Annotated in this window: 52 protein-coding genes (2 of these 52 running past the window's edge); 28 read left to right on the plus strand and 24 right to left on the minus strand. The window is 72.5% G+C overall.

Features of this window, described 5'->3' with window-relative positions:
* Nucleotides 1-560 carry the 5' portion of a serine aminopeptidase domain-containing protein gene (locus LUU90_RS06175; RefSeq protein ID WP_275002461.1) on the minus strand. 316 nt of this gene lie to the left of the window's left edge, so 560 of the gene's 876 nt are visible here — the first part of the coding sequence; its start codon is at nt 558-560; the stop codon falls past the left edge of the window.
* 118 nt (nt 561-678) lie between these two features.
* On the opposite strand from LUU90_RS06175, the gene LUU90_RS06180 reads away from it, so the two are divergent.
* On the plus strand, nt 679-1,362 hold the full coding sequence (locus tag LUU90_RS06180; RefSeq protein WP_275002462.1) for a TetR/AcrR family transcriptional regulator: 684 nt from the start codon (nt 679-681) through the stop codon (nt 1,360-1,362).
* Between the two features lie 167 nt (nt 1,363-1,529).
* On the opposite strand, the gene LUU90_RS06185 is transcribed toward LUU90_RS06180, so the two are convergent.
* Nucleotides 1,530-2,441 carry a VOC family protein gene (locus LUU90_RS06185; RefSeq protein WP_425596197.1) on the minus strand — a complete coding sequence of 304 codons (912 nt, stop codon included), beginning with the start codon at nt 2,439-2,441 and terminating at the stop codon, nt 1,530-1,532.
* On the minus strand, nt 2,438-3,061 hold the full coding sequence (locus LUU90_RS06190) for an NADPH-dependent F420 reductase (protein ID WP_275002463.1): 624 nt from the start codon (nt 3,059-3,061) through the stop codon (nt 2,438-2,440). Before LUU90_RS06190 ends, LUU90_RS06185 begins: the two co-directional genes overlap by 4 nt.
* 91 nt (nt 3,062-3,152) lie before the next feature.
* Between LUU90_RS06190 and LUU90_RS06195 the strand changes: the two genes are divergently transcribed.
* Nucleotides 3,153-3,623 (plus strand): MarR family winged helix-turn-helix transcriptional regulator, encoded by a 471-nt coding sequence (locus tag LUU90_RS06195; protein ID WP_275002464.1) that lies wholly within the window; start codon nt 3,153-3,155, stop codon nt 3,621-3,623.
* Nucleotides 3,624-3,818: 195 nt separating this feature from the next.
* Entirely contained in the window at nt 3,819-4,877 is a 1,059-nt protein-coding gene (locus tag LUU90_RS06200; protein ID WP_275002466.1) for a phosphotransferase enzyme family protein, read from the plus strand.
* Between the two features lie 21 nt (nt 4,878-4,898).
* On the opposite strand, the gene LUU90_RS06205 is transcribed toward LUU90_RS06200, so the two are convergent.
* Nucleotides 4,899-5,462 carry a CGNR zinc finger domain-containing protein gene (locus LUU90_RS06205; RefSeq protein ID WP_275002467.1) on the minus strand — a complete coding sequence of 188 codons (564 nt, stop codon included), beginning with the start codon at nt 5,460-5,462 and terminating at the stop codon, nt 4,899-4,901.
* A gap of 85 nt (nt 5,463-5,547) precedes the next feature.
* Between LUU90_RS06205 and LUU90_RS06210 the strand changes: the two genes are divergently transcribed.
* Both LUU90_RS06210 and LUU90_RS06215 read left to right on the plus strand, forming a co-directional pair.
* Nucleotides 5,548-6,741, plus strand: coding sequence for a Bcr/CflA family efflux MFS transporter (locus LUU90_RS06210; protein ID WP_275002468.1), 1,194 nt, complete (start codon nt 5,548-5,550; stop codon nt 6,739-6,741).
* A gap of 47 nt (nt 6,742-6,788) precedes the next feature.
* The gene (locus LUU90_RS06215; RefSeq protein WP_275002469.1) at nt 6,789-8,036 is read left to right on the plus strand and encodes an MFS transporter; all 1,248 of its coding nucleotides are present in this window, start codon (nt 6,789-6,791) and stop codon (nt 8,034-8,036) included.
* A 21-nt stretch (nt 8,037-8,057) separates the two neighbouring features.
* Here the strand turns inward: LUU90_RS06215 and LUU90_RS06220 are convergent, their stop codons facing one another.
* Nucleotides 8,058-8,468 (minus strand): DoxX family protein, encoded by a 411-nt coding sequence (locus LUU90_RS06220; RefSeq protein WP_275002470.1) that lies wholly within the window; start codon nt 8,466-8,468, stop codon nt 8,058-8,060.
* A 48-nt stretch (nt 8,469-8,516) separates the two neighbouring features.
* Nucleotides 8,517-9,449 (minus strand): EamA family transporter, encoded by a 933-nt coding sequence (locus LUU90_RS06225; RefSeq protein WP_275002472.1) that lies wholly within the window; start codon nt 9,447-9,449, stop codon nt 8,517-8,519.
* Between the two features lie 71 nt (nt 9,450-9,520).
* Between LUU90_RS06225 and LUU90_RS06230 the strand changes: the two genes are divergently transcribed.
* Complete coding sequence (locus LUU90_RS06230) at nt 9,521-10,462, plus strand: LysR family transcriptional regulator (RefSeq protein WP_275002473.1); 942 nt, start codon at nt 9,521-9,523, stop codon at nt 10,460-10,462.
* A gap of 69 nt (nt 10,463-10,531) precedes the next feature.
* Here LUU90_RS06230 and LUU90_RS06235 read toward each other — a convergent pair whose 3' ends face one another.
* Nucleotides 10,532-10,819: a UBP-type zinc finger domain-containing protein gene (locus LUU90_RS06235; RefSeq protein ID WP_425596198.1), complete on the minus strand. Its 288-nt coding sequence runs from the start codon at nt 10,817-10,819 to the stop codon at nt 10,532-10,534.
* Nucleotides 10,820-10,916: 97 nt separating this feature from the next.
* Nucleotides 10,917-11,117, minus strand: a complete 201-nt coding sequence (locus LUU90_RS06240; protein ID WP_275002475.1) for a hypothetical protein — start codon at nt 11,115-11,117, stop codon at nt 10,917-10,919.
* Nucleotides 11,118-11,253: 136 nt separating this feature from the next.
* Between LUU90_RS06240 and LUU90_RS06245 the strand changes: the two genes are divergently transcribed.
* Nucleotides 11,254-11,610, plus strand: coding sequence for an iron chaperone (locus LUU90_RS06245; protein ID WP_275002476.1), 357 nt, complete (start codon nt 11,254-11,256; stop codon nt 11,608-11,610).
* A 75-nt stretch (nt 11,611-11,685) separates the two neighbouring features.
* Here the strand turns inward: LUU90_RS06245 and LUU90_RS06250 are convergent, their stop codons facing one another.
* Nucleotides 11,686-12,987, minus strand: a complete 1,302-nt coding sequence (locus LUU90_RS06250; RefSeq protein WP_275002477.1) for a sensor histidine kinase — start codon at nt 12,985-12,987, stop codon at nt 11,686-11,688.
* Nucleotides 12,984-13,700 carry a response regulator transcription factor gene (locus LUU90_RS06255; protein WP_275002479.1) on the minus strand — a complete coding sequence of 239 codons (717 nt, stop codon included), beginning with the start codon at nt 13,698-13,700 and terminating at the stop codon, nt 12,984-12,986. Before LUU90_RS06255 ends, LUU90_RS06250 begins: the two co-directional genes overlap by 4 nt.
* Before the next feature lie 116 nt (nt 13,701-13,816).
* On the opposite strand from LUU90_RS06255, the gene LUU90_RS06260 reads away from it, so the two are divergent.
* From LUU90_RS06260 to LUU90_RS06275, 4 genes are read left to right on the plus strand one after another with little or no spacing between them, the layout of a single operon-like run.
* The gene (locus LUU90_RS06260; protein ID WP_275002480.1) at nt 13,817-14,863 is read left to right on the plus strand and encodes an AAA family ATPase; all 1,047 of its coding nucleotides are present in this window, start codon (nt 13,817-13,819) and stop codon (nt 14,861-14,863) included.
* Nucleotides 14,860-15,792: a DUF58 domain-containing protein gene (locus tag LUU90_RS06265; RefSeq protein WP_275002481.1), complete on the plus strand. Its 933-nt coding sequence runs from the start codon at nt 14,860-14,862 to the stop codon at nt 15,790-15,792. The genes LUU90_RS06260 and LUU90_RS06265 overlap by 4 nt, the downstream gene beginning before the upstream one ends.
* Nucleotides 15,789-16,808 carry a VWA domain-containing protein gene (locus LUU90_RS06270; RefSeq protein WP_275002482.1) on the plus strand — a complete coding sequence of 340 codons (1,020 nt, stop codon included), beginning with the start codon at nt 15,789-15,791 and terminating at the stop codon, nt 16,806-16,808. The genes LUU90_RS06265 and LUU90_RS06270 overlap by 4 nt, the downstream gene beginning before the upstream one ends.
* A 22-nt stretch (nt 16,809-16,830) precedes the next feature.
* Nucleotides 16,831-17,931, plus strand: a complete 1,101-nt coding sequence (locus LUU90_RS06275) for a S1C family serine protease (RefSeq protein WP_275002483.1) — start codon at nt 16,831-16,833, stop codon at nt 17,929-17,931.
* Nucleotides 17,932-17,976: 45 nt separating this feature from the next.
* Here LUU90_RS06275 and LUU90_RS06280 read toward each other — a convergent pair whose 3' ends face one another.
* From LUU90_RS06280 to LUU90_RS06300, 5 genes are all read right to left on the minus strand, one after another.
* Nucleotides 17,977-18,996 carry a 1-aminocyclopropane-1-carboxylate deaminase gene (locus LUU90_RS06280; RefSeq protein WP_275002484.1) on the minus strand — a complete coding sequence of 340 codons (1,020 nt, stop codon included), beginning with the start codon at nt 18,994-18,996 and terminating at the stop codon, nt 17,977-17,979.
* A 3-nt stretch (nt 18,997-18,999) separates the two neighbouring features.
* The gene (locus tag LUU90_RS06285) at nt 19,000-19,710 is read right to left on the minus strand and encodes a GntR family transcriptional regulator (protein ID WP_275002485.1); all 711 of its coding nucleotides are present in this window, start codon (nt 19,708-19,710) and stop codon (nt 19,000-19,002) included.
* A 294-nt stretch (nt 19,711-20,004) separates the two neighbouring features.
* The gene (locus LUU90_RS06290) at nt 20,005-21,630 is read right to left on the minus strand and encodes an N-acyl-D-amino-acid deacylase family protein (RefSeq protein WP_275002487.1); all 1,626 of its coding nucleotides are present in this window, start codon (nt 21,628-21,630) and stop codon (nt 20,005-20,007) included.
* 6 nt (nt 21,631-21,636) lie between these two features.
* Nucleotides 21,637-22,896 (minus strand): glycoside hydrolase 5 family protein, encoded by a 1,260-nt coding sequence (locus LUU90_RS06295; RefSeq protein ID WP_275002488.1) that lies wholly within the window; start codon nt 22,894-22,896, stop codon nt 21,637-21,639.
* Between the two features lie 23 nt (nt 22,897-22,919).
* Complete coding sequence (locus LUU90_RS06300) at nt 22,920-23,942, minus strand: LacI family DNA-binding transcriptional regulator (protein WP_275002490.1); 1,023 nt, start codon at nt 23,940-23,942, stop codon at nt 22,920-22,922.
* 166 nt (nt 23,943-24,108) lie between these two features.
* On the opposite strand from LUU90_RS06300, the gene LUU90_RS06305 reads away from it, so the two are divergent.
* Genes LUU90_RS06305 through LUU90_RS06325 form a run of 5 tightly spaced genes read left to right on the plus strand, consistent with a single transcriptional unit; the run spans nt 24,109 to nt 30,947 of the window.
* Nucleotides 24,109-25,392, plus strand: a complete 1,284-nt coding sequence (locus LUU90_RS06305) for an ABC transporter substrate-binding protein (RefSeq protein ID WP_275002492.1) — start codon at nt 24,109-24,111, stop codon at nt 25,390-25,392.
* Nucleotides 25,393-25,417: 25 nt separating this feature from the next.
* Nucleotides 25,418-26,353 (plus strand): carbohydrate ABC transporter permease, encoded by a 936-nt coding sequence (locus tag LUU90_RS06310; RefSeq protein ID WP_275002493.1) that lies wholly within the window; start codon nt 25,418-25,420, stop codon nt 26,351-26,353.
* A gap of 33 nt (nt 26,354-26,386) precedes the next feature.
* Nucleotides 26,387-27,238 (plus strand): carbohydrate ABC transporter permease, encoded by an 852-nt coding sequence (locus tag LUU90_RS06315; protein WP_275002494.1) that lies wholly within the window; start codon nt 26,387-26,389, stop codon nt 27,236-27,238.
* Nucleotides 27,235-29,595: a glycoside hydrolase family 3 N-terminal domain-containing protein gene (locus LUU90_RS06320; protein ID WP_275002495.1), complete on the plus strand. Its 2,361-nt coding sequence runs from the start codon at nt 27,235-27,237 to the stop codon at nt 29,593-29,595. The genes LUU90_RS06315 and LUU90_RS06320 overlap by 4 nt, the downstream gene beginning before the upstream one ends.
* Nucleotides 29,592-30,947, plus strand: a complete 1,356-nt coding sequence (locus LUU90_RS06325) for a glycoside hydrolase family 125 protein (RefSeq protein ID WP_275002496.1) — start codon at nt 29,592-29,594, stop codon at nt 30,945-30,947. The genes LUU90_RS06320 and LUU90_RS06325 overlap by 4 nt, the downstream gene beginning before the upstream one ends.
* Before the next feature lie 295 nt (nt 30,948-31,242).
* On the opposite strand, the gene LUU90_RS06330 is transcribed toward LUU90_RS06325, so the two are convergent.
* On the minus strand, nt 31,243-32,349 hold the full coding sequence (locus tag LUU90_RS06330; protein WP_275002497.1) for an AI-2E family transporter: 1,107 nt from the start codon (nt 32,347-32,349) through the stop codon (nt 31,243-31,245).
* A 351-nt stretch (nt 32,350-32,700) separates the two neighbouring features.
* Here LUU90_RS06330 and LUU90_RS06335 point away from each other — a divergent pair, with 351 nt between their 5' ends.
* From LUU90_RS06335 to LUU90_RS06345, 3 genes are all read left to right on the plus strand, one after another.
* Nucleotides 32,701-33,723 (plus strand): zinc-dependent alcohol dehydrogenase family protein, encoded by a 1,023-nt coding sequence (locus LUU90_RS06335; protein ID WP_275002498.1) that lies wholly within the window; start codon nt 32,701-32,703, stop codon nt 33,721-33,723.
* A 142-nt stretch (nt 33,724-33,865) separates the two neighbouring features.
* Nucleotides 33,866-34,999, plus strand: a complete 1,134-nt coding sequence (locus tag LUU90_RS06340) for a PQQ-dependent sugar dehydrogenase (protein WP_275002499.1) — start codon at nt 33,866-33,868, stop codon at nt 34,997-34,999.
* A gap of 77 nt (nt 35,000-35,076) precedes the next feature.
* Entirely contained in the window at nt 35,077-36,015 is a 939-nt protein-coding gene (locus LUU90_RS06345) for a helix-turn-helix transcriptional regulator (protein ID WP_275002501.1), read from the plus strand.
* Nucleotides 36,016-36,059: 44 nt separating this feature from the next.
* Here LUU90_RS06345 and LUU90_RS06350 read toward each other — a convergent pair whose 3' ends face one another.
* Nucleotides 36,060-36,827: an ABC transporter permease gene (locus LUU90_RS06350; RefSeq protein WP_275002502.1), complete on the minus strand. Its 768-nt coding sequence runs from the start codon at nt 36,825-36,827 to the stop codon at nt 36,060-36,062.
* Nucleotides 36,824-37,576, minus strand: coding sequence for an ABC transporter ATP-binding protein (locus LUU90_RS06355; RefSeq protein WP_275002503.1), 753 nt, complete (start codon nt 37,574-37,576; stop codon nt 36,824-36,826). Before LUU90_RS06355 ends, LUU90_RS06350 begins: the two co-directional genes overlap by 4 nt.
* A gap of 114 nt (nt 37,577-37,690) precedes the next feature.
* Between LUU90_RS06355 and LUU90_RS06360 the strand changes: the two genes are divergently transcribed.
* Together LUU90_RS06360 and LUU90_RS06365 are read left to right on the plus strand one after the other, a co-directional pair.
* Nucleotides 37,691-38,791: a sensor histidine kinase gene (locus LUU90_RS06360; RefSeq protein ID WP_275002504.1), complete on the plus strand. Its 1,101-nt coding sequence runs from the start codon at nt 37,691-37,693 to the stop codon at nt 38,789-38,791.
* A complete protein-coding gene (locus LUU90_RS06365; protein ID WP_275002505.1) occupies nt 38,788-39,432 on the plus strand; it encodes a response regulator in 645 nt (214 codons plus the stop codon). The genes LUU90_RS06360 and LUU90_RS06365 overlap by 4 nt, the downstream gene beginning before the upstream one ends.
* Nucleotides 39,433-39,448: 16 nt before the next feature.
* Here LUU90_RS06365 and LUU90_RS06370 read toward each other — a convergent pair whose 3' ends face one another.
* Both LUU90_RS06370 and LUU90_RS06375 read right to left on the minus strand, forming a co-directional pair.
* The gene (locus LUU90_RS06370; protein WP_275002507.1) at nt 39,449-40,465 is read right to left on the minus strand and encodes a LacI family DNA-binding transcriptional regulator; all 1,017 of its coding nucleotides are present in this window, start codon (nt 40,463-40,465) and stop codon (nt 39,449-39,451) included.
* A 75-nt stretch (nt 40,466-40,540) separates the two neighbouring features.
* On the minus strand, nt 40,541-40,999 hold the full coding sequence (locus LUU90_RS06375) for a carboxymuconolactone decarboxylase family protein (protein WP_275002508.1): 459 nt from the start codon (nt 40,997-40,999) through the stop codon (nt 40,541-40,543).
* A gap of 133 nt (nt 41,000-41,132) precedes the next feature.
* Between LUU90_RS06375 and sigJ the strand changes: the two genes are divergently transcribed.
* Complete coding sequence (gene sigJ, locus LUU90_RS06380; RefSeq protein ID WP_275002509.1) at nt 41,133-42,035, plus strand: RNA polymerase sigma factor SigJ; 903 nt, start codon at nt 41,133-41,135, stop codon at nt 42,033-42,035.
* 35 nt (nt 42,036-42,070) lie between these two features.
* Entirely contained in the window at nt 42,071-42,799 is a 729-nt protein-coding gene (locus tag LUU90_RS06385; RefSeq protein ID WP_275002510.1) for an aminotransferase class IV, read from the plus strand.
* On the opposite strand, the gene LUU90_RS06390 is transcribed toward LUU90_RS06385, so the two are convergent.
* A complete protein-coding gene (locus LUU90_RS06390) occupies nt 42,796-43,350 on the minus strand; it encodes a GNAT family N-acetyltransferase (protein ID WP_275002512.1) in 555 nt (184 codons plus the stop codon). The two genes, LUU90_RS06385 and LUU90_RS06390, sit on opposite strands and share 4 nt — an antisense overlap.
* Before the next feature lie 395 nt (nt 43,351-43,745).
* Nucleotides 43,746-44,195, minus strand: coding sequence for a winged helix-turn-helix transcriptional regulator (locus LUU90_RS06395; RefSeq protein ID WP_275002513.1), 450 nt, complete (start codon nt 44,193-44,195; stop codon nt 43,746-43,748).
* Nucleotides 44,196-44,267: 72 nt separating this feature from the next.
* On the opposite strand from LUU90_RS06395, the gene LUU90_RS06400 reads away from it, so the two are divergent.
* The gene (locus LUU90_RS06400) at nt 44,268-45,677 is read left to right on the plus strand and encodes an MFS transporter (protein ID WP_275002514.1); all 1,410 of its coding nucleotides are present in this window, start codon (nt 44,268-44,270) and stop codon (nt 45,675-45,677) included.
* Nucleotides 45,678-45,806: 129 nt separating this feature from the next.
* A complete protein-coding gene (locus LUU90_RS06405) occupies nt 45,807-49,628 on the plus strand; it encodes a phosphodiester glycosidase family protein (RefSeq protein WP_275002515.1) in 3,822 nt (1,273 codons plus the stop codon).
* 87 nt (nt 49,629-49,715) lie between these two features.
* On the opposite strand, the gene LUU90_RS06410 is transcribed toward LUU90_RS06405, so the two are convergent.
* Nucleotides 49,716-53,705, minus strand: coding sequence for a S8 family serine peptidase (locus LUU90_RS06410; protein WP_275002516.1), 3,990 nt, complete (start codon nt 53,703-53,705; stop codon nt 49,716-49,718).
* A gap of 350 nt (nt 53,706-54,055) precedes the next feature.
* Between LUU90_RS06410 and LUU90_RS06415 the strand changes: the two genes are divergently transcribed.
* Complete coding sequence (locus LUU90_RS06415) at nt 54,056-54,466, plus strand: nitroreductase/quinone reductase family protein (RefSeq protein WP_275002517.1); 411 nt, start codon at nt 54,056-54,058, stop codon at nt 54,464-54,466.
* Nucleotides 54,463-55,404, plus strand: a complete 942-nt coding sequence (locus LUU90_RS06420) for an NAD-dependent epimerase/dehydratase family protein (RefSeq protein ID WP_275002519.1) — start codon at nt 54,463-54,465, stop codon at nt 55,402-55,404. The genes LUU90_RS06415 and LUU90_RS06420 overlap by 4 nt, the downstream gene beginning before the upstream one ends.
* A 14-nt stretch (nt 55,405-55,418) precedes the next feature.
* Here the strand turns inward: LUU90_RS06420 and LUU90_RS06425 are convergent, their stop codons facing one another.
* Complete coding sequence (locus LUU90_RS06425; protein ID WP_275002520.1) at nt 55,419-56,435, minus strand: DUF7436 family protein; 1,017 nt, start codon at nt 56,433-56,435, stop codon at nt 55,419-55,421.
* 115 nt (nt 56,436-56,550) lie between these two features.
* Between LUU90_RS06425 and LUU90_RS06430 the strand changes: the two genes are divergently transcribed.
* Nucleotides 56,551-56,775, plus strand: partial view of a S8 family serine peptidase gene (locus LUU90_RS06430; protein ID WP_275002521.1) — the start only. The gene runs 3,588 nt beyond the window's last position; 225 of the gene's 3,813 nt are visible here — the first part of the coding sequence; the start codon lies at nt 56,551-56,553; its stop codon lies off the right edge, out of view.

The raw sequence follows: 56,775 nt of genomic DNA on the forward strand, positions 1-56,775 counted from the left end.
CACGGCGTCAGCGGGATGGCCGCCTGGAGCGATGGCCGGTCCTTGGCCGCCTCGAGCGATCCCCCGCCGCCCATCGAGTGACCCATGACGGCGAGCCGGTCGTCGTCGATCCGGCTCGCGACCGAGCTGCGCGTCGTCAGGTAGTCCAACGCCCTGAGCAGCTGGTCACCGCGGGAGGACGGCTGGTCCGAGGTGGTGTTCGTGTCGATCGTGAAGACGACGAACCCCTGTGAGGCCAGCCGCGGGCCGAGCCAGGCCATGGTGGACTGCGAGGCCGTGTAGCCCGGGGCGACCGCGACCGCACCGAACGTGCCTTCGGCGGTGCTGGTCGGGTAGTAGATGGTGCCGCCACCGAAACCGGAGACGACGAGACGCGAGACGCTCACGTCAGCGACAGCGAACGGACCACGGCGGGCCTCGATGCTCGCCACGGTCGGGTCGGGACCGCGTTCGTACGGGTTGTCGGCGGCCTGCGCACTCGGCATGCCCACGACGGCGGTGCCGGCGAGCAGCAGCCCGGACACGAGCGCTGCGCCGGCCTTGCGGATCAGATGTCTCATGAATTGCCCCTTTGCGATTGACAAGACAGCAACTGACGCAACTGACAGTAAGGTAGCTCTACCAACCGGTCAAGACATTTCGTAGATTGATGCAGGCGCACCTGACTAAGGTCGGTACGTGAACGGGTACGTGGACGGCCGCAAGCTGCGCTTCGAACATCGCCGTGGGGAAGTTCTCCGCGCGGCGACCGAGCATGCGCTCGACCACGGCCTGGCCGGCCTGTCGCTGCGCAAGGTGGCCCAGACGGTCGGCGTCAGCCACGCGACCCTGGTGCACCATTTCTCGACGAAGGACGAGCTGGTCGCCGAGATCGTCGACCTGGTGCTGGCCCAGTCGCTCGCCCTCCCCGACCTCGCCGACGACGACCCGGACCCGCTCGGGAGCATCTGGCGCCGGGCCACGTCGGACCAGGGACGCCGCTACATCCGGCTGTTCACCGCGATCACCGGGCACGCCATGCACGACAACCCGATGCTGCGCGACGCGGTGGCCCGGTCGATGCAGCAGCGGACGGCCCTGCTGGCCGCCGGCCTGGTACGGCACGGCTGCCCTGAACCGGAAGCTGCCGCGCTGGCTACGTCGGTGCTGTCGACGCTGCGCGGGCTGCTCGTCGACCTCCTCGTCACCGACGACGAGAAGCGGGTCCGGGCGGCGTTCGACGACCTGGCCGCCGAGCTGGGCCGACGAAGCTCCGCCTGGCCGACGCCGGAGGCGGCCGCTCCGTCGGCGGCAACATCGGCCCCAGCGGCGTCGGCGGCAGCTCGCGACACGGGCCGACGCGCCGGGGAAGGACCACGTTAGCGGGGTGGGTTGCTGTGAGTAGTCAGCGTCTACTCACAGCAACCCACCCCGCAGTACATGCGTCTCCCCCGGCGCCCACCTCCGACCATGACCCCGGATCGGCGACTCCGCTCAGCCGTGCGCCGCTACCGGGCCGCCGGCGCCGCTCGGCGACCGCCGTCCGCCGTTCAGGCCCCCGCCTCCGGCGAGACCGCGAGCCGCGTGTTCCACGGGTCGGCGAACCGGAGCGTCGCTCCGTCGTCCGCCGTCGGGATGCCGTGGAACCCGAGGCGGTCGGCGAGGGCTTCGACGTCGGACCTCGTGGGGACGAGGATCCGGACGTCGCCGAGGCCGAGCGTCGAGGCGCGCGGAGCGGCGCCCGCGCTGCGCCAGGTGTTCATGCCGATGTGGTGGTGGTAGCCGCCGGCCGAGACGAACAGGGCGGAGTCCCCCAGCTGCGCGGTGACGTCGAACCCGAGCGTGTCGACGTAGAACTGGCGCGCGGACGCGATGTCTCCCACCTGCAGGTGCACGTGTCCGATCGCCGCGGACGGGCCGGCGTCGGATGCCGCGGGGTCGTGCCAGCGCCGCAGGAACTGGTTCGGGTCGAGGTACTCGCTGGCCATCGCCACCGTCCCGTCCGGGCGGATGTTCCACTCCTCACGGGGGCGGTCGCGGTACAGCTCGACGCCGTTGCCCTCGGGGTCGGTGAAGTAGAACGCCTCGCTCACCAGATGGTCCGCGCTGCCGGTGTACGTCTCCGGCACGCGCTGCGCCATGGACGCCAGCGACGCGGCCAGCCGCCGCTCGTCCTCGAAGACGATCGCCGTGTGATAGAGCCCGGCGCCGCGCGGGTCCGCACCCGGCAGGTCCCGCTCCTGGCGCAGGACCATGATCGGCACGCCGCCACGGCCCAGCGTCGCGGTGGCGCCCGACTGGTCGAGGACGTCGAGCGTGACCGCGTCCTGGTAGTACGCGCTCATGACGTCGAGATCGCGCACGAGCAGCTCCACGGTGTCCATCCGCGTGCCGTCGGGTGCCGCCCCCGCGGTTGTGACACTGCCCTGCCGCCAGACAGGGACGACGTCCGGGGTACTCATGAGATCAGGGCGAGGCCGCCGCCCCAGGAGATCTTCTCGGCGCCGGCGAGGGTCATCTGCAGCAGGCCGACCGCCTCCAGCTCACGCGCCCGCTTGAGCGAGCCGGCGTCCACGCCCCGCAGCCCGGCCGCGGTCACCAGCTCGACGACGGCCTGCTTGGCCGCCGCGTCGTCGCCGGCGACGAGCACCGTCGTCGGCACGGAGCCGATCTCGCCGGAGGCGAGGGTGCCGCCGAAGTTCGTGTTGAACGCCTTGACGACCCGTGCGCCGGGGGCGGCGTCCTGCACCACCTTCGCCGCCGAGGAGTCGGCGGGGACGACGAGGTCGTCGAAGGTGCTGAAGTCGACGGGGTTGGTGACGTCCACGAGGACCTTGCCGTCGAACGCGCCCGGGTAGGCGCTCAGCACGTCCGCGACGGCCCCGTAGGGAACGGCCAGCACGACGACGTCGCCCGTCACCTCATCACCGATCGCGCCCGCCGTGCCGCCCAGCGGGCCGGCGACCGCGCGCGCCTTCTCGGCATCGCGGGCGAGCACCTGGACCCCCGCGCCGCCCTTCGCCGCGACGCCGGCGACAACACTGCCGAAGTTTCCTGCTCCGATGACGGTGACCGTGCTCATGTGCTCTCCCAAGATAGTTGTTCCTACAACCAACACCCCCGAGTGTTGCACCCATTACTTGTCGCGTCAACCAAACGGGTAGGATGGGTCCGTGAAGCCACGCGTACCCCGGATGAACGACCAGGAGTCGGCGGCCTGGCTCGGCCTGACCACGATGTTCAGCCTCCTGCCCGTCGCGCTGGACCGGCAGCTCCAGCGCGACTCCGGGCTGACGCACTTCGAGTTCGTCGTGCTGTCCCGGCTCCAGCTCAGCCCCGATCCGACGATGCGCATGACCGCCCTCGCCGAGGCCAGCGTCTCCACCCTGCCGCGCCTGTCCCACGTCTGCGGGCGTCTCGAGAAGCGCGGTCTCGTGGAACGCTCCCCCTGCCCCGAGGACCGCCGCGCCACCAACGTGCGGCTGACGACCGACGGTCGGCGCGAGCTGATCCGCTCCATCCCCGGCCACATCGCGACGGCGCGGCGGCTCGTCATCGACGCCCTCACTCCGGAGCAGCTCGACGCGCTGACCGACATCACGAACACGATCAACGCCCGCCTCACGGAGGACCGGACCCCCTGACGCTGCACGCCCTCGCCCTCGCCCTCGCCCTCGAGGCATCGGGAGGCATCGAACGTAGGGTTGGTCGCTCTATCAGCCGTCATGCCGCGACCAGGCCTACGCTCGACGTCTTGGCGCGACGGGGCCTACGTTCGGCTGGGGTGGTGGGATCGACGGGACAGGGCGGGACGGGACGGGACGGGACGGGGGTGCGGGGTGCACGGCGCTGAGCTGGTGGTGGCCGAGGCGCTGGGCGGGGCGCACCCCGCCGGCCGGGCGCGCGACGTCGTCTCGGCGGTGGCGCGAGAGTACGGGCTGACCGGAGCGTGGACCCGGGTGCTGGCCGGGGAGCAGTCGACCGCCTTCAGGCTGGACAGCGGAACCGCGCGCCACTTCGTCAAGGTCGAGGACCGGACCACTGTCGAGCGGGTCGAGGCCGCGGCGGAACTGGCGGACGTCGCCGCACGCCAGGAGGTTCCCGCAGCCCTCCCGCGCCCGACGAGACATGGGCGCCACGCGGTACCCGTGGACACCCTGGTGCTCTCCGTCACCGAGTGGGTGCCGGGCCAGACGCTGTCCCCACCGGTCAGCCTCGGTCAGGCCACCCAGATCGGTGCAGCCCTCGGCCGGCTTCACCAGGCCTTCGCCGCACTCGCTCCCCACCCCGCCGCGGTCACCGCGGCCGAGGAGGAGTGGCTGCGCTGGGATGCGGCGGACGTCGTGACCCGGTGGGAGCAGGCAGAGGCGCTGGTCCGCGACCGAGGCGACGATCCGGACGGGTTCGACCGGGTCGCCCTGACGGCCCTTGCCGAACGCCGCGACTGGCTCACCGCTCTCGACCGCGTGCTCACCGGCGTCCCGCCACTGACCCGGCAGTGGGTGCACGGCGACTACGCGGCGCCGAACCTCTTGTTCGACGGCGACCGGCTCGTCGCGGTGGTCGACTTCGCCAACGCGTCGCCACACCTGATCGCCTACGAGCTGGGGCGCATCGCCTTCGGCCCGGAGGTGGTGCTCTCACCACACGGCCCAACGCTCTCGGCCACGGTGCTGGATGCCTACGTCGCCGCCAGCCCCGCGGCCACGGAGGCTGATGTCGCCTGGGCCGAGGCCTGCGCATTCGTCCAGCTCGCCCGCAGCACCTATCCGGTGACCGCCCGCTACGCCGGGACCGGCCGGTTCCGGGCCGACCTCGATGACTTCTGGGTCCGCCGGCAGGACACGGCCCGGCTCCTGCACGCCCGCCTCCACCCGGCGCCTGACGTCGCGACGTAGGCCAGACGGAGGGCCAGGGGCTCAGGGGGTGCGGGTGGCCGCTCGGCGGCGCATCTTGACGTAGTTGCCGCAGCCGGACATGGAGCACCAGCGCCTGGCGTGGTTGCGGGAGGCGTCGTAGAACGCCCAGCGGCAGGTGTCCCGGGCGCAGACCTTGAGCCGCTCCCAGTCGCCCGCCGCCTCGCACCGGCGGACGGCGTCGAGCACTCCCGCCATGCCTCGTTCGAACGCGGTGCCCGACCCCTCGAGCCGGATGCCGCCGTCGGCGTCGAACGCGGCACGCAGCGGGATGCGGGCGAGCTCGGCGTCGAGCTCCTGGCGGGCCACGGGACCGGCGTCGTGCCCGGCATGGGTCAGGAGGACCGCCCGTAGCCCCTCCCGGACACGGCGCGCGGCGCGGACCTCGTCCGCCGTCAGACGGGCGCCCGCCGGAGCGAGGCCGCGCGCCGCGAACCAGTCGCGGAGGGCCGTCGCGCTGTCGAGGAATTCCGCGGCCTCCTGTGGCTCGTAGCTGTTGACGAAGTCGCGCACGACCGTGGCTGCGGGCGGCGCCCACGTGTCGAAGTCGTTCTCGGCGGGCTGCATGACACCAGCGTAACCACTTGACCGGTGCCTAGGCATCGACCACGATGACACCGGCTAACGTCCGACGATGGTGTACGGAGGCATGATGACGGCGACTCGCGCGGACGCGGTGCGGCACGCCGGGCTGCTGGTGGTGGTGCTCGGCCTGCTCACGACGCTCGGACCGTTGTCGATCGACCTCTATCTCCCGGCTTTCCCCACGCTGCAGCAGGAGTTCGGCGCTGACGACGGCGCCGTGCAGCTGACGCTGGCGGGCATGACCGTCGGCCTCGCGCTCGGGAACCTGGTCACGGGGGCGTGGAGCGACCGGGTCGGACGCCGTCGTCCGCTGCTGCTCGCGACGGCGCTGCACGTGCTGGTCACGTTCGGGTGCGCCGCGGCACCGACGCTCGAGCTGCTCACGGCACTGCGGGTGGTCCAGGGCGTGGCGGCCGCAGGCAGCTCGGTGCTCGTCCTCGCCATCGCGCGCGACGTGAGCGACGGGTCGGCGCTCGTCCGTCTCGTCTCGCGCATCACGCTCATCACGACGACCGTCCCTCTGCTCGCGCCGGTCGCCGGGGCGGCCCTGCTCCCGCTCGTGGGCTGGCGCGGCATCTTCGCGGTTCTCGGTGTCTTCTCGCTGGTGGTCCTGGCGGTGACGGCGGCGGTGGTCCCGGAGACGGTCCCCCACGGCGGCCGCCACGACCGGACCTCGCTCGCCCGCGTGCGCGCCGTCCTGCGCGACCCCGGCTTCCGCGTCGCGACGGTGCTCGGGGCGATGACCTACGCGGGCGTCTACGCCTACGTCGCCGCGTCACCGCTCCTGCTCCAGGGCGTCCACGGCATCTCGCCCGGGCAGTTCGCCATGGTGTTCCTCGCGAACTCGCTGGGCCTCGCCATCGGGGTCCAGGCGAGCGCAGCGCTGCTCCGGCGTCGGCCGGGTGCGCCGGTGCTCGTGGGGTTCGCCACCCTCACCGCCGTCGCGGCAATCGCCGTCGTCCCGCTGCAGCACGCGGGTGCGGGGCTCGCGGGCCTGCTGGTGTGCCTGTGGCTCTTCGTCACCGGGTGCGGCGGCTGCTTCGTCGGTGCGTTCAGCCGCGCACTGCGTGACCAGGCGGCGCAGACGGGCACCGCCACCTCCGTCTACGGCTTCACCACCTTCGCCACAGCAGGGCTCGTCGCGCCCGTCGCGGGCATGATCGGACTCCACGACGCCTCCCCGATCGCGGCAGTGCTGACCGCCACCGCCCTCGTCGGGACGACGGCGGCGGTCGTGATGTTCGCCCGAGACCGACCGTGACCCGGTCGGACGACTTTTTCGTGGTGGCGTCGCTCTAGGCTCTCGTCGTGAGCACCAGGCAGCCGCTCGGGCGGGCGTTGAGGAACGTCATCATCGCGAACGTCAGCTCGAGCCTCGGGGACGGCATCGCCAAGGTGGCGGCTCCCCTGCTCGCGGCACGGCTGACCGACGACCCGCTGCTCGTCTCCGGCGTCGCCGCCGTGGCGATGCTGCCCTGGCTGATCTTCTCGATCCCCGCCGGGATCCTGCTGGACCGGATCGACCGACGGCGCGCCATGACGCTCGCCAACGGCGTCCGCACACTGCTCGCGGTCCTCCTGCTCGTGCTGTTCGCGACGGACGGGCTGACGATCTGGTGGCTCTACGGCGTCGTGTTCGCGTACGGGGCGTTCGAGACCGTCTACGACGGCGCGCTCCGCGCCGTCCTGCCCTCGATCGCCGCCAAGCAGGATCTGCCGCGCGCGAACTCGCGGGTCGAGGCGGGGGAGATCGTCGTCGAGCGGTTCCTGTCCGGCCCGCTCACCTCGGCCCTGTTCGCGATCTCGGTGGTGGTGCCGCTCGGGATCAACGTGCTGACCTACGCGGTGGCCGGCGTCATGGCGGTGTTCCTGCCGCTCGCCGCCGCAGGCCGCCACCACACCCACCCGACGGATGAACCGCGCGTCGCCTGGTACCGGCAGTTCACCGACGGGTTCCGGTACCTCATGGGCAACCCGATGCTCCGGAAGCTCTGGCTGATCAGCGTGGTGATCGGTCTGTGCTTCTCCGCCGCCACCGCCACGATGGTGCTCTACGTGCTGAACCAGCTCGGCCTGCCGGAGGCGTGGTACGGGGCGTACATCCTGGTGGGCGCGGTGGGCTCGCTGGGTGCGGCGTCGATCGCCAACCGGCTCAAGGAGCGGTTCCGTGCCGGACCGGTGATGGCGGTGGCGCAGACCCTGTCGCTCGCGGCGCTGGTCCTGATGGGCGCCGTCCCCGTGCTCGGCGTCGTCGCCTTCGGCTACTTCTTGTCGGCCGCCGGCACGACGGGGTGGAACATCCTCGTGATGTCGCTGCGCCAGGCCGCGATCCCGGGCCGCCTGCTGGGCCGGGTCCACGGCACGTGGCGCACGCTGCTGTGGGGCACCATGCCGCTCGGCTCGCTGCTGGGCGGGCTGCTCGGCCGGATCGATCTGCGCGCACCGTTCCTCATCGCGGGCGGTATCGCGACGCTGGTCGCGCTCGTGTCGTTCCGGTTCCTGGCCGGCCTGCCCAACCCGGAGGAGCTGGAGGACGCGGACGGGGAGACCGCGTGAGCGCGCCCCCGTGCGTGCCGGTCAGCCCAAGGAGAACAGCGGGCCCGTGATGGTCAGGCCAGGATCCTGGCTGAACGCCCAGAAGAACGCCAGCGCCGCGCCCGCGAGCGCCACGTCCTTGTTGAACTGGATCATCTCGGTCTGCTTCGCCGCCGGGTCGGCCTCCCGCCAGAACGCGTGCATGAGGAACGCCGTCGGAAGGAGGAAGACGAGCAGCAGCAGCGCGCCCAGGTCACCCCAGACGCCGAGCAGGACGGACAGCGCGCCGAGGAGCATCAGCACACCGCTGGCGAGGGTTGCCGGCTTGGCCATCGGAAGGCCCTTGGACGCGGCGTAGCCGGCCATGCCTTCCGTCTGGGTCAGGTGGCTGACGGCGCTCCCCAGGAAGAGGGCCACGAAGAGCACCCGGCCGATCAGCAGTACGACATCCATGGTCGCCTCCGGTAGAGGACCTACGGTTGATCACGCTTTCTCCACACTTTAGGACCCGACCGTCTCGCGCGTCGAGAGGTGTGGGGGCGCCTCTTCCTCGACGCCGCTCGGGACCGGAGGGTTGGCCTTGCGCAGCGACCCCCAGAGCACGCCGCCGATCACCAGCGCGGCGCCGACCGCGGTCGCCACCTCGATGTCCTCCCCCAGCAGCACCGCCGAGGCGCTGAGTCCCACGACGGGGACCAGCATCGAGAAGGGCGCGACGACGCCCGCGGGGTGCCGGGCCATCAGCCACGTCCAGACCCCGGACCCCACGATCGTCCCGATCAGGACCGTGTAGGCCAGCCCGAGCAGCGCCGGGACCATGTGCGGTCCGGGGCTGAACGAGGCACCCATGACGCCCGGGCCTTCCACGATCAGCGACAGGACGAACATCGGCACCGGCGGCACCACCGACATCCACAGCGTGAGGTGCAGCGGGTTCGGCGCCTTGGCCCGCGCGTTGGACACGTTGCCGATCGCCCAGCCGAAGCCGCCGGCGAGCACCAGCAGGAAGGGTGCGAACGCGGCGGCCTGCGCCTGGGACCAGCCCACCACGGCCAGCCCCAGGGTCGCCGCGCCCAGCCCCACCAGCTGGCGCGCGGTCACCCGGTCCCGGAACGCGATCGCACCGAGCAGCACGGTGAACGGTGCCGAGGACTGCAGCACGAGCGACGCCAGCCCGGTCGGCATGCCGACGGCCATGCCCCAGTACAGGAACAGGAACTGCAGGATCCCGAAGCCGATGCCGTACCCGAGGAGCCAGCGCACCGGCACCTGCGGACGTGGTACGAGCAGCACTGTCGGCACGGCGATGATCGCGAACCGCAGGGCCACGAGCAGGAACGGCGGGAACTGAGCGAGCGATGCGTCGATAGCGATGAAGTTCAGTCCCCACATGACCGCGACGGACAGGGCGAGCAGACGGTGCGAGATGGGCATGGCCCGAGTCTGGGCGGCACCGGATCTGAAGGACAAGCGAAAGTTTCTACAAGTCCTTGTAGGTTGCCTTCATGGACGCAGAGCCTCGCCGCCGCGGTCACGACCTGACCCGGGTAGATCCTCGTCACCTCGACCTGCTCCGTGAGCTCGCCGACCGTCGCTCGGTGACCGCGGTCGCCGAGGCGACCCATCGGACGCCGTCCGCCGTGTCGCAGCAGCTCCGCACGGCGCAACGCGAGCTGGGCGGCATCCCGCTGGTGGAGCCGCACGGCCGGGGCGTACGGCTCACCGAGGCGGGCAGGCTCCTGGCCGACGGCGGCCGCGACCTCGCCCGGACGATCGCGCAGGTGCAGGCGACGTGGGACGCGTACCTGGGCTCGGCATCGGGCACCGTCCGTCTGGCGGCGCTCCCGAGCGCCGCCACGATCCTGCTGCCCGGCGTGCTCGACCGGCTCGCCGGCACGGACGTGCACCTCGAGTGCACCGACGTCGACATCGCCGAGTCGGAGTACTCCGGGATGGTCGCCGACCACGACATCGTCGTCGGGCACAGCTTCACCGGTCCCGTACCCGCCGGGGCGGGACACCTGGTCACCGCGGCCCTGCTTCGCGAACCCCTCGACATCGCCATGCGGGCCGACCACGCGCTGGCCACCAGGCCCCGGGTCACGGCCCGGGAACTGGTGCTCCACGAGTGGTACGGCGTGCCGATCGGCTACCCGTTCGACGACCTGCGCATCGCCGTCGAGACGACGACGGGGACCCCGGTCCGCGTGGTCCAGCGACTCCGCGACAACCGGCTGATCGAGGCGCTCGTCGCGGCCGGCGACCGCGTCGCCGTGCTCCCCCGGTACAGCACCACGCCCGGCGCCGGGATCGTCCTGCGGCCGGTGCACGGCATGGACGCCGCCCGGTGGATCGTTGCGATCCTGCGGCCCGACCGCGCCGAACGGCTCGCCGTCAGGACGGTGCTCGAGGCGTTGCGGGCGGCAGGCGGGGACGTCGTCGACTGAGGGTAGGAGCGGCGGCGACGTGCGGCCGGGCGGCGTGGACGAGTGCGTCGACGAGACGCGTACGGAGTGCTACGCCAGCGCGCGGAGCTGGGCGGTCGGCACCGTCACCTCGTCGACGTAGCAGTAGCCCCAGCCCTCGCCGGGCTCGACCGACCGCATCAGCGGGTGGCCCGTGGCCTCGAAGTGCGCCGTGGCGTGCTTGGCCGGCGACGAGTCGCAGCAGCCCACCTGCCCGCACACGAGGCAGCTCCGCAAGTGAACCCAGGTACCGCCGTGGGCGAGGCACTCGGGGCAGCCCTCGACGTTCTTCGGTTCGAGGACGGCTACCAGGTCCAGGTGCGTGCATTCGGTGCTCATGGTCATGGTCCTCACGTCGTGGCGAACGGCTCCCCTGATCCTAGGCCGCTCCGCTCGCCCCGTACCTCCGGCGGACGCGGGCCCGGTCGGGCGTACCTCAGCCGGTCTTGCCGGACCGGCCCGTGCGGGCGGCCCAGAGGATCAGGACGATGCCGACGACGGCGAGGATCGGCCCGATGACCGCCCACATCGTCTCGCCTGTCATCGAGCTGCCGGCCAGGTAGCCGAGTCCCTGAAAGGTGAAGACGCCACCCATGAGGACGAGCACTGCGCCGAGCACGATCAGACCTGACTTCATGGTTGCTCCGAACTGCGATGGTGGAGGCGTGCGTCGCACCTGCTCCCGCAACACTACGGCCTGGCGACGGCATTATCGTGGGGCAGGAGCGATCGAAGACCTTGACGACGACCGGAACCAAGAGCGAGGCACCCTCATGACGGCGACAGCCGACCACGACGCCTACATCGCCGCGGCACCCGAGCCGTTTCAGCCCGCGCTGAGACGGTTGCGCGCGCTGCTGTCCCGCACCCTGTCCGAAGCGGACGAGATCGTGGCCTACAACATGCCGGGGTTCAGCATCGACGGCTCGGTCGTCGCGAGCTACGCGGCGTTCAGCAAGCAGTGCGGGCTCTATGTCCTTCCGGGCGCCATCTCCGAACATGCCGAGGAGATCGCGGCGGCCGGCCTCAAGGCGACCAAGACCGGCATCACGTTCTCGCCGAACAAGCCGATCCCGGACGACCTCGTCGAACGGCTTGCGCGGGCGTCGCGTCAGGACGCCGAGGCCTGACGCCGGCGGCACCGGCCACGCGCAGCCCCGCTCGCTCCGGCCGCTCCGGCCGCTCCGGCCGCTCCGGAGAGTCCGTCACGACGCGAGCGGGTCACCGTCCGGCGGTGCGTCCCCGCGCTCGGTCGCGCGGTCCAGGGTCCGGTCCGGGAGCCAGACCGTGAAGGTGCTGCCGCTCGGACCGTGGTCGGTGTGGAGCAGGTGCCCGTCGTGGCTCTCCGCGACCTGGCGGGCGATGGCCAGCCCGAGCCCGGAGCCGTCCGGCCGCTCCGCGCGCCCGGCTTCCCCGCGCCCGGCCTCCGGCCCGCCGCCACCGCCGTCGGCCACCTCACCCGCGTTCCCGTTGTCCCCCCGGTAGAACCGGTCGAAGATCCGGTCCCGCGCCTCCGCCGGGACACCGGGCCCTTCGTCCGCCACGCCGATCCACGCCCAGCCGAGCCTGCTGCCCACGCCCACGGTGATCGCGCTGCCCACGGGCGCGAGCCGCACCGCGTTGGACAGCAGGTTGTCGACCGCCCGGCCCAGCGCGTTCGCGTCACCGTAGGCGACGGGTCCGGGATGGGTCCGCTCCACGATGGACACACCACGCCGCTCGGCGACGGCCCGGTTGTCGCGGACGGCGCCCTCGGCCAGCGCCGCGAGGTCGACCTCTCGGTCGGCGAACGCCTCCGACCGGAACCGCGCCGTCGCCAGCAGATCCTCCAGCAGCCGGGACATCCGGCTCGTCGCACCCAGGACGACGGCGGTCGCCTCGGCGCGCTGTGCCTCGTCCGCCTGCTCGTTGCCGAGCACCGCCTCGACGTTCGCCTGCACCACCATCACGGGGTTGCGCAGCTCGTGGGACACGTCCTCGATGAGCCTGCGTTCCGCGGTGAACGCCCGGTCGAGGCGGTCGAGCATCCCGTCGATCGTGTCGGCCAGGGTGCGCAGCTCGTCGCGCGGCCCGGTCGCGCCGATCCGCCGGGACAGGTCGGTGGCACCGATCTCCTGGGCGGTGCGCGTGATGGCCTCCACCGGCCGCAGCGCCCGCCCGGACACCCACCAGCCGACGGCCACGCTGAGCAGGAACATCACCGCGAGCGCCACCGCCGAGTAGTCCCGCAAGGTCTGCAGGGCGGTGAAGTTCACGGCGTGCTGCACGCTGTCGAGGTCGGCTGCCTGGAACTGTTCGCCGTCCTTGTAGGCGATGCTGCCGTCGGGCTTCTTCTCGAACCGCTTGACGGTGACGGGGTCCAGAGGTGCGGCGACGATGGTCTGCGAGAGCGCGAAGTAGACCCCGGCGAGGATGAGCGCGGTGATGCCGAACAGGGTCGCGGAGTAGGTGAGGGCGAGCCGCATCCGCACCGTGCGCGCCCACCCGGGGAGCCCCCGGAAGGTCATGCGGGGACGCCCTTGACCGAGGCGGGCAGCTCGCGCAGCCGGTAGCCCCGGCCGATCACGGTCTCCAGGGCGGGATCCTCGCCGTCGACGGTGAGCTTGCGGCGCAGGGTGCCGACGGTGACCCGGACGGTCTGCGTGAACGGGTCGGCGTTCTCGTCCCACACGTGCTCGAGGAGCTCCTCGGCCGGCACCACGTAGGCGGGCCGGTTCATCAGGTAGCGCAGCACGGCGAACTCCTTGCGGGTGAGCACGAGCTCCCGGGCGCCGCGCCAGGCCAGCTGCCGGGCGGCGTCGAGCCGGATGGGGCCGTGCTCGAGCACCGCGGCTACCTCGCGCCCCTCGCGGCGCAGGAGGGCGCGGATGCGGGCGGACAGCTCGATGATGGCGAACGGCTTGACGAGGTAGTCGTCCGCCCCGACGTCGAGGCCGGTGACCCGGTCGGTCAGGCGGCCGCGCGCGGTGAGCATGAGGATGCGCGGCGGGTCGCCGTCGGCGAGCGGGATCTGGCCGCCGCGGACGGCGCGGGTCAGGTCGAAGCCGGTCCCGTCGGGCAGGGTCACGTCGAGCAGCACGAGGTCGTAGGGGTTGAGGCCGAGCTTCTCCCTCGCCTCGGCCACCGTGCGCGCCTGATCGACGGCGTAGCCCTCTCGGCGCAGTGCCACCTGCAGGGCACTCACCAGACCCGCCTCGTCCTCCACGATCAGCAGCCGCACAGCAGCACGGTAACCGCCCGGGGCGCGTCGTGACAGGGGCTGTCAGTCCCCCCCTTTCGGTCGGCTTTCGCTCGGGTTTCCCGCAGTTTTCTCGACCGTCCGCTGAAGTCGGTGTCATGAACGAGCACAGACCAGCCACCCAGGACATCCCCGCCGTCGCCACGCACCCACCGCTCCGCCCGGCCGCCGCCCTGGTCGAACGGGCGCTGATCGAGGTGAAACGGGTGATCGTGGGGCAGGACCACATGGTCGAACGCATCATGGTCGGCCTCCTCTCCCGCGGCCACGTGCTGCTCGAGGGTGTGCCCGGCGTCGCCAAGACGCTCGCGGTGCGCACCCTGGCCACCGTCGCCGGAGGCTCCTTCGCCCGCCTGCAGTTCACGCCGGACCTGATGCCGTCGGACATCGTCGGCACCCGCGTCTGGAAGCCCTCCCGGGAGGACTTCGACGTCGAGCTCGGCCCGGTCTTCGCCAACCTCGTCCTCGCCGACGAGATCAACCGTGCCCCGGCCAAGGTGCAGTCGGCCCTGCTGGAGGCGATGGCGGAGGGCCAGGTCAGCATCGGCGGACGCACCTACGCCCTGCCCGACCCCTTCCTCGTCCTCGCCACCCAGAACCCGATCGAGAGCGACGGTGTCTACGCCCTGCCCGAGGCGCAGCGCGACCGGTTCCTGCTCAAGGTCGACGTCGACCACGCCGACGAGCTGGAGGAGCTGACGATCGTTCAGCGGATGAGCGCCGCTACCCCGCGCGCCGAGCCGCTGCTCGACGCGGCGATCGTCCGCCAGCTCCAGCGGGAGGCCGACCAGGTGTTCGTCCACCACGCCGTGGCGCAGTACGCGGTGGCCCTGGTCATGGCCACCCGCCGGCCCCACCAGTACGGCCTGCACCACCTCGACGGCGTGCTGGAGTACGGCGTCAGCGCGCGCGGCAGCCTCGGACTGATCGCCGCCGGACGCTCGCTCGCCCTCATGCGCGGACGCGACTACGTGCTGCCGGCGGACCTCGTCGACCTGGCGGCCGACACCCTCGGCCACCGGCTGGTCCTCACGTTCGACGCGGCGGCCGACGGCGTCGACCCCCGCAGCGTGGTCGAGGCCGTCCTCGCCGCCATCCCGCAGCCGCGCGTGGCACCCGCCGAGGAGGAGGTGGTCGTGCGATGAACGACTCGGCGCGGAACAGCTCGGCCCGCAGGTTCCGCCGGCTCGAGCTCACCGTCCGACGGCGGGTCGACGGGCTGCTGCAGGGCGACGTCGACGGGCACGCGCTCGGTCCCGGCTCCGACCCGGAGGAGCTGACGCAGTACCAGCCGGGGCAGGACGTGCGGCGGATCGACTGGAACGTCACCGCCCGCACCGGCGAGGCCCACCTGTGGCGCACCCGCGCCCAGCACGAGCTGGACACGTGGCTGCTGGTCGACCGCAGCGCCAGCATGACCTTCGGCACCGCGCAGACCGAGAAGGTGGACGTCGCCGAGGAGGTGGCCGCCGCCGTCGGCCTGCTCACCGCCGGACCGGGCAACCGCGTGGGCATCGGCCTGATCGACGGGGCCGGCCTGCGCTGGATCTCGCCCCGGCCGGGCCGCGCGGCGGCGGTCACGCTGTCCCGGCTCGACGCGGCGGTGCGGACGGGCAGCCCGCAGGTGCCGCTCTCGGACGCCCTGCGCGGCCTCGGTGCGCGGGCCCGACGCCGCGGCCTGTGCGTCGTCGTCACCGACCTGGTGGCGCCCGACGGCGACGTCGAGCGCCCCTTCGAGTGGGAGGACGCGTTGCGCCGGCTGACCGCCCGGCACGACGTGATCGTCGTCGAGGTCGACGACCCGCGCGAGCGCGAGCTGCCCGACGTCGGCGAGGCGGTGTTCGTCGACCCCGAGACCGGGCTGCAGCGCGAGGTGTCGACGTCGGACCCCGCGCTGCGCCTCGCCTACGCCACCGTCGCCGCCCACCGGCGCGACCAGACCGCCGCCGCCGTGCGCGCCTGCCGCGCCGAGCACCTGCGCGTGAGCACCGACACCGACTGGGCGGCGACGCTCGCCCGGTTCGTCAAGGACCGCCGTCGCGCCCCCGCCCGCCGCACCCGGAGGACACCATGACCTTCACCGACCCCCTGATCCTGCTCGCCCTCGTCCCCGTCGCCGCCCTCGCGCTGGCGTACGTCCTGATGCAGCGGCGCCGCACCCGCTACGCCGTCCGCTTCGCCACCCTGCCCATGCTCGACCGGGTCGCCCCGGCCCGCCCGCGCTGGCGGCGGCATCTCGCGACCGGCCTGGTGCTGCTCGCACTCGGGGCGTTCGCCACCGCCGCGGCCGGACCCGAGATGCGGCTCCGGGTGCCGTACGAACGCGCGACGGTCATCGTCGCCATCGACGTGTCCGGCTCGATGGAGGCGCGGGACGTGCCCCCGGACCGGCTGACCGCGGCCAAGGAGGCCGCCGTGCAGTTCGTCCGCGAGCTCCCCGAGACCGTCCAGGTCGGCGTCGTCGCGTTCGCCGAGGACGCCGAGCTCGTCGCGCCCGTCACCGCCGACCGCGCCCTCGTCGAGAACTCCATCCAGACCCTGCGGTCCGACGGCGGCACCGCCATCGGCGAGGCCGTCTTCGCAGCGGCTGCGGAGGTCGCCCGGCAGGCCGCCACCAGCGGCACGACGTCGGACGACGGCTCCGCGAGCACGAACGGGGCCGATCCGGCGCCAGGCGCCGAGGAGGACCCCGCCGCCGAGCCGATCCCCGCCCGGCTGGTCCTGCTCTCCGACGGGTTCAACACCGCCGGCCGCAGCCCCACCGACTCCGTGCAGGCCGCGCTCGACGCCCAGATGCCCGTCTCCACCATCGCCTACGGCACCCCCAGCGGCGTCATCGGCAACGGCATCCGCAGCCAGTCGGCCCCCGCCGACGACAACACGCTGCGCATGCTCGCCGAGGAGACCGAGGGCCACTTCTACCGCGCCGAGAGCGGCGCCGAGCTCGACCAGGTCTACGAGGACATCGGCTCGGCCATCGGCTGGCGCACCGAGACCACCCTCGTCACCACTCCCCTGGTCCTGCTCGGCCTGGCGCTCGCCATCACCGCCACCGCCCTGTCCCTGCGCTGGTTCTCCCGGTTGGTCTGACACCGTTCGAAGGAGCGTTCCCTTGCAGAACCCCGACCCGCTGCTCCATGGTTCTCCCACCGGGCGGTCCCCCCGGACCCCACCTGCCGGCAGTCCTCCTGACGGCGTTCCCGACGGCCCTCCTGACGGCCTGGGACGGCCCGCCGGCCCACGCCACTTCGTCGTCGGCGAGCCCGTCGCCCCGCGACCGCCCGCACCCGACCCGGTGCGCTCCCGGCTGGTGCCGCTGCTCGCCGCGGCTCCCTCGGCGCCGCCTGCCGCCCCACCCGCCGCGCTTGCCGGGTCTGCCCGCCCCGCCGCGCCTGCCGGCCTGGCCGGCTCCGGGTATGCGTTCGGCCTGCCACCGGGCCCGCCCGCCCCGGATCCCGGAACCCGGCCCGACATCCCGCACGAGGGCGCGCCCCGCCGTCCGCGGCCCCTGCTGACGCTGGCGACCGCGCTCGCCCTGGGCGCGTTCCTGGGATCCGCGACGACGGGCCTGGTCACGGGCCTGTCCCTCGCCCAGGAGGAGGCCACCGCACCGGTTGTGGTGGACCAGGCCACCGGCACGACGACGACGGAGAGCGCCGCCCAGCGCGCGCTGCCCAGCGTCGTCCAGGTCCGGGCCGGGTCGCGGGGCGGGTCGGGCGTCATCATCGATGAGAGCCACGTGATCACCAACGGGCACGTGGTCGTCGGCACCGAGACGGTCGAGCTGCTGCTCGACGACGGGAGCTCCGTGACCGGCCGCGTGCTCGGCGCCGACGAACGCAACGACATAGCGGTGATCGAGGCCGACCTCGGCCGTGCCCGCGCCGCGTCCCTGGGCCGCAGCGCCGGGCTGCAGATCGGCCAGCCGGTCATCGCCGTCGGGTCGCCCCTCGGTCTGACGGGCAGCGTGACCGCCGGGGTGGTCAGCGCCGTCGACCGTAGCTCCGGCAACTACCCCGGGCCGATGATCCAGACCGACGCCTCCATCAACCAGGGGAACTCGGGCGGTCCCCTCGTCGACCTGCGCGGCCAGGTGGTCGGCATCAACACGGCCATCGCGACCGTCGGCAGCTCGGGCAACATCGGCATCGGGTTCGCCGTGCCGATCGACCGCGCGGAGGAGGTCGCGGGGCGCATCATCGCGGGAGCGTGACCCGTGGCATGACCCCGAGTGGGCTCCAGGACGGGCCCCGCCGGGCTACGTGAACAGGCCGCTGTAGGCGTTCAGGGCCGGCTGGCCGCCCAGGTGCGCGTAGAGCACCGTGGCGTCCGCCGGGATCTCGCCGCTCGTGACGAGGTCGATCAGGCCGGCCATCGACTTGCCCTCGTAGACGGGGTCGATGATCACGCCCTCCAGCCGGCCCGTGAGCCGGATCGCGTCGAGCGTCGACTCGACCGGGATCCCGTACCTGTCGCCGGCCCAGCCGGGCAGCACGGTGATCTCGTCGTCGCGCAGCGGCCGCCCGACGCCGATGAGCTCGGCCGTGGCGCGCGCGATCCGGGCCACCTGGTCGCGGGTCTCGTCCAGCTTCGCACTGGCGTCGATCCCGATCACCCGGCGTGGTCGGCCACCGGCCTCCTCGAGGGCGGCGAACCCGGCGATCATGCCCGCGAGGGTCGATCCGGTGACCGCACACACCACTACGGTGTCGAAGAAGACGCCGAGGTCGCGCTCCTGCTGCTCCACCTCGTACGCCCAGTGCGCGAACCCGAGGCCACCCAGCCGGTGGTCGGAGGCTCCGGCCGGGATCGCGTACGGCGTGCCGCCGCGCTCCTTCACCTCGTCGATCGCGCGGGCCCAGGAGTCCTTGAACCCGATGCCGAAGCCCGCCGGGTCGAGCCGCACCTCGGCGCCCATGATCCGGCTCAGCATGATGTTCCCGACCCGGTCCGCGACGGTGTCGGGCCAGTCGACCCAGTTCTCCTGCACCAGCACCGCCTGGAGGCCCAGCGACGCGGCCACCGCGGCGACCTGACGCGTGTGGTTGGACTGGTACCCGCCGATCGAGACCAGGGTGTCCGCGCCCTGCGCGAGCGCGTCCGGGACGATGTACTCCAGCTTGCGGGTCTTGTTGCCGCCGTAGGCGAGGCCGGCGTTGCAGTCCTCGCGCTTGGCCCACACCGCAGCACCGCCGAGGTGGGCGGTCAGCCGTGGCAGCGGATGCACCGGGCTCGGCCCGAAGGTCAGCGGGTGGCGGGGGAAGTCGGACAGAGCCACGGGTTACTCCTCGTCGGCGGTCGGGTCGGCAGTCGGGTCGGCAGGCAGGTCGGCAGGCAGGTCGGCGGGCGGGTCGGTCGGCAGCGTGTACCAGGTGTCGAAGGCGACCGCCGCCGCCTGGTCCGCGTCCCCGGCGGCACACAGCCGGATCAGCTCGTCGTGCCGGGCGAACGACGCGCGACCGCCCAGGGAGGAGAACCGCAACCGCTCGGCGCGGCGCAGCACCGGCGTGAACTGGTCGAGCACCGAGGTGAGGGCCCTGTTCGCGGCCACAGCCACGGGCACGTCGTGCAGGGCGTCGTCAGCCCGCAGCGCCGCCTCGACGTCGCCCGCCTCGATCGCCGCGCGGAACTCGCGGTTGGCCGCACGCATCGCGTCGAGGTCGGCCTCCGTGAGGCTCCGCACCGCCTCTCGCACGGCGACCTCGTGCATCGCCGCGACGACGTCGCGCGCACCGCGCACGTCCCGCAGGTCCAGCGAGCTCACCGTCGTCGAGCTGCCCGGCCGCGCCACGACCAGCCCGGCCTCGGCCAGGCGCAGCAGCGCCTCGCGCACCGGCGTGCGGCTGACGCCGAGCCAGGCCGCGAGGTCGCCGTCCCGCAGCTGCTCCCCCGGCGCGAAGCTGCCGTCCACGATGGCGTCGCGGAGCCGGCCATAGACATCGTCACGCAGCAGACGGCGGCCGATCGGGGGCACGCTCTCGGGAATAGGCATGCAATATATTACATACAGACGGTGGGGTCCTGACAAGAGGCAACCTGACCGGGGGCAGTGCGTCCAGGCGGGTCTTGTCGTGCAGGGAGGTGCCGGGTGGGCTGACCCCCGTTCACCTCAGACCCGTGGATGCGGGCTGTGCCGAACAATTCAGCTGACGTGAACAAAGCAGGGCCCACCTGAACGAAATTCAGCTCAGCTGGCACCCGCCGCAGGGGTCCAGACGACCCCAGCGACCCCATCGGGGGCAGCGGGGCCGTCGACGCGCCTGCGAGCCGCAGCCGAACCGTGCCGTCAGCGCGTCCGCGAGCTGTGCCGCAGCGCCCCGCCGGGTCGTGCGCCGGTACGCTCGCCGTCCTCGATCACCGGCGTGCCACCGACCAGGACCCACGGGATGCCGGCGGCCGTGAGGCGGGGCTCGTCCGGTGTCGCCCGGTCCGCGACGGTCGCGGGATCGAAGACGACGACGTCGGCCACGAGGCCTTCGGCGATCCGGCCGCGGTCGTGCAGACCGAGCCGTTCCGCGGGCCGGGCGGCCAGGTGCACGATCATCTCGGCGAGCGACAGCACGCCCTCCTCGCGCACGTACCGGCCGAGGTAGCGCGGGAAGGTCCCGGCGGCACGCGGATGCGGTTTCGCGCCCACCAGGATGCCGTCGCTCCCGCCCGTGTGCCGACGGTGCCGCATGATCTCGCGGACGTTCTGCTCGTCGCCCACGTGCTGCAGGATGCTCGTCCCGAGCCGGTCGGCGAGCAGCAGGTCGAAGAAGACCTCCACCGGCGGGCGCCGTTCGTCCGCCGCGATCCGGGCCACCGTGCGGCCCACCCGGTCGCCGAGCGCGGCGTCGCGGACGCCCGCGATCTCGATCGTGGCCCAGTCCACGGGGACGCCGTGGCACCCGTCGCTGCCGACCACCTCGACCTGGTGCGCGATCCAGGCCCGCTCCCCTACGTCGCGCAGGCGGGCGAGCGTCGCCTCGGGTCCGCCCACCGCGGCGCGGCTCGGCAGCAGCGCGGACAGCGTCGTCGAGCCGGGCAGGTACGGGTAGGAGTCGAGGGTGACGTCGACTCCGGCGGAGAGCGCCCGGTCGACGAGCGCCAGCAGCTCCCCCGCCCGCCCCCGGTTCTCGGGGAAGTTCATGGTCGCGTGCGTGAGGTGCAGCGCGCACCGGGCCCGCCGCGCGACGTCGACCATCTCGGCGTAGGCGTCGAGCGCACCCGCGCCGTAGGACCGCTGGTGCGGTGCGTAGAAGCCGCCGTGCCGCGCGACCACCTCGCAGAGCGCGACCAGCTCGTCGGTGCTCGCGAACGCACCGGGCACGTAGGTGAGCCCGGACGACAGGCCGAACGCGCCCGCCCGCATACCCTGGTCGACCTGCGCCCGCATCGCGGCGAGATCCGCCGCGGACGCGGGCCGGTCGCCGGTACCGATCACGTTCATCCGGATGGTGCCCTGCGGCAGCAGGTAGGCCACGTTCGTCGCACTCCCGCGGCGGTCGATCTCCGCGAGGTACCCGGCCACCGAGCGCCAGGCGAGGTCGACCCCCTCGAGGGTCCCGTTCCAGCCCGCGATCTGCTCGCGCACGATGGCCATGGTCTCGTCGGTGACCGGCGCGTACGAGAGCCCGTCCTGGCCCACCACCTCGGTCGTCACACCCTGGGTGACCTTGGCGCGGTGGTCGCCGTCGGCGAGGACCGCCAGGTCGGAGTGGGCGTGCATGTCGATGAAGCCGGGCGCGACCGCCAGCCCGTCCGCGTCGACGACACGCGCGCCGGGGGCGTCGATCCGCCCGCCCACCGCGGCCAGCTGTCCGGCGCGCACGAGCACGTCGCCGACGACCGGATCGTGCCCGCTGCCGTCGACGATCAGGCCGCCCCGCAGGAGCAGCTCGTCGCCCGGAGGCGCGTCAGCGCGCGTCACCACACCTCACCGCGCGCCGACGTCGACACGGACGAGGTCGCGGATGCCGCGGGCCTCGAGCGCCGCCGGGTCCGCGGCGGTCGCGCTCGTCACGACGGCGACGGCGACACCGTCCGCACGGAGCGCGTGCCAGCGCTCGAAGACCGCCCCGCCCGGCCCGAGCGCGGCACGGGACAGCGGCAGGTCGTCCTCGTCGACGTCGACCACCACGGCCACGCTGCGCGCCGGCGTGCCCGCCCGTCCCCCGGCTCGCCGCGCCTCGGCGACCACCTCGGCGAAGCGCCGGCCGAGCGGCTTGACCTGGTTGTGGATGTCGAGCAGGCCGAGCGAGTACTCCAGGTCCTTATAGTCCCCGAGGTCCCGCGTCACGTCGTGGGAGCACCACCACGTGACCGCGAACAGGTTCTCCGTCGTGAGCGCGGCCTCCAGGGTCCGCTCGCAGAACTCGGGCATCTCCGACTCGGCGAGGTTCATCGAGGGCGCCCCGACCTCCTGCAGCCAGACGGGCCGCCGGGGGTCCGTCGCGAACGCCTTCGAGAGCTCCATCAGCCACTCCGCGTGCTGCACGGACTGCGGCGAGAGCGCGCCGTAGGTCGCGGCGGTGCCGTTGAAGATCCAGGAGTGGGCGGTGGTCATGTCACCGAGGCGGGAGGCGTGCACCGGCTGGAACGGATGCTCGTCCCGGTACCAGAGGTGGTCGTTCTCGCTGTGCACGACGACGTGCCGCGGGTCGCGGTCCCGCGGGGCGTCGAGCAGCGAGCGGAGCCAGTGCGTGACCTCCGCGGGCTTCGCGGGCATCGCGGCGGGGTTCGGCCGCTGGAACTGGTTCAGCTCGTTGCCGAGCGTCAGCCCCAGGAAGTTGGGCCGGTCGCGGACGGCGTCGTAGACCGCCGCGACGAGCGCCGCCTGCGCGTCGATCGCCGGCTGGTCGGTGAACATGTTTCCCGCGTGCCAGTTCACGAGCCATGCGGGCACGAAGTCGAACCCGGACATGTGCCCCTGGATGACGTCGACGGCGACGTCCAGCCCGAACTCGCCCGCCAGGTCGGTCACGAGCGCGATGTCGTCCAGGGCCCGACGCCGGATGAGCGTCCGGTTGGGCTGCAGCACCGGCCAGAGCGGGAAGACCCGGACGTGGTCGACGCCGAGCCCGGCGATCGCCTCGAAGTCCGCGCGCACGGCGTCGGGCTCGATCGCCATCCACTGGAACATCCAGTCCTTCGACGGCGTGTAGTTCACGCCGAAGCGCGGTGTGGTGGTGTCCAAGGTTCCCTCTCTCAGTTCTTGGCTCAGCTCTTGGGCGTGGGGGCGGTCGATGTCGAGTCGCGGATCATCAGCCGGCGTCCGCCGACCGTCTGCGAGGTCACTTCCTCGCCGCGCACCAGCCGCTCCAGGAGCTCGACGGCGGTGCGGGCGCTCTCCTCGACCGGGGCGTCGAGCGCGGTGAGGCGGGGGCGGACGAGGGTCGAGACCCAGGAGTCCTCCCACGCGACCACCGAGAGCCGGTCCGGGATGCCGACGCCCAGCTCGGGCGCGTGGGCGACGATCTCCGCGGCGATGACCTCGCTGTCGACGACGATGGCCGTGACGTCGCCGATCCTGCCCAGCAGGTCGGCGACCGGGTCCTCCGCCTCGGCGTCCCACACCGCGTAGGACGGCTCGATGCCGCACTCCCCCGCGGCCGCAGCGAAGCGCCCGTCGCGCGTGCGGGTGTGGGCGAGGTTCGGGGCGTCGTTGACGCGGGCGACCCGGCGATGACCGAGGTCCGCGAGGTGGGCGAGCACGGCCGCGAAAGCCGCGTCGTCGCGCACGGTGACCGCGGGCACGCCGGTGTCCGTGGGCGCGCCGAGCACCACCGCCGGCGCGCCGAGCTGCCGGACCAGCTCGAGCCGCGGGTCGTCCGTGCGGGCGTCGACGAGCAGGAACGCGTCGACGCGCTGCTCGGCCCACCACTCGCGGTAGACCCGCGCCTCGTCGTCGACCCGCACGAGCGTGAGCGAGAGCGACCAGCCGATGGCCGAGAGCGGCTCGGTGAGCCCGGCGACCAGGCGCATGAAGAAGGGGTCGCGACCGAAGGTCTCGCTCGCCCGGGCGATCACCAGGCCGAGGCTCCGGCCGCCACCGCCCGAGACCTTGCGGCTCGCGTAGTTGGGGCGCCAGTTGAGCTCGTCGGCCGCCCGCCGGATCCGTTCGGCGGTCGCCGCGGAGACGTTCGGCCGGCCGTTGAAGACGTGCGACACCGCGGACGGCGACACGCCGGCCAGGCGAGCGACGGCGGAGATCGTGGCACGTTTCGGCGGGGTTTCGGTCACGCCCCAGACACTAGGGGGTTGACCCTTCAAAGTAAAGCGGTATACATTCGCCGCCAGCCAGATTGTGTACCGCTTTACAAGGCTCATCGCCAGGCTCGGCACGCGGACGTGCCCACCGTCTCGATCGTTACAGCGCAGTCCCAGATCGAAAGCTCCAGGAGGTCCCGTGACACACGGCATCAGCAGACGCACGTTGCTGGGCGCAGCCATCAGCGGGGGGATCATCACGCCCCTGCTCGCCGGCTGCGGGGCGCTCGTACCCGCGTCCAGCGGGCCGGGCGCGCTGACCGTGCACACACAGATCAGCGGCGCGGTCGCCGGGGCACAGACGTTCTCCGACGTCGTCGCCGCGTACCAGCGGGACACCGCGCGGCGGGTGGCGCTGCTGAAGAACGGCTCCGACCTCCCGATCGTCTTCGAGACGAGCACCCTGGCGGGCAAGGAGGCCGACGTCGCGATCGTGAACATGATGGGCCGCACGCTCGCCTGGACCCGGTTGGGAGCGACCGTCGACGTCGGCGGCTACCTGGACGACTGGGGGCTGCGCGACCTGATCATCCCCGAGGCGCTCCAGGAGTGGACCGACGAGGAGGGGCGGCTGCGGGCCTTCCCGTTCACGCGCACGAACTGGCCGGTGTCCTTCAACACCGCCCTGCTCGAGGAGGCCGGCGTCGGCATCCCGAAGACCTCCGACGAGCTGATCGCGGCCGCGGACGCCCTGCGTTCCAAGGGCATCGGCCCCGTCACGGTCGGCGGCTCCGACTGGAGCGGCCAGAAGATGTTCCTGCAGGTCATGCAGGGCTTCCTCACCGAGGACGAGGCCCGCACCGTGTTCTCGACGGGCAAGATCTCCGAGACCCCCGGCGCGATCGCGGGTGTCGAGCACTTCGTCGAGCTGCGGGACGCCGGCGTGTTCGTCGACAACGTGCAGGGCTACACGTCCGACTCGGAGCTCACACAGTTCAACACGCGCAAGGCCGCCATCGTGCCGGCGATGTCGTCGGCCCTGGCCCTCGTCCCGGCGGAGCGCGCGGCGGAGGTCACCGTGGGCGGCTGGCCCAAGCCGTCCAGCGGCGGCGTGCTGGACCACCCGAGCGTCATCAAGAGCTACAACGGCCACGGGATCTGGATCAGCGAGAACGGACGCAAGAAGCTCGACCTCGTCAAGCCCTTCGTGCAGCACCTGTACAGCCCGGAGGTCACCGACCGGTTCATCCTCGAGTCCGGGCGGGACATGAGCCGGGTCACGGACACCGTCAGCAAGGACTTCCCGCTCGTCGCCCAGGCGTCGCGGCTCAAGGACACCGAGGTGTCCGCGGTGATGCTGCCGGACCTGCTCATCCCCGACGCCGTGTTCGAGCCGATGATCCAGGCGACGGCGCTCGCCTACGGGTCGGCGTCGGCCGAGCGCATCATCGACGCCTTCGAGAAGGCATACCAGGCGGTCTGACCGCTCGAGCTGGGAAAGGACCACCATGACCGCTCTTCTCGACGCGGACCCCCGGGACACCATCGACGGCGGGCCGCCCGCCGCCACCCGGCCACGCCGGCGCGGCACGATCCGCGACCGGTTCCCCGGCCTCGCCCTCCCCGCGCTGATCTGGTACGCGGTGTTCATGATCGGCCCGGTGGTCGCGATGTTCGTCATCGCGTTCCTGTCGTGGCCGGGCATGCTCACCACTCCCGAGCCCGCGGGACTGGACAACTTCTCACGCGTCTTCGCGGACGAGACGTTCTGGACGGCCACCGCGAACTCCGCCATCCAGATCGTCGTCGGGCTGCCGGTGATGATCGGCCTCGCGTTCCTGCTCGCCTTCTACGTGGTGCAGAAGCCGCGCGGCCACCGTCTGCTGCGGTACCTGCTGTTCATCCCGGCGCTCATCTCGGCCCCGGCGACGGCCATGGTGTTCTACGCGATGCTCAACCCCGACGGCCTGGTCAACGGCGCCCTGCGCCCGCTCGGTCTGGCGGGGAACGAGTGGCTCGCCGACCCGAGCACGGCGCTCGGCGCCATCATCGCCGTCGAGCTGTGGAGCGGTATCGGCTACTCGGCGGTGCTCATCGCGTCCCGGCTCGACGGCGTCGAGGGCGAGATCGTGCAGGCCGCCCGGCTCGACGGCGCGGGCGACTGGCGGCTCGCCTGGCGGGTGTACTGGCCCATCGCCCAGGACTTCATCGGCGTCGTCGCGATGCTGCAGTTCTTGTCCATGCTGTTCAACTCGGCGCAGACCGTGCTGCTGCTGACGCAGGGTGGTCCCGAGAACGCGACCACCACGCTCGCGTACCTCATCTACCGCAAGGCGTTCGTCGAGACCGACCTGGGCTACAGCCAGGCCGTCGGCGTCGTCCTCTTCGTGATCGGGCTGCTCGGGATGTGGGCCATCCGGCGCACGCTCCGCGCCACGCACTGATCCGCGATCCCGATCCGCCCAGGAGGCCACCCCATGGCTCAGCGCACCGTCCTTCCCCTGCGCGACCGCATCGGCTCGATCACGAGCGGCACGCTCGCGTGGGCCTACGCCGCACTGCTGGTCATCCCCTTCTACTACTTCATCGTGTCGTCGTTCAAGACGAACGAGGAGATCTTCGAGTCCCCTCTCGCGCTGCCCACGAGCATCGACCTGTCCAACTTCACGACGGCGATCGAGCAGGCCGACCTCGGGCTCGCCGTGGCGAACTCCGCGCTCACCACGCTCGCCGCGCTGGTCCTGACGCTGCTGCTGGCCCTGCCCGCGTCGTTCGCCCTCGCCCGGGCCACGGGACGGGCCGGGAAGATCGTCGAGAACGTCTTCGCCCTCGGCTTCCTCATCCCGTCGTTCGCGGCACTGTTCCCGACGTTCCTGCTCGCCGCCGCGCTCGGCCTCTTCCACACCCGCACGTTCGTGGTGTTCCTGCTGCCGGCCACGGCGCTTCCCCTCTCGATCGTCATCCTGACGTCGTTCATGCGCACCATCCCGCGCGAGCTGGAGGAGGCCGCCTCGATGGACGGCGCCTCGTCGCTGCAGGTGCTCCGCCAGGTCTACCTGCCGATCTGCGTGCCGGGGATCGCGACGGTGCTGCTGCTCAACTTTCTCTCGTTCTGGAACGCGTACCTGTACCCGCTGATCCTCATCGGTCCGGACACGGCCCAGCGCACCATCCAGGTGGCGCTGCCCACGCTCAAGGTCGACGCCGGCACGGACTACGGCGTGCTGATGGCCGGCACGCTGTTCACGCTGCTGCCCGTGTACCTCGTCTACACGCTCCTGCAGCGCCAGATGCAGCGCGCGCTGCTCTCGGGGGCGGTCAAGGGATGACGCTCACCTCCGCGCCGAGCCCTTCCGCATCGGCGCTCCCGCTCACCACGCGTATCGGCCAGGTCAACCAGCGGCTCAAGGGCTGGGAGGCCGTGCGCTGGGTCGACGGCGCTCCCCGCGTCACCGACGTGCTGCGCCGCGAGGTCGACCGCTGGGGCGGGCTCGGGGCGATCTACGGCGTGCTCCGCGCGGACCCGTGGTCAGCGGTGCACTGGGGCAACGGTGTCCCGCCCGAACGCAGCGCCGAGGCCTACGCCGCCGTCCAGGACCACGTCACCGCGTTCGGCGACGGGATCCCCGTGCTGTTCGTCGAGGAGGCGCCGCACGGGCTGATGGCGCTCGGTGGCACCACCCTGCCCGTGAACCTGGCCCTCGGCGCCGGCATGGACGCCGCGCTCACCGAGGAGCTCGCCGCCGCCGTCGCCGCCGAGGCACGCGGACGCGGGACGCACGTCGCGCTGGTCTCCGGCCTCGACGTGCTCCGCGACCCACGCTGGGGGCGCGGCGAGGAGTGCTTCTCCGAGGATCCGGCACTCTCCTCCCTGCTCGTCGCCGCGACGGTGCGCGGCATGCAGGGCACGTCCGCCCCGGGCGACCCGATCGACACGCGGCACGTGGCGGTCGTCGCCAAGCACCTCGCGGCGCAGGGCGCGGGCATCGGCGGCCGCAACGGCTCCGGCGCGCCGATCGGCCGGCGCGAGCTCGGCGAGACGCATCTGCGGCCCGCGCATGCCGCGGCCCGCGTGGGGGTCGCCGGCTTCATGGCCGCGTACAACGACGTCGACGGCGTACCGTGCAGCGCGAACGAGGACCTGCTCACGGGCACGATCCGCGAGCAGTGGGGCTGGGACGGCGTCGTCATGGCGGACGGCACCGCGATCGACAGGCTCCGCGACAGCTCGCCCGACCCCGCCTTCGCCGCCGCGCTCGCCCTGCGGGCGGGCGTCGACCTCAGCCTCTGGGACGACGCGTTCACGCACCTGGAGGCGGCGATCGACCGCGGGCTGGTCGCCGAGTCCGCGCTCGACCGTGCCGCCGATCGTGTGCTCGCCCTCAAGCGCCGGCTCGGCCTGTTCGGCGACCCGGTGGTCGGCACCCCCGTGGAGCGCGACGTCGTGACGCTCGTGGACCGGGCCGCCCGGCAGTCGGTCGTGCTCGTCGACGACGGCGGGCTGCTGCCGCTGCCCGACGGCACGACCGTCGCCGTCGTCGGGCCGAGCGCCGACGACCTGGAGGCCCAGCTCGGCGACTACACACCGCCGCGCCCGGTACCCGATCCCGCCGCCTCGACCGTGCGCTCCGCGCTCGTCGCGCGGTTCGGCGAGGACCGGGTGCGCCACGCCCGGGGCAGCGACCTGCGCGGTGCGCTGGACGACCCGCGGGCCCTGGACGCCGTACGGACCGCGAGCGCCGGCGCCGACGTGTGCGTGGCGGTGCTCGGCGGGTCCAGCCGGCGCACCTACACGGACGAGTTCGCCGACAACGGCGCGGTCGAGGGGCCCGCGAGCGACACGACGAACGGTGAGGGCGTCGACCTGTCGTCCGTCGCGCTCCCCGCGGCGCAGCTCGCGGTGGTCCGGGCGGCACGGGAGACGGGCACGCCGGTGATCGGCGTGGTGATCGACGGCCGACCGCGTGTCCTCACGGAGCTGCGAGCGCTGGTCGACGCGTTGGTCGTGGTGCCGTTCCCGGGACCGTCGGGCGGTGCGGCGGTCGTCTCCGCGCTCTGCGACGGCGCGGGTTCCGGCCGGCTGCCCGCGACGTTCCCCGCGGCCGACGGCGCCATGCCGGCCGCGCACGACGAGCGGATGGAGACGGCTCGCGGCTACGTCGACGCCGATGTGGGGCAGGCGCTCCGCTTCGGCACCGCGCAGCATCGCGACGTCACGCTCCGTCTGGTCGGCGAGGTCGCTTCGGTCGCCGCCGCCGCGCTGGGCCGGCCTTCGACAGGTTCGGCACGGCGCGCGGCGCGGCACCCGGCACCGGACACGGCACCGGACATGGCACCGGACGCAGCGCGACGGGTGGACGTAGCGCACGTGACGGTCGAGGTCACCAACACCGGCGCGGAGGACGTCGCCCTGTCCGTCCCGCTCTACGGCCGTCGTCACGAACCGGGTGTCCGGCCACGACGGCGTCAGCTGCTCGCCGTGGAGCGCACGACCGTCGCGGCGGGCGGCAGCACTACGGTGACGTTCGAGCTCGGTATCGACGAGCTCGGGTCGTGGGCTACCGGTGAGCCGGTCGCCGCGCCCGTGGTGGTCAGCGTCTGGTGCACACCGGAGGCGGACCCGCCCGAGGGCGCACCGCAGGTTCGAGTCACCGACGAGAAGGGCACCACCCCATGGGAGCGATGACGCGCACCCTGCTGGACCCCGCCATCACGACGACGCTCCGGGAGGCCGCCGACCGGGTGCGCGCCGCGTCGGGCGCACGCGTCGGCGACCTGGTCGAGGAGGCGCTGCTGCGCACCCTGACCGACACGATCACCCTGGGCGGCGACGGGACCGCGTTCGTCATCACCGGCGACATCCCCGCCATGTGGATGCGCGACTCGACGACCCAGCTGACGCCCTACCTGCGGTTCCTCGGCTCGTGCCCGCCGCTCGCCGACCTGGTCGCCGCCGTCGTGCGGCGTCAGCTCGCCTGCCTGGACCACGACCCGTACGCGAACGCGTTCAACGACGGGCCGACCGGGGCCCATTACGATCCCGACGACGTCTGCGACGACCCGCACGTCTGGGAGCAGAAGTACGAGATCGACAGTCTCGCCTACCCCGTCACGCTGGCGCACACCCTCTGGCGCGCGACCGGCCGCACCGACATCTTCGACAAGCGCGCGCACCGGGTGCTGCGGAAGATCACGCGCCAGCTCCGGGTCGAGCAGGACCACGACACCTCCGCGTACCGGTTCCAGCGGGAGACCGACATCCCGACCGAGACGCTGGCGCGGGACGGCCGTGGCAGCGCCGTCGGACGGACGGGCATGACGTGGAGCGGGTTCCGCCCCTCGGACGACGCCTGCACCTACGGCTACAACATCCCCGCGAACCTCTTCGCGGCGCAGGCCCTGCGCGCGATCGGCGAGATCGCCACCGAGGTGCTCGACGACGCCGCACTGGCCGCCGACGCGCCGGCGCTCTCCCGGGAGCTGGTCGAGGGGGTCGAGCGGTTCGGCGTCGTGGAAGCGCCGTCCGCCGACGGGTCCGCGGGCGCGGCAGGCGGCGGAGCCACGCCGGGCCGTGGGTACGTCTATGCCTACGAGGTCGACGGGCTGGGCGGCGTGCTCCGCATGGACGACGCGAACACGCCGTCGCTGCTGTCGCTGCCGCTCGTCGCACCCGACGTGTACGACGAGGCCGTGTGGCGCGAGACCCGCGACTTCGTGCTGAGCCCCGCCAACCCGTACTACTTCACCGGCACGGCGGCGAGCGGCGTCGGCAGCCCCCACACCGCGCCGGGCCGCGTCTGGCCGATCGCACTGGCGGTCGAGGCGCTCACCGGCACGCCCGAGGACCGCGTCCGTGTCCTGGACCTCCTCGCCCGGACCGACGGCGGCACCCGACGCATGCACGAGGCGTTCGACGCGTCCGACCCGACGGTGTTCTCGCGGCCCTGGTTCTCCTGGGCGGACTCGATGTTCTGCGAGCTCGCTCTCGTGGTCGCGGACGAGGCGGCCGCCGACGAGACGGCCGCGCGCGAAGAGTAGGCGGAGCACCAGCCGGGAGCGGGAGGAGCGTAGATCGCGGGCATCGCCGAGGCGTGGACAGCTGTTTCGGTGGGTGCCAGGTGGGCCGGATTTCGTTCAGCTGAGACCCCACGATGCGGGCTCAGCTGAACTGTTCAGCCAGCGTGAAATAGCCGAGGCCAGAGCGAACGAAGTTCGGCAGACCTGGCACCCCCGGCCAGAGTGGTGTCCGCCCCTCGCGTCGACGTCGGCGTCACGGCAGGCCACGCGCCTCGCCGGCCAACCGCACCCCACCCGCCAAGCGGGTCCCACCGGCCTAGCGCGTCTCCTGGAGCGGGATGACCACCCGGTTGATGACGAGGAGGCCCGCCGCCGCGACCGGGACCGCGACGAGCGCCCCGAGCACTCCACCGAGCGCCGCCCCGGCCAGCGCCGCGACGATGACGAGAACGCCGGGCACCGCGACGGCGCGGCTCATCACCCGCGGCGACAGGACGTACGCCTCGACCTGCATGTACACGAGCAGGAAGATCGCGACGACGAGCGCGCCGACCGGGTTCACCGTCAGCGTCGCGAGCACCACCAGGATGGAGCCGATCACCGTTCCGACGACCGGGATCAGCGCCGCGACGAACGCGATGATGGCGAGCAGGATCGGGGCGGGGCTGCCCGCGAACACGGTCAGGAGCAGGGTGAACGTGGCGTTGGTGATCGCCAGGACCAGCTGGCCCGAGACATAGCGGCCGACGGAGTCCAGCACCTCGGTCAGGAGCGATCCGGTGAGGTCCCGTCGAGACCGGGGCACGAGCCGCAGGACGGCGGACACGATGGTCGGCAGCGTGAGGGCGATGTAGATCGTCAGGGCCGTGACGATGACGACGGCGGTCACGCCGTTGATCAGCCCGGTGCCGACCTGCAGCACGCCGCCCGCGATCGCCGAGAGCTGCCGGGGGTCGGCGAGCAGGTCGGTCAGCGACGACAACAACCCGTTCAGGTCGAAGGCGCCGAGGTTGCTGGTCACCCAGGCGTACCAGGCCTGGTCGGGCAGGTCGCGCAGCGCCTCGACGAGCTGGGTGCCGAAGACGCTGACCTGCTGGACGGCGAGCGGCAGGATCGCCACGACGAACAGCGCGATCACCATCGCGAACCCGACGACCAGCGTCGCCGCCGCCGCCCACCGCGGCAGTCCCCGCGAGATGAGGGAGCGGATCCCGGGCTCCAGGGCCAGCGCCAGGAACAGGGCCAGCCCGACGTACACGAGGACCGTCGCCGCCGCCGCGAGCGCGCCGAGTACCGCAAGGCCGGCGCCCACACCGAGGGTGGCGAGCATCGCGTAGCCGAACGGGCGTGCCGGCAGCCCGACCGCCGCGCCTTCGTGGCCCGCGGCGCCGGAGCGAGCCGCCGCCTGCGGTCTCCCGGGCACCCCCGAGTGGTACCTCGCGGTCAGCCTCCGTGCTGTCGGCGGCCGCGGCGCGGTGCCGGGGCGTTGCGGCAAGCGGGCCATGACGCTCCATCTCGATCCCCACGTGTCCCCGGTGGACACCTGTCGGGCCCCAGCCTCCCCGAAAGTGGCTCGCTTGTCGCCGACTCGCACGGCACGTCACGCACGGCACATCACGCACGGCACGTCACAGACGGCCGGGACCTCGACGTGCTGAGGGGTACTGACCGGACCTCCCACACCGTGGGCGCGAGAGCGTCTGATGGGTTCCGATAGGAGCACTGAGCCCGTGGCCCACAGCTCGGCACGGGCATGAGGCAAGGAGAGACACCCATGCGTGGAGTTGTCATGTACGCACCCGGCGACGTCCGCGTCGAGGAGCGCGAGGACGCGAAGATCGTCGAGCCGACCGACGCGGTGATCCGGGTGACCGCCGCCTGCATCTGCGGGTCGGACCTCTGGCCGTACCGCGGGATCGAAGCGCTGAACGGCCCGACCCCGATGGGTCACGAGTACATCGGGATCGTCGAGCAGATCGGCGACGACGTCCGGGACATCAAGGTCGGCGACTACGTCGTCGGCTCGTTCGTCGCCTCCGACAACACCTGCGAGATCTGCCGGGCCGGCTACCAGTCCCGGTGCGTCCACAACGTGATGATGGGTTCGGTGGGCACACAGGCCCAGCTCGCCCGCATCCCGCTGGCCGACGGCACCCTCGTCGCCACCCCCGGCGCCCCCGACGCCGACCTGGTCCCGTCGCTGCTGGCCGCCTCCGACGTGCTGGGCACCGGCTGGTTCGCCGCGGTGGCCGCCGAGGCCGGCCCCGGCAAGACCATCGCGGTCGTCGGCGACGGCGCCGTGGGCCTCTCCGCGGTCCTGGCCGCCAAGCAGCTCGGCGCGGAACGCATCATCGCGTTCAGCCGCCACCCCGAGCGGCAGGCCCTGGCCCGGGAGTTCGGCGCCACCGACATCATCGAGGAGCGCGGCGACGCCGGCGCCGCGAGGGTCAAGGAGCTCACCGGCGGGTACGGCGCCCACGGCGTCGTCGAGGCAGTCGGCACCGAGGAGTCGATGTGGCAGGCCATCAACTCCGCCCGGCCGGGCGGGTACGTCGGGTACGTCGGCGTCACGCACGGCGTCAAGCTCGACGGCCTGGACCTGTTCTTCACCGGTGTGCACCTGCACGGTGGCCCTGCCCCCGTGCGCCGGTTCCTGCCCGAGCTGATCCAGCTCATCTGGGACCGCGCGATCGACCCGGGCAAGGTCTTCGACCTCACCCTGCCGCTCGAGGACGCGGCCGAGGGCTACCGGGCGATGGACGAGCGACGCGCCACGAAGGTGCTGCTCACCCTCTGACCCGCTCGACCGGCTCGACCCCTGGCCTCTTGGCCCGGACCCCGGCGGGTGGGAGGCTTTCTCCAGACCTCCCACCCACCTCCGGCGCGCCGTGAGGGCCGAGCACCACGCCGCCCACGTCCCGTGGTCACCAAGGAGAGCTATGCGCCCCCGCTACATCGAGGCAGCCGTCGCTGCCGCCGTCCTCAGCCTCACGCTGACCGCCTGCACCGCTACGCCCACGCCCGCGTCCTCGTCACCGTCGCCGTCGGCCGGCACGTCGTCGTCAGCACCTCCGACGGCGTCGTCCGCCCCCGCCACGGCCGCCGGCGGTGTGCTGCCGACCGGCACGCCGGCCGACGTCGTCACCGGCCTCGCCGCACCGTGGTCCGTCGTGTTCCTCGGCGACACGCCGCTGATCAGCCAGCGCGACGACGGGACCGTCCTCGAGGTCACGGGCGACGAGACCCGGGCCATCGGTACCGTCGAGGGCGTCCAGCACGACGGCGAGTCGGGCCTGCTCGGGCTCGCCGTCGACGACGAGGACCGGCTCTACGCCTACTCCACCGGCCCGGACGGCAACCGTATCCAGCGCTTCGAGGTCACCGGCGAGCCCGGCTCCCTGGCTCTGGGCGAGGCCGAGACCATCATCGACGGCCTCCCCTCGGCCAGCTTCCACGACGGCGGCCGCATCGCCTTCGGTCCGGACGGCATGCTCTACGCCACCGTCGGCGACGCCGGGCAGACCGACGACGCGCAGGACCTCGACAGCCTCGCCGGCAAGATCCTGCGCATGACCCCCGACGGCGACGTCCCCGACGACAACCCCTTCGACGGGTCGCTCGTCCACAGCTACGGGCACCGCAATCCCCAGGGCATCGCCTGGGCCGACGACGGCACCCTGTTCGCCGCCGAGTTCGGCCAGAACACCTGGGACGAGCTCAACATCATCACCCCCGGCGGCAACTACGGCTGGCCCCGCGTCGAGGGCATCGCCGGACAGGAGGACTACATCGACCCCGTCCAGCAGTGGAGCCCCGACCAGGCCAGCCCCAGCGGCATCGCCATCACCGGCGGCACCATCTTCATCGCCAACCTGCGCGGCTCCGTGCTGCGCGCCGTCCCGGTCGCCGACCCCACCTCGTCCACCGACTTCTACGCCGGCGAGTACGGGCGCATCCGGGCCGTGACACCCGCTCCCGACGGCGATCTCTGGTTCCTCACCAACAACACCGACGGCCGCGGCACACCTCGCGACGGCGACGACCGCATCCTCAGCGTCGCGCTGGCCGAGTAGCCCTCGGCGCGGTCGTGCGGCCGGGGAGCCCTGTCAGAACCTCCCACCCCTACCGGACCACACCTACCGTGGAAGCCATGAGCACCAAGGTCGAGGTGCGGGAGTTCCTGGTCTCCCGCCGCGCGAACGTCACCCCGCAGCAGGCGGGCATCCCCGACTTCGGCGGGGAGCGCCGCGTGCCCGGGCTGCGCCGCGAGGAGGTCGCGATGCTCGCCGGCGTCAGCCTCGACTACTACACCCGGCTCGAGCGCGGGAACGTCCGCGGGGCGTCCGAGAGCGTGCTCGGCGCCATCGCCCGGGCCCTCCAGCTGAACGACGCCGAGCGCGAGTACCTCTTCGACCTGGCCCGCACCGCCCCCGCCTCCGCGGCCGCGCGCGACCGCAAGCCGGTCGCGCAGTCCGTTCGCACCTCGGTGCAGCGCGTGCTCGACAACATGACGGTGCCCGCGATCGTGCACAACTCGAACCAGGACCTCGTCGCCGCGAACCTCATGGGCCGGGCCCTGTACGCCCCGCACTTCGACACCGACGGCACTCCGAACATCGCCCGGTTCATCTTCCTCGACAGCCGCGCCCGGGACTACTACGTCGACTGGCCCCAGGCCCGGCGAACCGCCGCGGCGATCATGCGCCTGGAAGCCGGGCGCGACCCGCTCAACCAGGAGCTCACCGCCCTGATCGGCGAGCTGTCCACCCGCAGCCCGCAGTTCCGCGAGGACTGGGCGGGGCACGACGTCCACGAGCACCGCACCGGCGTCAAGTCGTTCCACCATCCCGAGGTCGGCCGGATCACCGTCGCCTTCGACGTGTTCGCGATGCCCGGCGAGGCAGGGCTGCAGATCGTGACCTACAGCCCTCCCCCGAACACCGGATCCGCGGAGAAGTTCGCGCTGCTCGCGAGCTGGGCCGCGACCCAGGAGTCCGAGCGTGGGGCCGCGCGCACCGCGTCCCAGATGTCCGCCCCGACCAGGCGATCTGGCATGGCTCCCGGCACAGGAGCAGGCCAGATCGCTTGATCGGAGCGGACCGGGTCCGTGCTCGACCCGGTCGGCGCCGTCCGCTATTCCCAGCGGAACAGCAGGGCCGCGGTCACCACGCCGACGACGGTGGCGACGCCGAGGCTGATGAGGTGGACCGCGTCGACCGGGCCACCGACCCAGGCCGCGGACAGCGCCGCGACGGCAGCCCCGAAGGGCAGGCGTTCGCCGATCACGGCAAGCGTTTCGGGGAGCCCGGAGGCACCGCCGAACATGCCGCCGAGGGCCCCGAGAGCGAAGAACGTGATGAGGCCGATGGCCACCGCCGAGTTGGGTGTCGGCGCGACGGCGGCGACGATCATGCCGACGGCGTACATCGCCGCCATCGCGAGCCCGTAGACCGCGAAGGCCGCCCCGAGGTCGACCGGAGGACGGGCGTCGAAGGCCAGGAACGCCACGGCGAGCGCACCGGCGAGGCCGACGAGGGCCTGCAGCACGCTCACGATCACCTGGGCCACCAGCACCATGGCCGGGGACGCCGGGGTGACCGCGAGCCGCCGCAGGATGCCGCTGCGCCGGTAGTAGGCGAGAAAGCTGGGCATGTTGATGATGCCGATGCTCGCCAGGACCATCGTCAGCACCAGCGGCAGGACGTAGACCTCCAGGGCGGTGAGCTCACCGACCACCACCTGGTCGCCCGCCGACTGCGCGCTCATCACCAGGATCAGCAGGGGCAGCAGCACCGGGACCACCAGGCCCGCGGTGTCCCGCACGACCATCTTGGCCTCGCACCCGACAAGGGTCAGCCACGACCTCACGCCCGGTCGCCGGGCCTCGATCACCGTACTCATCCGACGTCCTCCAGCTGCTTTCCGGTCAGGGCGACGAACGCGTCGTCCAGGGTCTGTGTCCCCGCCCGCGCCACCAGGCCGGCGGGTGTCTCGATGGCGACCACGCGCCCGGCGTCGAGCAGCGCCACCCGGTCGCAGAGCCGTTCGACCTCCTCCATCGCGTGACTGACCAGCACGATGGTCACGCCCTCGTCCCGCAGCCGTTCGATGGTGGTCCACATGCGGCGCCGCGCACGGGGGTCGAGGCCCGTGGTGAGCTCGTCGAGGATCACCACGCGCGGCCGTCCGACGAGCGCGAGGGCGATGGAGAGCCGCTGCTGCTGGCCGCCGGACAGCTTCTCGAACCGCACCCTGCGCTGCTCCTCCAGGCCGACCAGCTCCACGAGCTCGTCCGCCGGGCGCGGATCCGGGTAGAAGCTGCGGTAGAGCCCGATCAGCTCGGACACGGTGAGCGCCCCGTGCAGGTAGGACTCCTGCAGCTGGACACCGAGCACCTGCCGGACCGTGGCGCGGTCGCGTCGCGGGTCCAGGCCCAGCAGGCTGACCGCTCCGCGGCCGGGCCGGCGCAGCCCGGCGATCATCTCGACGGTGGTGGTCTTGCCCGCGCCGTTGGTGCCGAGGATCCCGAAGATCTCGCCGGGTTCGACCCGCAGGCTCACGTCGTCGACCGCGACCTTGTGGCCGTAGCGCTTGTGGAGGTGCTCGGCGACGATCGCCGGCTCCCCGCCTCCCGTTTCTCTGCTGTTCATGGCACAGGACGCTAGGCGGGCCGCACCCGCCGGCGCGCGTGCCGTTGGTCAGGGATGTGAACCATGACTTTCGGCACGGGCGGACCTCCCCGGTCCACCCGTAGGGTGGCTGTCATGCGGCGGCTGGGCACGGACGGATGGTCGGGTCTCGTGATGCTCGCCGTGTCCGTGGCTGTCGCCGGACCGGCCCTGCTGGGGCCCGCGGAGCCCTCGATCCCACGCGCCTGGTGGACGGCGCTCTTCGCCGTCGTGATCGTCGCCCTGGTCCTCGCCCTGTTCCGCGAACGGTCGGACCCTGCCGGGTACGGGCTCTTCACGGCGGCCGTCGTGTCCTCCTGGGCAGTGGTGCTGACGGCGCCGTACATGGGGCTGCTGCCCGTGCTGCTCGTCGTGACCGCCGCGGTGAGCGTCTACCTGGTGCCGCTGAAGGCCGGGTTCGTCGTCGTCGGGCTCAACACGGCCGTGCTCGTCCTCGCCATGGTCCTGCACGCCAGGGACTCCGTCGACGCCCTGGTCACCGTCGGGTTCTACCTGCTCATCCAGGTCGCGACGGTGCTGAGCTCCGTGACGCTCATCCGCGAGCAGCGGCTGCGCCGCGAGCTCAGCGAGGCGCACATCGATCTCCGCGCGGCGTCCGCGCTCCTGTCCGAGTCGGCCCGCACCGCCGAGCGGCTGCGCATCTCGCGCGACCTGCACGACCTCATCGGCCACCAGCTCACTGTGCTCACGCTGGAGCTGGAGGCAGCCAGGCACCGGGAGGGCGAGCAGGCGCGCGAGCACGTCGAGCGAGCGAACCACGTGGCACGCGAGCTGCTGGGAGACGTACGCCGGACGGTGGACGAGCTGCGGACGGCGCCGTCGGACCTGAGCGAGGCGCTGCACCAGGTGGTGCGCGACCTGCCTGACCTCGAGGTGTCCGTCGACGTCGGCCCCGACGTCGAGGCCGACGAGGAGCAGGTCGCGGCCCTCGTGCGGGCGGTGCAGGAGATCGTCACGAACACCATCCGGCACGCCGACGCCCGCGAGCTGTGGATCGAGGTGACGACCGGCCCGGGCGGCCTCGTCCTGACCGCCGCCGACGACGGGCGCGGTTTCCGCGAGCTCGTGCCCGGCAACGGGCTGCGCGGGCTCACCGAGCGGTTCGCTGCGCTCGGCGGTGACGTGGAGTTCGACGGCACCGGCGGTTTCCGGGTCACCGCGCGGGTGCCGGCATGACCCGGGTGGTCATCGTCGACGACCAGACGCTGGTGCGGCACGGCATCCGCACGCTGCTGGAGATCGCGGACCTCGACGTCGTCGGGGAGGCCGACGACGGCCGGGCCGCGCTCGACGTCGTCGCGGCCACCGCGCCGGACGTGATCCTGCTCGACCTGCGGATGCCGGGCTACGACGGCCTCTGGACCCTCCGCGAGCTGCGCGAGCGCCGCATCGACGTCCCGGTGCTGGTGCTCACCACCTTCGACGACGACACCCTGGTGCTCGACGCCCTGCACGCCGGTGCGCGCGGGTACCTCCTCAAGGACGTCACCGTCGAGCAGCTGACCCGGGCGGTGCACACCCTGGCCGACGGCGGGACGCTCGTCGCACCGTCGATCACCAGCCGGATGCTGCGCGCCATCCGGTCCGTGCCGCCGTCAGCGGGTGCCGACACGCCGCCCGCCCAGAGGCTGACCGAACGTGAGCTCGAGGTACTGCGGCTCATGGCCGAGGGATACACCAACCGCGAGATCTCCAGCGCGCTGTCCCTGGTCGAGGGCACCGTGAAGAACCACGTCTCGACGATCCTGCTCAAGCTCTCCGCCCGGGACCGGACCAACGCCGTACTGCGCGCCCTCCACCTGGGCATCCTCGGCTGACCGCGCCGGGCCGCCGCTAAGCGCTCGCGCGGACCACCAGCTCGGGCGCGAGGACGACGTCGCGCGGCACGCGGCCGGGCTGGGCGATCTCGTCCAGCAGGAGGCGGGCCGCCGCGGTCCCGATCTCCGCTATGGGCTGGCGCACGGTCGTGAGCGGGACGGCGGCGACGGCGGCGAACGGGATGTCGTCGTACCCGACCACCGCGATGTCTTCGGGCACCCGGATGCCTGCCGCCGTCAGCCCCGCGACGATACCGATCGCGTGCAGGTCGTTGCCCGCCACCACGGCGTCGGGCCGCTCGGCGGGCGGCTGTTCCGCGATCCGGCGCCCCACGGCGGTGCCGTCGGCGAGATCCAGGTCAGGCGTGCGGACGATCTGCAGGTACACGTCCGGCGTCTGCCGCACGGCGAGCCGGCAGCCGTCGAGGCGGCGCTCGACCTGCCGCACCCCCTCGGGCCCCGCGGCGAACAGCAGCCGCCGCCGCCCGGCGTCGAGCACGTGCTGCGCAGCGAGGCGGCCGCCCTCGCGGTGGTCGAGCGACACCGACGACAGGCGGTGCTCCGGGTCCTCGTGGTCCACGAGGACGATCGGCGTGCCCTGGTCCCGGCGGCGGCGCAGCGGCTCCAGGTCGTCGTCCGACGGCGAGACGACGACGCCGTCGAACCGGAGCTGCTCGAACAGGTCGAGCAGACGCTTCTGTTGTTCCGCCGACTCGTGCGAGCTACCCACCACCACCGTGAGCCCGTTGTCCGCCACCATCTTCTCGACCGCCGTGGCGATGCCGCCGAAGTACGGGTTGGAGGCGTTGACGAAGGAGGCTCCCACGATCCCGCTGGGACGGCCGCGGAGCTGGCGGGCGGCCAGGCTCGGCACGAAGCCGAGGTCGTCGACGGCTTCCCCGATGCGCCGCTTCATGGTCACGGAGACCCGGTCGGGCCAGTTGAGGAAGTTCGAGACCGACGCCACCGACACGTCGGCATGGCGGGCGACGTCGTAGATCGTGACGGGACCCTCGTCACTGTGCCGGTTCACGTCGCCCATCTCACCACGGACCGTGCCGGACGACGGGGTGATAATCGCCGAGCCGTGGCCGCCCGCCACGGGACCTCAGCTCTCGGGCGCCACGGGGGTGTGGCTCGAGACGGTGATCCGGTTCCACCCGTTGATCTCCACGGCGAGCCAGACCACCGCCGCGATCTGCGGGGCGGAGAGCGCCTGCTCGACGTCGATCTCCGGGGCTGGCGACGTGTGCTCGTCCCCGATCCGGGTGATCCGCTCGGCGAGGGTCAACGCCGCCCGCTCCTGCTCGGTGAAGTACTGCGACTCCCACCAGGCGGGCAGCACCGCGAGCCGGTCCGCCGTCTCGCCCGCCGCCACGGCATCGCGAGTATGCATGCGCAGGCAGTAGGCACATCCGTTGAGCTGCGACACGCGGATCTTGACCAGCTCGCCGAGGATGTGCGAGAGACCGGCGGATGCCGCAGCCTGGTCGGCCGCCGCGGTGAAGGCTCGGTAGGCCTGGTACAGCGCCGGGAACTGCTGGGTGATGTCGACCTGCGGGAACATGGAACCGTCCTTTCCGGGTCCCCCTGCGGGACCGTCGTGCTGATGACGAGCGGACCGGTCGAGGTGTGAGGAGACCCGGCTCACACCCGGCCGAGCTGTCTCGTCGGACCTACTACCCACGATCGGAGGACCGATGAGCGCGCAGGGCCAGGACCCGGATGCCCTCGGGGTGGTGATCCGCGAGCGACGTCGGCTCCTCGCGATCGCCTACCGCCTGCTGGGCACGGTGGCCGAGGCCGAGGACGCGGTCCAGGAGGCCTACGTGCGCTGGTACCAGCTCGGCGAGGGCGAGCGGAGCGCCATCGACAACGTTCCCGCCTGGCTGACACGCGTCACGAGCAACATCTGCCTCGACGTCCTGAAGTCCGCGCGCAGGAGGCGCGAGCAGTACGTCGGGCCGTGGCTTCCCGAGCCGCTGCCGAGCGATTCGGCAGGGAGCACCGACCCGGCCGACCGTGTCACGCTCGACGAGTCGGTCAGCACCGCCCTGCTGCTCGTGCTCGAATCGATGACACCGGCCGAGCGGGTCGCCTTCGTCCTGCACGACGTCTTCAAGGTTCCGTTCCCCGAGGTCGCCGAGATCGTCGGGCGGACGCCCGCCGCCGTGCGCCAGCTCGCGACCTCCGCTCGGCGCCGGGTGGACACCACACGGGCGCGGCGGTCGTCGTCGGACGTGCACGCCTCCGTCGTGCGCGCTTTCGCGGCGGCCTGCGAGAAGGGCGACCTCCGGGCGCTCCTGGCGGTCCTCGACCCGACCGTCGAGCTGCGGTCCGACGGCGGCGGGATCGTCCGCGCGGCCTACCGCCCCGTCGTCGGCGCCACCAAGGCGGCCCGCTTCCTGCTCGGCGTGCTGGCGAAGCGCCCCGAGTGGCGCCTCGAGCTGCGCACCGTCCCGGAGGGCCTCGCCGTGGTCCTCCTCGACGACGCCCCCGGGCGCGGTGCCGTGGAGAGCGTGATCACCGTTCAGGTCATCGACGGCCGCATCCACGACATCTGGATGATGCGCAACCCGCTGAAGCTCTCGCGCTGGGCATAGCACCCCCAGCCGGCGACTTGGCTATCGTCGCCGGTGTGCGCATCGAGACCGACGGCCGCCCCGCGACCGCAGCCGAGCTGTTCAGCACCTACGGCCACTTCACCGCCCTGCAGGTGCGCGGCGGCGGGGTCCAGGGGCTGGCGAACCACCTCGAGCGGCTCGACACGGCGCACCGCGAGCTGTTCCGCCGCCCGCTCCCGGGCGGCAGGGTGCGGGACCTGGTGCGGCACGCCCTCGACGGGACGGCGGACGCCTCCGTACGGGTGATGCTGCGCGACGCCGACCGGATCACCGTCTCGGTCGACGCACCGCGCCACCTGCCCGCCGCACCGCAGCGGCTACGGTCCGTGCCCTATCTGCGCCCGTTCCCGCACCTCAAGCATCTGGGCGGCTTCGCGCAGCTCGAGTGGGCCCAGCGTGTGCGCCTCGACGGGTACGACGACGCCCTCCTCACCACGCCCGACGGTGCCCTCGCCGAGTCGTCGACCGCGAACATCGGGTTCCTCCGGGCCGACGGCATCGTCGTCTGGCCGGACGCTCCCCAGCTGCACGGCACCGCGATGCGGCTGGTCGAGGCCACGACGCCGTCGACCCGCCAGGTGGTGCGGTCCGGCGACGTCCACGCCTTCGCGGGCGGGTTCCTCGTCAACTCGATCGGCGTCGTCGCGGTGGCCTCGGTCAACGACGTCCCACTGCCCGACGCCGGAGACCTCCTCGCCGGGGTGGTCGAGCGCCTCGCGGCGGTCCCGTGGGAGCCTGTCTAGTCCGACGGCCGCCACTCACGCCGGAGCAGCCCGAACACCCAGCTGTCGGACACGTCGCCGTCCACGATGCAGTCCTCGCGCAGTGTTCCCTCGCGCACGAACCCCAGCTTCTCCAGGACCCGCGCGGACCCGATGTTGCGGGTGTCCGTCTCGGCCTGGACCCGGTTCAGGTCCAGCGTGTCGTACGCCCACCGCAGCAGGGCGTGCGCTGCCTCCGTCATGTAGCCGTGACCCCACGCGGACTGGTCCAGGCAGTAGCCCAGCGACGCGCTGCGAAAGTCAGGGTCCCACTCCGTCAGCGCGCACCAGCCGACGAAGGTCCCGTCCTCGACGCGGTCGATCGCGACCCGGGCGCCGGAACCCTCTTCCGCCAGCCGCTCGCAGACCGCGAGGAACCGGTCGGCGCGACCGGGGTCCGTCCAGCGCGGGGAGTCCCAGTAGCGCATCACCTCCGGACTGGTGTGCAGCGCGACCAGGTGGTCGGCGTCGGCTCCGGTGAAGGGTCGCAGGCGCAGTCGAGAGGTGTGCAGCTCGGGGGTCGGCAGGGCCATGTGCCCATCGTGTGCCACCGGCCGCTGGTGCGTCATGGGATTTCCGCGGCATCCTCGAGCGCTGCCCGCCCGCGGGGCCGGCGCACAGGGTCCTCGAGCAGGGTGACCTTGAGGCAAGGGGACCGCCAGGCAAGGTGACCTCTGCGAGCACCTGCCAGGTGAGGGGAATTTCGTTCAGCTGGGCCCTGCAAAGTTCGCCCAGGCTGAACTATTCAGCTGAGCCCGCATACGCAGGGGCGCGCCGAACGAAATTCACCTCACCTGGCACCCCTCGCAAGAGCACCATGCGAGGCGAGGGACGGTACCGCGAAGCCAGGGCAGCTCCGCGAGACAAGGTCGCTTCGACCACGGCCCGACTGGCTCAGCGGGTCCGCACGAGCCGCCGGCCAGCGGTGTCAGTCGGCGCCGTGCGCCGCCTCGAACTCCTGACGAGCCCGGGCGATCTGCTCCTGGTGCTCCTCGGACCAGGTCACCAACGCCTGTGTGGTGGCGAGCAGGGTGCGACCAAGCGGAGTCAGCTCGTACTCCACGCGGGGCGGCACCTCGGGGTACACGGTGCGCCCGACCAGACCGTCGCGTTCGAGGTTGCGCAGCGTCACGGTGAGCATCCGCTTGCTGATGCCGTCGATCTCCCGGACCAGCTCGCCGAACCGGAGGGTCTTCTCGTCCAGCAGCGCGATCACCAGCAGGGACCACTTGTCGGCGATCCGGTCCAGGATCTGCCGCACCTGGCAGTCCTCACGGGCGTCCCACTGAAAGGGGTCCCGCTCGAACCTGCACGCGTCCGTCGCCTCCTTGGTTCCCTCGAGGGAACCGGGTGACGTCAAAGTGCCTTCTTGTGCCATCTCACGATCGTGCCCAAGGATCGTCATGGTTACAAGTGGTAACCGTGAGGAATTTTGAGCGAGGAGAACCCCGTGACAGACGTGCGAGAGGTCATACGGCCACCGGCGAACAGCGCACCAACGGGCTGGGGCGTGCTGGCCGTGGTCTGCGGCGCGCTCTTCCTCGAGGGGATCGACATCGCGATGCTCAACGTCGCGGTGCCGGCCATCGCCGCCGACATCGGTCTGGCGACCGCCGACGCGCACTGGGTGATCAGCGCCTACGTGCTCGCCTACGGCGGTTTCATGATCTTCGGCGGGCGCACCGCGGACCTCCTCGGCCGCCGCCGGACGTTCCTGGTCGCGCTCGCGATCTTCGTCGTGTTCTCCGGTCTGGGCGGACTGGCCGACGAGGCCTGGGTGCTGATCGTCGCCCGGTTCGTCACCGGTGCCACGGCGGGTTTCATGACGCCGGCCGGGTTCAGCCTGCTGACCACCAGCTTTCCGGAGGGGCCGCTGCGCGACCGGGCGCTGGCGATCTACGGGGCGATCGGCGCTGGTGGGTTCACGCTCGGTGTCGTGGCCGGCGGTTTCCTGACCGACCTCGGCTGGCGCTGGGTGTTCTTCGCCCCCGTGATCGTGGGTGCCCTGCTCTGGGTCGCCGGGCGCGCCACCATCCGGCCGGACATCGCCTCGGAGCTGCCCCGCCGCGGGTTCGACCTGGGCGGCGCGATCACGCTCACGTCGGCGATGGTGGCGCTGATCTACGGGGTCGTGACGATCGGCGAGGGCCAGGACGTCACGGCCGGGGTCGTGTCGTTCGCGGTCGCCGCGGTGCTGATCGGCGTGTTCGTGGCGATCGAGCGTCGGGTCACCGATCCCCTGCTGCGCCTCGCGGTGCTGCGCGAAGGGCTGCTGCTGCGGTCGAGCGCCGCGGGACTGCTGTTCATCGGGGCGTTCTTCGCGTTCCAGTTCCTGATCACGCTCTACCTGCAGGAGTATCGCGGCTGGTCCCCGATCGCGACGGGTCTCGCGTTCGCCGTCATGGGCCTGGACATGATCCTCGCTCCCCTGTTCACGCACCGGCTGGTCAAGCGGTTCGGGAACGCCCCGGTGATGGTGGCCGGTCTGCTCGCGGGTGCGGTGGCGTTCGCCCTGGCGCTGCGCATCGACGGGAACTGGGGATACCTGGACCTGCTGCCGTCCATGGTGCTGGTCGGCGTGATGTTCGCCCTGGTGTACGGGCCGCTGGCGGCCGCGGCCACCGCCGGCCTGGACGAGGCCGAGCACGGCGTGGCCGGTGGGGTCGTCTACACGGCGTTCCAGTTCGGCGCCGCGCTGGGTGTGTCGATCGCGACCATCGCGCTGGTCAACGGGCACGCCGCGGACGCCGACTGGTCCGACTACCGGCGCGCACTCCTGGTTCCCGCGATCGGGGGCGCCCTCGCCCTGGCCCTCGGTATCTCCACCTGGGTCCGCGGACGACGGGTGATTCCCGCATAAGTTCACCGGTCTGCCAGGACGCGTTCATCGACGCGTGGCCAGGGAGCCCGATCGTGTCCGTGCGCCGCGGTCTGACCGCGGCGTGCCGGCGCGCCCCCGCCCGGCTCCCTCCTCACCTGAGGTTCTGCCATGAGAGCAACGGCCACGAAGCGCCGATGGTCCCGTCCCCTGGCCGCTGCCGTCGCAGCGGCCACCCTTGCCACCGCACTGCCGTCCGTCGCCCACGCCGACGAGCTCACCCTGACCGACACGGTCGAGAGCATCGGCCCCGGCATCAGCCTGCGCCACCTCAAGGCGGTGGACGAGGGCGGCTGGTACGACTCCCGCTTCCTCACCGTCGACCTCGCCGAGGACGCGGTCAGCACCGACCTGCTGACGGCAGGTCCGGTCGCGTCGGGCGGCCCGCTGAGCGTCGCCGCCAACCGTGCGGGCGCCGTCGCGGGCATCAACGGCGAGTTCTTCGACATCGGCAACAGCAACGCCGCGCTCGGCGGCGAGGTGCAGGGCGGCGTCCTGCGCAAGTCCCCGGACATCAGCGGGCGCTCGCACGTCGGCGTGAGCCGCGACGGGATCTCGCAGCTCGTCGACCTCGCCATCGACGCGAGCGCCGACCTGGCTGGGGCTCCGCACAAGGTCCTGTCGGTGAACGCGGCGAACGGCGGCGGCGTGCCGGCGAACGGCATGGTCGCGTACACCCCGGTATGGGGCGAGTCCAGCCGCAACCGCGGCTTCACGGGCGTCGCGGCGGACCGGATCGCCGAGGTGATCGTCGACGACGGCGCCGTCGTGTCGGTCGAGCAGTCCGGTCCGGCGGGCTCCGGCCCGATCCCGGAGGGCGGGTTCGCCCTGGTCGGGCGGGACGGTGCGGCCGACGCCCTGCGGGCGCTCCGCGAGGGCGACCCGGTCGGGCTCACGTACGAGCTCGCCGACGACGTCGCCCGCACCATGGAGTTCGCGCTGGGCCACGGCGGCACCATCGTGTCCGACGGCGAGGTCGTCGACGGCCTGACGACGTCGATAGCGCCGCGCACCGCGCTGGGCTTCAGCGACGACGGCCGCACGCTCGTCCTGGCCACCTGGGACGGTCCCGGCGGCACCGGCAGGGGCGGCGTCGGCGTGGACAAGGCCGCACGCGACCTGGTCCGGCTCGGTGTGGACACGGCGGTCAACCTGGACGGCGGCGGGTCGACGACCATGGTCGCGCGCGCCCTCGGCCACGAGGAGGCGACGGTCCGCAACGTGCCGTCGGACGGACATGAGCGCAGCAACCCGAACGGCGTCGGCGTGTTCGTCGCGCCGGGCGACGGTCGCCTGCACGACCTGCTGGTGGAGCCTGCCCCCGGCGGCGCCTCTGCCGACGGCGACGTGCGGGTCTTCCCCGGTCTGCACAGGACGCTGGTGGCCAAGGGCGTGGACGACCACGAGACCCCGGTCGAGGTCGCCGAGGACTCGGTGCGCTGGCAGGCACGCGGAGCTGCCTCGGTGCCCGGTGGGCGGCTCGAGGCCCCGCACGAGGGCCGCGACGAGATCACGGTCAGCGCCCGGTCCGGCCGCGAGCGCGACACCCTGGACGTCCAGGTGCTCGGCCCGCTGGACGACGTCGAGCTGTCGACCGACCGCCTGTCGATCGCCGACGCGGCGCCGTCGTCCGCCGTGACCGTCGCCGTGACCGGACGGGACGGGCAGGGCTTCACGGCCCCGATCGAGGCGGGCGACCTGGAGCTCGACTACGACCACGACGTCGTGCGGGTGGAGCCGGCGGCCGGCGGTCTGCGGATCACCCCGCTCACGGACGCCGCGACCGTGCTGACGGTGTCGGTGGCGGGCGAGTCGGTGCAGCTCCCGATCACCATCGGCGTGCAGAACGTCACGGTCTACGACTTCGACGACGACGTGCTCGCGCGCTGGCGCAACAACAGCACCCGGGCGACGACCTTCTCCGCCGACCCGGACGGCCTGCGGGTCGACTTCGAGGGGATGCGCAACATCGGCGTCTACGCGGCGTCGGCGGACGTGCGCGTCCCGGTGCCCGGCCAGCCCCTGCGCATGCGGGTGCGCGTCAAGTCCAGCATCTCGGTGCCGAGCGGGCTCACCTACCTGGCCTATGTCGACGCGACGGGCAAGAGCGGCGGCGTCTACGGCACCGGCCTGACGCCGTCGGACGACTGGCAGCAGGCCACGTTCACCCTCCCCTCGACCACGGCGTACCCGATCTCGGTCACCGGATGGCAGGGGATCAACACCAACGCCGCGCAGCAGAAGCCGGGCACGTTCGTCCTGGACCGTATCGAGGCTGACGTCCCGACCTCGATCGAGCTGCCCCCACGCCCGGACCTGGAGCCGGACCCGCTCGTCTCCGCGGACGGCGAGCCGCTCCACGGCCGTGACGCGTGGCAGTTCGCCACGCTGTCGGACGTGCAGTTCACCGCCGACAACCAGGACCTGACCGAGGTCGCCACCACCGCGCTCCGGACGATCCGCGCCACGAACCCGGACCTCGTGGTCCTCAACGGCGACATCACGGACCGTGGTCTGCCCGAGGACATGGCCCTGGCCCGTGAGGTGCTGGAGGGCGCGGGGTGCGACCTGGTGCCGGTCGGCGAGGAACCGGCGGCGGACAGCACGCCGGACCCCGGTTCGGGCACCGTGCCGTGCTACTACGTGCCGGGCAACCACGAGTCCTACGGCCTGAACAACACGCAGGCGACCCTCGACCCGTTCGTCGCCGAGTTCGGTCAGCCGTACCGGACCTTCGACCACAAGGGCACGCGGTTCGTGCTGCTGGCCAGCGCGTACGGCACGCTGCGCGGCACGGAGTGGAGCCAGCTCCCGATGGTCCGTGACGCCCTGGCCGACGCCGAGCGGGACCGGTCGGTGAGCAACGTCGTCGTCTTCGCCCACCACCCGGTCAAGGACCCCGGCGACACCGCCGACAGCCGGCTCGGCGACGGCAACGAGGTGGCGCTGGTCCAGAACCTGCTCACCGCGTTCCGTGAGCGCACCGACAAGGGTGCGGTCATGGTCGGGTCGCACGCCCAGATCGTCGACGTGCACCGGGAGGAGGGCGTGCCCTACGTGGTGCTGCCCTCGTCGGGCAAGGGCCCGTACGGCACCCCGGACCGGGGCGGCTTCACGGGCTGGGTGAGCTGGTCGGTGGATCCGAGCGAGAGCGCCGACGAGCAGTGGGTGGAGGCCGACGTCCGCGCCTTCGCGCAGTCGATCGCTCTGGAGACGCCCGAGACGCTGGAGACGGGTGCGTCGGCGCAGCTCAGTGGCAGCATCGTGCAGCCGAACGGTGTCGCGCCGGGCAGCAGGGTGGTGCCGCTGAGGTACCCGATGTCCGTGCACTGGAGCGGTTCGCGGAACCTCGCGATCGGCACCGGTGAGCGTGCTGTCGAGTCGGCCCGCCGGGCCGGCAAGGTGGCGGTGCTCGACCCGGAGACCCGGACCCTGACGGCGCTGCGCCGCGGCGAGGTGACCGTCACGGTCACCAACGACGCGATGCGGACCTACGACGGTGCCGCCTCGCTCGCACCGGTCTCGACGTCCGAGACGATCGAGGTGGTCCCGTCAGCCGGTTCCGGGCCGCGGGTCACGGCCGAGGCTCCCGTGTTCACGGACCAGCCCGTCGGTACACGCGGCCAGGTGCAGAAGGTGACGGTCACCAGCACGGGCACCGCGCCCGCGCGGATCCGCTCGGTGGACGTGGCTGACGACGAGCGGCGAAGCCCGTTCAGCGTCGACCGCGACCGTTGCTCCGACCGGACGCTGGCCCCCGGCCGTACCTGCACCGTGTGGGTCCGGTTCGACCCGACGCGTCCGGACGTGACGTCGACGGCGGAGCTCCAGCTCGCGACGAACGGCGCGGAGCCCACCGTGACGGTGCCGCTGACCGGCACGAGCACCAGGCTCACCTGGACCGTGCCGAACGACGGCCCGGCCCGCCACTAAGGGCCCGGCACTGCTTGGTCGTGGGCGTGATCGTTGCGCGGAACTTCCGTTCCAGGCTCGACGATCACGCCCACGACCGAGGTCTGCTCAGTCGCAGAACTCGTTCAGCTCGAAGTCGTACACCGTCGTCTGTCCCTTGATGATGCGTGCGGACCTCATCTCCGGCGGATACCCGTTCGCCGAGCTGAGCAGCGTCAGCCGGTTGTTCGACACCCCCATCCAGCGGGCGTAGCCGCCGTCCTCCCCGGTGACGAGCGTGACGTCGTACTCGGACCCGTCGATGACCACGAAGGCGCCCTCGAGCGGCACCGTCTCGTCGTCGCAGGTGGCCCCGGTGACCGTGCCGGTGATCTTGCCCCAGCTGGCGGGCGGGGTCACGGACAGCGACACCTGCACGCGCGGCTCGTCGTACGGCGTGCCGCCGTTGGCCACGACGGCCGACGTGTAGGTGCCCGGCTGGTCCACGCGGCTGCTGTCGAGGTCGACGTGCACCGTCGTCGACTGGCCGGGCTCCAGCGTGAACGCCGGCGGCTGGACGTCGAGCCACGGCACCTCGACCTCGGTCTCACCGGTCACGTTGAGCACCGTGTGCATGTCCGGGAAGCCGATCTCCTCGAGCGTGGCGGGCTCGGTGTTGCCGCACTCCTCCGCGGCGATGTACGACGGCGCCGTCTCCGGCTCCGCGTTGGAGCCGATGAAGATCTCGCCGTCCACCCCGACCACCTCGACGACGAGCGTGCTGCCCGCCGGCGCAGTGCCGGTGACCGGCACGTCGACCATCGTGAGCTCCTGCGGCTCCAGGGCCACGTCGGACGAACCGAGCAGGGTCATGTTCGAGTACACGAACTCCCCGTCGAGCTCGTAGAGGTTGACCGTGACGTCCGTGGCCGCGAAGACGGACTCGACGCCGAAGGACACGTTGGTCACGGCGAACTCGCCGTCGATGTCGAAGTCCTCCAGCGTGAACGTCCGAAGCCACTGCGTCTGGCCGGCCCCGCAGGCCACGGAGTTGCCCATCGTGACGTCCTGCGACGACGAGTGGGTGATGGTCGTCCCCTCGCCTGCGAGGAGTGACGGCGGGGCGGACGGCGTCCCCGTCGTCCCCGGACGCTTGCCGTTCCGGGAGTACGTGTCGCCGTCCGTCGTGGCGGAGCGCTTCGTGCCGGACGACGACGCCGTGCTCACCTCCGTCGCGTCGTGGGCGGCTCCCTTGATCACGCCGGCGCCGCCGGTCGACCCGAGGATCTCGAAGTCGGACGACGCGGGAGCGACCTCGACGTCGGCGGGCGCGGTGCCCTCGTTCGTCACGGTGAACGTGCCGGACCGGGTGCCGCCCATCCGTACCTGCCGCGACAGCTCCTCCGGCGAGACGGTGAGCAGCGGTGCCGCCAGCTCCACGTCCTGCCGGGCGATCGCGTCGGCCACGACGGTCACCGCGGCCTCCGTGCCCGTGTAGTCCTTGGCCGTGTAGCCGATCTGCTGCTCGCCGTCCCCCCTGGTGAACAGCGAGTAGTACCCGGCGCCCACACCCGGGTTCTCCGGGTCGACGGACCGGGTGCTCTCCTCGGCACCGGCGGTCACGGTCGCGCCGTTCACGCCGTCGCCCGTGTTGAGGTCGTGCACGAACCCGGCCACGAGGCCGCCGTCGACGGGCAGGCACTCACCGATGGAGACGTTGTCGACCTGCCACCACATGGTGAACGCGGCGTCGCCGTAGTGGAACCGGACCCGCACGTCGGACTCGCCACCGGCGCCCGGGAGGGCGACGATCGCGCGGCCCTCGGCGTCGGAGGTCTGGTGCAGCGCGGTCTCCCAGGTCTCGCCGCCGTCGACGCTGACGTCCACGTCGGCGAAGTCACCCAGCGCGAGGTAGCTCTGGTCGAACGTCAGGAGCGGCGCCTCGACGTCCGACAGGTCGTAGGACGACGACGTGAGCGTCGTGTCCTGCGTCCCGTCCTCGCCGTAACCGTCACTGTTCACCTCGGCGAAGAGCCCCTCACCGCCGGTCATGTTGCCGTACCCGAAGGTGTCGTCGAACGTCCAGACCTGCTCGGTGCCCGCCAGGTCCTCGACGGTCCAGCCGTCGGGCAGCTCGCCGGACTCGAACTCCTCGACCCCGACGCCGGCCCCGGTCAGGGCGTAGCCGGGAGCCGTGCACTCGGCGAGCACGGGCGTCGCGACGTCGGCCGACGCCGGTTCCGTGCCGACCTCGACCTCCTGCGTGAGCGTCCCGTACCCGGTCACCGACGGCTGCACCACCAGCGTGTGCGTGGTCGACTGGGGCAGCTCGAACGAGTACTCCCCCGTGAACGGGTCGGTCCACGCCACGACGCTGCTCGGCGCGCCCTGCACGGAGACCTTGGCGTCGAGCGGCCAGCCGTGCCCGGAGCCGTCCGTGACGGTGCCGCTCACGGTCGTGGTCGGGGCAGCCTCCAGGCTGAGGTCCCGCGTGGTGGTCTCGCCCTCGACGACGTCGGCCTGCGCCGTCGCGTCCAGGAACCCGAAGGCGGAAGCGCTCAGCTCGTACGAACCCTCCTCCAGGCCCAGGCGGTACGCGCCCTCCGCGTCGGTCGTGTCGGAACGCTCACCGACGGTGACCCGTGCGCCGGCGACCGGCTCGCCGTCCGGCCCGGTGACGGTGCCCTCGAGGAAGCCGTAGCCGTCGATCGGCGCGTTGGAGACCAGCGCCTGCACGTCGAGCTTGCCCTCGCCCCACACGTTGTTGTCGGCGGGGGTGCCGCCGCACGAGTCGTCGGCGACGTCGACGGACGTCTGGTCCAGGAGCTGCCGGGTGGCCTCGATGTCGCCGACCAGCACGGGCGCCGCGCTCCACAGGAGTGCCACCGCGCCCGCGAGGTGCGGGGACGCCATGGACGTGCCGCTGAACTCGGCGTACTCGCCGCCGGGCACGGAGGAGCGCACCTCGTCACCGGGTGCGGCCAGGTTCGGCTTGGTCTCGCCGTCCTCGCCCGACCCGCGCGACGAGAAGTCGGCGATCTCGCCGCTCGCCCCGAACGCGCCCGCCGCGTAGGTGGCCACGTTGGCCCCCGGGGACGACGTCGACTCGCAGCCGGCCTCGCCCGCGTTGCCGGCCGCCCAGGCACCGAAGATGCCCGCCGCCTCCCAGGCGGCGATCTCCTCGGACAGGAAGTCGTCGATGGCGCCGGGCGCGGTCTGGCCCCACGAGTTGTTCACGACGTGCGGACGCTGGGCCGGGTCGGGGTCCGAGCCGTCGGTCCGCGTCGGCGCGAGGATCCACTGGCCGGAGGCGAGCAGGTCGGCGTCGGAGCAGGTGGCGCAGCCGTTGGCCGCGATCCAGTCGGCGTCCGGGGCGACGCCGATCTGGTTGCCCGCACCGTCGTCGCCCACCATGGTGCCCATGACGTGCGTGCCGTGGGCGTCGCCGTCGCAGGGCGCCCCGTCGCAGGCACCGCTCGCGTCGAACCAGTTGTAGTCGTTGCTCAGGCCCTCGTCACCGAGATAGCCGCGGTAGTGCTCCGCGAGGGCAGGGTGCTCGACGTCGACCCCCGAGTCGATGTTGGCCACGGTGATGCCGTCACCGGTGTAGCCCATGTCCCACACGTCGGGGGCGCCGATGGCGTCCAGTCCCCACTCGGTGGCGAGCGGCGCGTTCCGCGTCGGCGCCTTGCGCTCGACCGGCTCGATCGGCTGGGCCGCGAACCGCTCGTGGACCTGCTTCACCTCGCGGCTGGTGGCGACCTGCTTCGCGAGCGCCTCCGTGCCGTCCTCGACGAGGATCGCGTTGCTGATCCAGTAGGACTCGTAGTCGACGCCCGCCGCCTTCAGGTCGGCGACGACGTCGGCCTGCGACGCCTCGGCCGTGCTGGTCAGGGCGTCGTGGACGAACTGGCCACGCTCGCCCCAGTCGGCGATGTCCTTGGCCGGCTCCAGGTCCGGGGCGTCGGCGAACCGGATCCAGAAGTCGGCGGACTCCTTGGTGTCGAGCCGGGTCTGCACGGCCGGCGTGATCTTGTCCGCCGGCCGCTCCGGGACGTCGGTGGTGACGGTCGGCGGTGCCCCTGCCGGTACCGGTGTACTCGCGAGTGCAGGTGTCACGCTCACCGCTGTTGCCAACATCGCGCCGACCGCTGCGAGAGCGATGGGTGCGCGTCGTCGTGGCATGCGACTGTGCATTCTTGCCTCCGGGGTGCAAGCGCCCCACGCGGGGCGCGACCACTGGCCCACGAGTGTGTGCCGGGTCACACTCTGGGAGCCTGGGGTGAAAAGGGCAACGAAAGTCACCCGGCGCCCGGGCCTCGCACCTGGCTGCCGAGGTCCGCCGCGGGCATGCTGCTCGGCCTGGTTCCGGGCAAGAAGGCCTGCTCAACGGCCTGCTGGAGCCGGATCGGGGAATTACCGCGGGCGTGCGCGGAATGTCCTGGACCGGGGGTGGCGTTGGTGCCGACATGGACTTCAACCAGCAGATCATCGACACCTTCCGGGCCAATGGCGGCGAGGTCAACGAGCCCATGCGATTCGGCAAGAGCCTCGTGCTCGTGCACGTCCCGAAGAAGGACGGCAGCATCCGTGTCGCGCCGCTGGCCGCGATCGAGGACGGCGGCGCCTGGCACATCGTCGGGTCCGCCGGCGGCTCGCCCAAGCACCCCGCCTGGGTCTTCGGCCTGCGCCGCACGGAGCAGGTGGACATCGAGGTCCCCGGTGACCCCGTCCGGACTCTCCGGGCCAAGGTCGAGGAGCTGACCGGCGACGAGCGCGACGCCCTGTGGGCCCGCTTCAAGGGGATGTCCAGCGGTTTCGCGGAGTACGAGAAGACGGCGGAGGGCCGTGTCTTCCCGATCTTCCGGCTGAGCGCTTGACATGCTCGGGGAGCGGCCGTGCGACGGACCGCTCCCCGCTCCTGTTCGACGGCGAACCCGAGGAGAACACGATCGTTCGGTATGAGCGCGTACTGGTCACCGGCGCCGCCGGGCGCATCGGCCGCGGGGTCCTCGACGTGCTCGCCCGCGAGTCGATACCCGCCACGGCGCTGGTGCTGGAGGACCCGGGCGACCTGGCGGCCGACCGCGTGGTCGTCGGCGACGCCCGCTCGCCGGAGACCGTGGCGCGGGCCCTGGACGGGGCCGACGGCGTCGTCCACCTCGCGGCGATCCCGACACCGCTGGACGACCCGCCCGAGGTCGTCTTCGGCACGAACACGCTGTCCACCTTCACGGTGCTCGACGCCGCGGGCCGGGCGGGCGTCCGGCGTGCGGTGATCGCGAGCAGCCAGGCCGCCTCAGGAATTCCCTTCGCGGCACGGGAGCTGCACCCGGTCCACGTGCCGGTCGACCACGAGACTCCCGACCAGGCGGCCGACCCGTACGCGCTGTCCAAGCGGGCGGACGAGCTGACGGCGGACATGGTGGCACGGCGCTACGGGATGCCGGTGGTCGCGCTGCGGTACCCGTTCGTCGGGGGCCTGGACGAGCGGCTGCGCGACTACGCGGACGCCGTCGCGCGGGACCCCGCCGCGGGTGCGGGCAGCCTGTGGGCGTACCTGGAGACCCGGGACGCCGCGGAGGCGGCCTGGCTCGCGCTCCTGTGCCCGGCCGACGGCGCCGTCGTCATCCATGTCGCCGCGCCCGAGACGCTGGTGTCGGAGCCGACCCTCGACCTGCTGCGGCGGTACCACCCCGACACTCCCGTACGTCGGCCGATCGAGGGGCGCGCGGTGCCCTACGACCTCACGGCCGCCGAGCAGGTGCTCGGGTTCCGTGCCCGGCACCACGTGGTCGGCAGGCCGGACCCGACCTGACGGTGCCCCGTCGGTCAGGCCTGCGCTTCCCGTTCCGCCCCCGGCCGGACCCAGCCGTTGAGCGCGGCGTGCCAGCCGAGCTGCACGCGGGTCTCCACCTCGGCGAGGTCCATGAGCGCCCGCACCCGGCGCTGCACGGTCCGCAGCGACGTCCCGAGCTGCTTGGCCACGGCCTGGTCCGTGAGGCCGGCGAGCATCAGACCGAGGACCCGAGCGTCGTCGTCGTCCACCTGGTGCGCGACGTCGCCGGTCAGGCCGGACGCGCCCAGGAGCAGCGGCGTCGCCCGCTCCCACACGTTCTCGAAGAGCGCGAGCAGCGCGTCGAGCAGGGTGCTCTCCCGCACCAGCAGCGCGCCGACGACGTCGCCGGACGACGTGAGCGGCATCAGGGCGAGCCGCTTGTCGATGACTATGAGCTTGAGCGGCACCCGCTGGGCGAACCGGACCTCCTCGCCCGCCTCGGTGGCCTGGACCGCCTCCTCGACCGTGACGGCCTGGCTCTCGAGCATGCCTCGCTCGACGACCACGCGGTACTGCACACCGCGAGCGACCGCCTGGTCCTCGGCGGAGTTCTCCTGGCTGGACGTGACGACCACCGGCGGGCGGACGAAGGCGTCCACGCACTCGCGCGCTCCGAGCTGAAGCTGCTCGAACCGCTGCCGGACGGCGTCCTCACCACGGATGACGTCGACGACGTCGGTGGGCCCGCGACCCGCCGCGGAGACCCGGTAGACCTCCTCGAGCCGGCTGAGCTCGACCTCCGCGTGCCGCACCTCGTCCTGCCGCCGGGCCAGCAGCGCACCGAGCGCGATGGCGGGCGGCGCCGCGGCGAACCGCCGCTCGTCGCCGGTGATCCGGGCGGCCAGGCCGTGCTCCTCGAGCCGGTGCAGCAGCCGGTGCGCGTCGCCGAGGGACGTCCCGAAGGTGCTCAGCGCCGCCGCGAGATCGGCGACCGAGGCGGAGGGCATGGCGACGAGCTCGCTGTACGCGAGGGTCTCGTCAGGGGTCAGTCCGAGCACGTCGCCGAGCATGGCACTCCTCCGTCACGTTGATCAGCGCCCCACTCTGGCGGAGTCGCGCCATGCCGTAAAGCCGCCACGACCCGGCTCTTGTGGCGTGTCGCGGCCGCTGGGAGTGTCCACCACCATGAGATCCCGAACCCGGCGCGCTCTTCCGGCCGCCACCAGAGCGGCCGCGGCAGTCACCGCGTCCGTCCTGGCGGCCGCCGTGGTCACCACCGCGCACGCGTCCACCGCCCCCGAGCCGTCACCCGGCTCCACCAGGGCCGGCTCCGACAGCACGGCGGCCGGCACCGCACCGCGCACGCCGGCCCTGGCCGACGGCCGGACCACCGTCACGCTCGTGACCGGC

The sequence above is a fragment of the Promicromonospora iranensis genome (assembly GCF_028994775.1).
Lineage (GTDB): Bacteria > Actinomycetota > Actinomycetes > Actinomycetales > Cellulomonadaceae > Promicromonospora > Promicromonospora iranensis_A.

Excerpts from the sequence above, each read along its gene's own strand:
- LUU90_RS06185 (WP_425596197.1), bottom strand. The coding sequence starts at position 2,441 with ATGAGTACCCCGGACGTCGTCCCTGTCTGGCGGCAGGGCAGTGTCACA.
- LUU90_RS06190 (WP_275002463.1), bottom strand. The coding sequence starts at position 3,061 with ATGAGCACGGTCACCGTCATCGGAGCAGGAAACTTCGGCAGTGTTGTC.
- LUU90_RS06205 (WP_275002467.1), bottom strand. The coding sequence starts at position 5,462 with ATGCAGCCCGCCGAGAACGACTTCGACACGTGGGCGCCGCCCGCAGCC.
- LUU90_RS06210 (WP_275002468.1), top strand. The coding sequence starts at position 5,548 with ATGACGGCGACTCGCGCGGACGCGGTGCGGCACGCCGGGCTGCTGGTG.
- LUU90_RS06220 (WP_275002470.1), bottom strand. The coding sequence starts at position 8,468 with ATGGATGTCGTACTGCTGATCGGCCGGGTGCTCTTCGTGGCCCTCTTC.
- LUU90_RS06225 (WP_275002472.1), bottom strand. The coding sequence starts at position 9,449 with ATGCCCATCTCGCACCGTCTGCTCGCCCTGTCCGTCGCGGTCATGTGG.
- LUU90_RS06230 (WP_275002473.1), top strand. The coding sequence starts at position 9,521 with ATGGACGCAGAGCCTCGCCGCCGCGGTCACGACCTGACCCGGGTAGAT.
- LUU90_RS06235 (WP_425596198.1), bottom strand. The coding sequence starts at position 10,819 with ATGAGCACCGAATGCACGCACCTGGACCTGGTAGCCGTCCTCGAACCG.
- LUU90_RS06240 (WP_275002475.1), bottom strand. The coding sequence starts at position 11,117 with ATGAAGTCAGGTCTGATCGTGCTCGGCGCAGTGCTCGTCCTCATGGGT.
- LUU90_RS06245 (WP_275002476.1), top strand. The coding sequence starts at position 11,254 with ATGACGGCGACAGCCGACCACGACGCCTACATCGCCGCGGCACCCGAG.
- LUU90_RS06250 (WP_275002477.1), bottom strand. The coding sequence starts at position 12,987 with ATGACCTTCCGGGGGCTCCCCGGGTGGGCGCGCACGGTGCGGATGCGG.
- LUU90_RS06260 (WP_275002480.1), top strand. The coding sequence starts at position 13,817 with ATGAACGAGCACAGACCAGCCACCCAGGACATCCCCGCCGTCGCCACG.
- LUU90_RS06265 (WP_275002481.1), top strand. The coding sequence starts at position 14,860 with ATGAACGACTCGGCGCGGAACAGCTCGGCCCGCAGGTTCCGCCGGCTC.
- LUU90_RS06270 (WP_275002482.1), top strand. The coding sequence starts at position 15,789 with ATGACCTTCACCGACCCCCTGATCCTGCTCGCCCTCGTCCCCGTCGCC.
- LUU90_RS06285 (WP_275002485.1), bottom strand. The coding sequence starts at position 19,710 with ATGCCTATTCCCGAGAGCGTGCCCCCGATCGGCCGCCGTCTGCTGCGT.
- LUU90_RS06310 (WP_275002493.1), top strand. The coding sequence starts at position 25,418 with ATGACCGCTCTTCTCGACGCGGACCCCCGGGACACCATCGACGGCGGG.
- LUU90_RS06315 (WP_275002494.1), top strand. The coding sequence starts at position 26,387 with ATGGCTCAGCGCACCGTCCTTCCCCTGCGCGACCGCATCGGCTCGATC.
- LUU90_RS06320 (WP_275002495.1), top strand. The coding sequence starts at position 27,235 with ATGACGCTCACCTCCGCGCCGAGCCCTTCCGCATCGGCGCTCCCGCTC.
- LUU90_RS06325 (WP_275002496.1), top strand. The coding sequence starts at position 29,592 with ATGACGCGCACCCTGCTGGACCCCGCCATCACGACGACGCTCCGGGAG.
- LUU90_RS06335 (WP_275002498.1), top strand. The coding sequence starts at position 32,701 with ATGCGTGGAGTTGTCATGTACGCACCCGGCGACGTCCGCGTCGAGGAG.
- LUU90_RS06340 (WP_275002499.1), top strand. The coding sequence starts at position 33,866 with ATGCGCCCCCGCTACATCGAGGCAGCCGTCGCTGCCGCCGTCCTCAGC.
- LUU90_RS06345 (WP_275002501.1), top strand. The coding sequence starts at position 35,077 with ATGAGCACCAAGGTCGAGGTGCGGGAGTTCCTGGTCTCCCGCCGCGCG.
- LUU90_RS06350 (WP_275002502.1), bottom strand. The coding sequence starts at position 36,827 with ATGAGTACGGTGATCGAGGCCCGGCGACCGGGCGTGAGGTCGTGGCTG.
- LUU90_RS06355 (WP_275002503.1), bottom strand. The coding sequence starts at position 37,576 with ATGAACAGCAGAGAAACGGGAGGCGGGGAGCCGGCGATCGTCGCCGAG.
- LUU90_RS06360 (WP_275002504.1), top strand. The coding sequence starts at position 37,691 with ATGCGGCGGCTGGGCACGGACGGATGGTCGGGTCTCGTGATGCTCGCC.
- LUU90_RS06365 (WP_275002505.1), top strand. The coding sequence starts at position 38,788 with ATGACCCGGGTGGTCATCGTCGACGACCAGACGCTGGTGCGGCACGGC.
- LUU90_RS06375 (WP_275002508.1), bottom strand. The coding sequence starts at position 40,999 with ATGTTCCCGCAGGTCGACATCACCCAGCAGTTCCCGGCGCTGTACCAG.
- sigJ (WP_275002509.1), top strand. The coding sequence starts at position 41,133 with ATGAGCGCGCAGGGCCAGGACCCGGATGCCCTCGGGGTGGTGATCCGC.
- LUU90_RS06390 (WP_275002512.1), bottom strand. The coding sequence starts at position 43,350 with ATGGCCCTGCCGACCCCCGAGCTGCACACCTCTCGACTGCGCCTGCGA.
- LUU90_RS06395 (WP_275002513.1), bottom strand. The coding sequence starts at position 44,195 with ATGGCACAAGAAGGCACTTTGACGTCACCCGGTTCCCTCGAGGGAACC.
- LUU90_RS06405 (WP_275002515.1), top strand. The coding sequence starts at position 45,807 with ATGAGAGCAACGGCCACGAAGCGCCGATGGTCCCGTCCCCTGGCCGCT.
- LUU90_RS06415 (WP_275002517.1), top strand. The coding sequence starts at position 54,056 with ATGGACTTCAACCAGCAGATCATCGACACCTTCCGGGCCAATGGCGGC.
- LUU90_RS06425 (WP_275002520.1), bottom strand. The coding sequence starts at position 56,435 with ATGCTCGGCGACGTGCTCGGACTGACCCCTGACGAGACCCTCGCGTAC.